The organism is Actinomadura sp. NPDC000600 (assembly GCF_040492135.1).
Classification (GTDB): domain Bacteria; phylum Actinomycetota; class Actinomycetes; order Streptosporangiales; family Streptosporangiaceae; genus Spirillospora.
Window position 1 is genome coordinate 1 of sequence record NZ_JBEUPD010000014.1, and the last position, 57671, is coordinate 57671.

Below are 57671 nucleotides of genomic sequence, written 5' to 3' on the forward strand. Positions count from 1 at the left end.
GGCACGCCGAGCGCGGCGACTGGGCGCGGGCCGCGGCGGAGATCCGCGCCGCGCGGAGCGTCCCCGGCCACGAGCGCAACCGCGAGCTGCTCGACCTGTGGCGGGCCGCCGGACGGCACGGACGCCCCACGGCGGTCCTGGGCGCCTGGGAGGTGCGTGCCCTCCCGGACACCGGGGGCCGCGCGGACGGCGGGACCGCACTGAGCCGCGGCGGCGTCCTCGCCGTGCGGTTCGGCGGCTGGTCCGAAGTGTGGCTGGTGGACGTCGAGACCGGCGAGCACCTCCGCACCCTCCACGTCGGCGGGACGTCGGTCGGCGCGGCGGCCTTCACTCCCGACGGGACCCGGCTGCTGACGGGCGCAAGCGACGGGAAGGTCCGGGTGTGGGACGTGGCGTCCGGCTCCTGCGTCCACGTGTTCGGCGGACACCGCGCCGAGGTCAGGGCGCTGGCGGTGAGCCCGGACGGGCGGCTCGCCGCGTCCGGCGACGAGAGCGGCACCGTCCGCGTCTGGGACCTGGCCAAGGGCAGGCGCAGGCACGTCCTCAAGGGCCACGACGGGATCGTGTTCAAGGTCGGGTTCGGGCAGGGCGGCCGGACCCTGCTCGTGGGCGACTTCCAGCGGATCGTGACGCTGTGGGAGCTGGACGGGGAGCGCCGCCACATCCTGCCCGGCCAGACGCCCGCCGCCATGAGCGGCGACGGCCGCACCGTCGTGTCCTGCGGGCACACGGTCGGGACGCTGTGGACGGCGGACGGCACGACCGGCGAGGCCACCGGCTACGTCCGGGGCCCGTCCGAGCAGCTCGCGGCGATCGAGGTGAGCGCGGACGGCGGGATCGCCGCCGCCGTCGGCCCCGGGCGCGCCCTGCGGGTCTTCGACGTGCGCGCCGGGCGCCTCCTGCACCGCCTGTCGGATTCGACCGTCTGCCTCGCCCCCGCCGCCGACGGCAGGTTCGCGGTGTCCGGCGAAGCGGACGGGACGGTGCGGGTATGGGACCTGCCCGCCGGCCGCTGCCTGCACGCGTTCGGCGCGGACACCACCGCGATCGAGTGGGTCGGCCTCAGCGCCGACACCCGGATCGCGATCACGCGAACCCGGGACCACGGTATGCGCGTCTGGGAACTCGACTGGGATTACGCACACTAAGGGAACGGGAGCGACCATGCTTCTCAGCTGTTCGGGTTGGGCGTGCACGCGGCTCATCTCGGTGTCGAAGGTGCCGGGCGGCAACCCGGTGGCGCGGCAGGACCCTGACGGGTTCGCGATCGAGTTCATGATCTGCGACTTCTGCGGCAGCAACTTCTGCGACCGGTGCCACGAGCCCGGCTCCCGCTTCCGCGCTCCGCGCTGCACGTCCTGCGGAGGCAAGCTCGTCCCCGGCGCGAGGCTGGAGCAGATGAGCGGCCGCCCCCGGCCGGCCGCGGCCCAGCACCACGCCCAGGCCGTGCGCCTCATGGAGTCCGGCCGGTTCCAGGACGCCCTGCCCGAGCTGGACGAGGCCGTCCGGCTCCGCCCCGAGTACGCCGAGGCGCACCGGGTGCGCGGCATCGCCCTCAGCGGGACGGGGCGGCACGCCGAGGCCCTGGCCGCCTTCGACCAGGCGCTCCGACTCAATCCGTCCGACGCGCTCGCGCACGTCGAGCGGGCCGGGACGTTCCTGCGGATGGAGCGTCCCGCCGAGGCGATCGCCGCCTACGACCAGGCGATCGCCCTGCGGCCCGGCTACGCCGCGCCGCAGATCAACCGGGCGATCATCCTCATGGACGGCGGCCGGGACGCGGAGGCGCTGGCCGCGGTGGACCGCGCCATCGCCCTCCTCACCTCCGGGAGCGCCGTCGGCGCGGGACGCTACGACCTCGCCTCGGCCCACAGCGTCAAGGGCGCGGCGCTCGTCAAGCTCGGCCGCTACGCGGAGGCCCTACCCGTCATCGACTACGCCATCGACAACGGCCCCGACTCCTGGAACGACCACTACAACAAGTCCTACGCCCTGGAGCGGCTGGGCCGCATCGAGGAGTCGGAAAGGGCACGCGGTATCGCCGACTCCCTGCGCAACTCCTGAGCGAAGCGAACCGGGGGGTGTGAGGGGATCGTCCCCGCATGAAACACGCTCGCGGACCCGTGGGTGGGACGATGGGGGCCGGACCTGCGGGAAAGGAGCGCGCGTGGAGATCGGGGACGGGACGCTGGCCGTGGGCGCCGGGCGGCCGGAGGCGGAGAACTTCGCCCCCGCGCTGCCCGGGCCCGTGTTCGCGGCGCACTACCACCTGGCCGGGGAGGCGGTCGGCCCCTACACCTACGGGCGCGACTCCAACCCGACGTGGACGCGGCTCGAACGGGCGGTCGGCGAGCTGGAGGGCGGCGCGGAGGTCGTCTCGTTCTCGTCGGGGATGGCGGCGGTCGCAAGTGTGCTGCTGTCGCAGACCGGCTCTGGCGACGTCGTGGTCATGCCCGACGACTGCTACTACACGGCCCGGGCCCTGAAGGAGCGGCTGGAGTCCTACGGGGCCGTGGTCCGGATGGCGCCGACGGCGGGCGACGCACAGCTCGGGCTGCTGGAGGGGGCGCGGCTGGTCTGGCTGGAGACCCCGACCAATCCGAGCCTGGACGTGTGCGACGTCAGGCGGATCGTCGACGCAGCGCACCGGGCGGGCGCGCTCGTGGCCGTGGACAACACCCTCGCCACTCCGCTCGGGCAGCGGCCCCTGGACCTCGGGGCCGACTTCTCCGTCGCCAGCGACACCAAGTCGATGAGCGGGCACGGCGACCTGCTGCTCGGGCATGTCGCGACCCGCGACCCGGAGCTGGCGGACGCGGTCCGGTTCTGGCGCAAGACCGTCGGCGCCATTCCCGGGCCGATGGAGGCGTGGCTGGCGCACCGGTCGCTCGCCACGCTCCAGTTGCGGCTGGACCGGCAGACGGCCAACGCGCTGGCCGTGGCCGAGGCGCTGCGGGGGCACCCGCTGGTGTCCGGGCTCAGGTATCCGGGGCTGCCGGACGACCCGGCGCACGAGGTCGCGGCCCGGCAGATGCGGCGGTTCGGCTGCGTCGTGTCGTTCGCGCTGAGGGACGAGGCGTCCGCCGAGCGGTTCCTCGGCTCCCTGCGGCTCGTCATGCAGGCCACCAGTTTCGGCAGCGTGCAGAGCTCCGCGGAGCGGCGCGGCCGGTGGGGCGGCGACGCCGTGCCGCCCGGCTTCGTGCGCCTGTCCGCCGGCATCGAGGACACCCGCGACCTGGTCGCGGACGTCCTGCGGGCGCTGGCGGCGACCGAGTAGGGGAAACCGGATGATCGGCGCGGGCGCCCGCCGCTAGCGTGGCGGCCCATGAGCGAAGCGCGGGAACTCCTGGAAAGCGGCGACATCTCCGGCCTGATCCGGCATCTGCGGTTCAACGCCGACGCCATGGAGCCCGCCGAGGTCGCGCGGCTCATGGAGGGCGCGGCGGCGGTGTCCGGCTTCGACGACATGCGCGAGGCCGCCGCGGCGCTGGCCGCCCGGGAGGAGCCGCAGCAGCTCTACGACTTCGGCTACGCCTGCATCGAGCGCGGCGTCGCCTTCCTGGCCGTCCCGGCGCTGCGGCGCGCGCTGGAGATGATGCCGGGCGAGCCCGCCCTGCTGGCGGAACTCGTGTCGGCGCTGGAACGCGAGAACCGGAACGCCGAGGCCGTCGCCGCCCTGGAACCGCACGTGGACGCGCTGGACCCGTGGCCCTCCCGGTACCTGCTGGCCTACAACGCGCTGTTCTCCGGGGACCTCGACCGGGCCGCCCGCGAGGCGGCACGGCTGCCCGCGCCGGACGAGCAGTGGGGCCTGGCCAACGACCGGCTCGCGCGGATGCTCTCCCGGGCGGCGGCGGCCCGGGCCGTGAGCCCGCTCGACTCCCGGGACCTGCGCGGCTGGCACTTCGCGCTCGGCGGCTCCGTCCTCGCCACGATCTCCCCGTACGGGTTCGAGGACGGCATGACGGGCCGCTTCGCCTACACCTCCGACAGCTTCGCCACGTGCAGGCGGACCCTCGACCGGCTGCGGCTCGTCCTGGACGCGGCGGGGCGGCGCCCCACGTCGGTCGGCCTGCTGCCCGGCCGGTCGAGCCGCATCCTGGGCCTGGCGGCGGCGCGGCTGTTCGGGCTGCCCGCCGAGCCGTTCGACCCGGACCGCCCCGGCGCGCTCGTGGTCGCCTACGACCTGAACGAGACGGACCCCGGCGGCCTGCACGAGCGGGCCGAAGGGCAGGTGCTGTTCGAGCACGCGTCCTGCTGGACCGACCCGCCCGCGGTGAGCGCCGACGTCGCCGGGTTCCTGCACCAGGTCGTGGTGTCGCCGTGGGGCGAGCAGCTGCGGTTCTCGCCGGGCGGCGAGCCGGAGCGGGCCCCGGAGGACGAGCGCCCCGAGGAGGAGCTGGCCGCCGAGATCGTCGCCGCCGACCCCGCGCCGGAGGCCGGCGACGGCGACGCGCCGCCGGACCCCGACGAGCGCCTGGCGGGCTTCGTCCGGGCGGTCGCCGGCCACTGGCTCGCCGGGCCGAGGTACATGGTGCACTCCCCCGGCCCGGTGCCCAGCAGCCGCTTCGCCTAAGACGCGGTGAGGGCCGTCAGGTCGGCGAGGAGCTCGGAGACCAGGACCGGGTCCACACCGGCGAGCCCGTTCGCGATCATGCTGGACGGGTCGCCGGGCGCCCGGCCGATCCAGACCCGCTCGATCGTCTGGACGGGGTTCAGGTCGACGAGGCCCACCGCGATCCCGGGGTCCAGGTCGACCACGACGGTGACGCCCGGCGCGAGCGTGCAGGAGATCCAGTGCTCGATGCCGTTGTCCTGCGGGGCGCCGCGCTTCCACGCCGTCCGGGTGAGGCCGAGGAACCTGCCGGTCGGGACGGCCGCGCCCTCGAAGCGTTCGAGCCTGCCGTTCTCGCCCTCGCCGTCGGCGAGCGCGTGGACGGGCCGTCCGAGCTGCGGGAACGGCTGGAGGATCTCGTAGTCGGCGAACACCTGCGACCACGCGGCCAGGGACTCGCCCAGCAGCACCGGATGGGCGATGCGGACGCCCGCCGCAGGGTCGGGCTCGACGGGCTCGTCGTTCAGGTCGGCGAACGTGCCGTCCTCGGCGATCCGGAACGCCAGGCCGCCGCTCAGCCAGACCAGCCGCCGGGCGAGGTGCCGCATCAGCGGGTGCGCGACGGCGAACTCGCCGAACTCGGCGTGCGACCATTCGCGGCCCGCGACCATGGCGGCCTCCAGCCGGGCCACCTCCGTGGACGCGACCGCGCGGGCGTCCTTCCTCAGCTCCGCGAAGCGCCGGTAGGCGGCCGCGGCCGGCTCGGGGTCGTCCTTCGCGCCGGGTTTCGGCAGCGCCTTGCGGCGCACCCCGCTCTCGTCCGACACCTGCGGCTTGAGCTGCTCGTCGAACCCGACGACGAAGCGGCGCGGACCGTAGTCGAGCGTCAGGGTCCCGTCCGCGTCCAGGCCGAAGTCGGGCACGAGCCGGTCGGCGAGCTGCTCCGCGGTCAGGCCGCGCCGCTCCGCGATCTGGGCCAGCCTCCGCTGCGCCTCGCCGCGCAGCCCCTTGTACCGCGACTTCTGCGCGATGCCGCTGAGGTGCGTCAGGGCGACGTCGGTGCCGATGGCCGCCAGCGCGTCGAGGCCCTGGACGGCGCTGCTGTAGCCGCCGCTCCGCCCCGGCCACTCCTTGACCATCGGCGTGAGCCGGCGGACGGTCCCGTCGTCGCCGAAGCGCCCGAGGGCCGCCAGCACGAACCCGCTGCGGTTCGGCATGCGCGCCGCCTGCCACGCCTCGAACAGCGCCCACGCGAACGCGGTCAGCGACTCCGGCTCGCAGACCTCGGCGGCGGCGTCCACCACGCCGGTCGCGTCGAGGCGTCCGCCCGGGCTCACCGTCAGGGCGAGCAGCAGGGTGCGGGCGGCGTCGCGCGGCAACTCTCCGCCGTCCCGCAGGACCGGGCGGGGAAGCGCGTCGGCGTCGAGCCACCTCGGGAGGGACGGAGCCCTCACCGGAGGTTCGACGGGCGCTGCGACGGGCGGCGCGGCGGCGAGGAGCCGCGCGACCGCCTCGGCCGCCTCGTCCCCGTGGACGCGGGCCGCCGCCACGACGTCCCCCTCGATGGTCCGCAGGGCCTTCACCGCGCCCCGGCGCGGCCCGACGCGCTTGCCCAGCGCGTCCGGCACCAGGTACGGGACGGCGGCCAGGCCGTGCCGCTCGAACCACGCGTGCGCGAGCTCCTGCGCCGACTTCAGCCGGTAGAGCCAGTCGGCGACCAGCCGGGCCACGTCGGCGGACAGGAACGGCAGCACGACCGGGCCCGTCCCGAAGGGGTTCTGCTTCGCCAGCCGGACCGCCACGTCCCAGGCCGCGGTCTCGAACCGCGCCACGATCGGTTTGAGGGAATGGTCGAAGTCCCACGTCACGTGGGGCTCCCACCCGTCCAGCAACGGCCGCGCGAGATGCTCGGGCGCCTGCGCGAGGAAGCCCGCCCGGGTTGGCTCGTAGCCCATCCGCCCGTCGCGGAACTCCTCGGCGGCCTCCTCCCACTCGTCGTCCTTCCAGGACCCGTAGGGGCGGACCGCGGCCCATTCCTCGCGCTCGCCGGGCGCCCAGACGATCTCGCGGCCGTCCGGCGCCGCCAGGCCGGGAACGATGATCGGCTCGTCGCCGGAGGGCGGGGAGGCCGGTTTGCGCGCCCACGGCGGGTCCAGCAGCGGCTTCGGCAGATCCATGGGGATTCTCTTTCTCAGGTCAGCGTCGCCAGGTCGGCGAGGATCTCGGACACGGTGATCGGGTCCAAATCGGCGAAGGACGCCGTGGAGTTGTGGCCGTAGCCCATGTGCTCGCGGCGGCTCACCAGGACGACCCCTCGCAGCGTCTGCTCCGGTGGCGAGTCCGCCGCCCGGACGGCGATGCCGGGATCGAGGTCGACGACGATGTACCGGCCGCCAGGGAGGCGCCGGGAGAGCCAGGGTTGGATGCCCCCGCCCTGCGGCTCGCCGCGGCCCCAGCCGCGCGAGGTCAGGCCGAGCACCTTCCCGACCGGGACGGTCAGGCCCTCGAAGCGTTCGAGCCTTCCGTCTGCGCCCTCGCCTTCGGCGAGAGCGTGGACGGGGCGTCCGAGCTGCGGGAACGGCTGGAGGATCTCGTAGTCGGCGATCACCTCCGACCAGGCGGCGAGGGAGCCGCCGAGGTCGAGGGGGTGCGCGACCCGGACGTCCGCCGACTCCGGGAGGACGACGGCGTCGTCCTCGACGTCGGCGAACGTGCCGTCCTCGGCGACGCGGAACGCGGTCGTCCTGGCGTCCTCTCCCTCGCTCGCGAGCCACACCAGGCGCCGGACGATGTGCCGGACGAGCGGGTGCCCGGCCAGCAGTTCCCGGAACTCCCGCACGGGCCAGCGGCGCTGCGCGACCATGGCCGCCTCCAGGCGGCGGAGCTGCTCGGAGGCGACGGCCCGCACGTCCTTCTTCAGCGTCGAGAACGCCTTGTAGGCGGCCGGGGCGAGCTCCGGGTCGTCCTTGGCGCCGGGTTTCGGCAGCGCCTTGCGGCGGGCCCCGCTCTCGTCCGCCACGTACGGCTTGAGCTGCTCGTCGAAGCCGACGACGAAGCGGCGCGGACCGTAGTCGAGCGTGCGCGTCCCCTCGGCGTCGAGGCCGAAGTGGGGGACGAGCCGGTCCGCGAGCTGCTCGGCGGTGAGATCCCGTTCGGCGGCGACCTCCTCGATCTTCTCCTGCGCCCTGGTCCTGAGCGCCTTGAACTTCACCTTCTGGGCGATGGCGTGCAGGTGCATGAGCGCCACGTCGGTGCCGATGCCGGCGAGGACGTCCAGGCCCGTGACCGCCTTGGCGTGCCCGCCGACGCCGGGCCACTCCCGGATCAGCGGGGTCAGGCGGCGGACGGTCTCGTCGTTCCCGGTCAGGCCGAGCTGCGTCAGCGCCCACCCCTCCTTGGACGGAGCACCCACCGCCTCCCACCGCCGGAACAGGCTCCAGCCGAACTCGGCGAGCGAGTCCGGGTCGCATAGATCACGGACGGCGTCCACCCCGGCGTAGACGTCACCGGGCCTGGACATCGCGAGCATCGTCACCACGTGCCTCGCGGCGGTGTCCGGCAGCGCCCGCTCACGGCCGCGGAGCAGGAGTTGCGGGAGCAGCCGTGTGTCGGCCCACTCGCCGACGGACGGCGTCTTCGCGGGGACGCCCAGCGGATCGGCCGTGACGAGCGCCTCGATCGCGCCCGCCGCCCGGTCGCCGTGGACGCGGGCCGCCGCGACGACCGCCTCTTCGCCGTTCCACTCGGCGACGAAGCGCAGCGCGGCCTCGGCGGCGCGGCGCCGGACGCCCGCCTTGCCCAGCGCGGGCGGTATCAGGGCCGGGACGGCGGCCAGTCCGTGCCGCCGGAACCAGACCCGCGCGATCCTGCCCGCCTGCTTGAGCCGGAGGAGCCAGTCGGCCATCAGCAGCGCGACCTCGTCGCTCAGGAACGGCAGGAGCGTGGGGCCCGCCTTCGCGGGGTCGCGCCGCGCCGCGGCGACGGCCAACTCCAGCGCGTCGAGCTCGAAGCGGGCGATGAGGGCCCGCAACCATTCGTCCACGTACCAGGTGGGCGGCTCCAGGTCTTCCAGGAGCGGGCGAACGAGGTCCCCAGGCGCCGCGATGAACAGCGTCGCCCCCATGGCATAGGAAAGCCTGTCGTTCTTGAACCGCTCGACCAGGAGGGGCCAGTCCGCGCGTTCGACCCATCGGGGCCGGGCGACGCCCGCCGTCCAGGCGTGCCGCTCGCCGGGTTCCCAGACGACGGAGCGTGTGCCAGGCGGCTCCAAGTCCTTGAGGACCACTGGCTTCGCCTTCGTCCGAGGCCGGGTCCAGGGCGGGTCCACGAGCAGTTGCGGCAGGGCGTCGGCCGGGGCCTCCGGCACGCGCACGGCGCTCCCGCGGAGCGCCTCGACCGTCGCGCGCGACTCCTCCGGGAGTCCCGGCAGCATCTCCTCCGCCAGCTCGGGGTGCGTGAGCAGGTGCGCCCGCAGCACTTCCTCCACCTCCGGGCGCCGCGCGGCCGGCGGGAGGAGGCGCAGCGCCCGCCGCGGGAACGTCCGCGACGCGCTGATCAGCGCGGGCGGGCCGTAAAAGTAGCGGGCCTGCTCCACGAGCACCTGGAACGCCTCGTCCAGGGGCAGCCGGGCCAGCACGTCCAGCAGCTCGGGGCCTGCCAGGGCCTCGAGCACCAGCGGCAGCGCTCCCGCCGGCCCGACGCCGTCCACGAGGGTCGCGATGACGCTCGTCGTCCGGGCGAAGTGGCCGAGCGGCAAGACGTCCGGGTCGACCTGCTCCGGCCCGCCGAGCGAGCAGAAGAGCATCCACCGGTTCGCCGTGTAGGGCGGCAGGGCGAGGGTCGCCGGGTCGGCGCGGACCTCGTCGACCCAGTCCTGCCGTGTCGGTGCCAGGTAGGACACGGTCAGCCGCTGGAGCGGCGTCCGGCGGTGGCCCGCCAGTTTCTCGACGGCCTCGGCGTACACGTCGTCGCCGGCGGCGGCCAGCAGGGCGCGCAGGCGCCGCGCCGCGCGCTCGCCCGCCCACCAGCCGCCGCGGATCTCCGACGGCCCGGTCCGGCGCACTCCGGTCCAGGTCGGCTGGAGAGGCCTCTGCAGGTAGTCGGACGTGACGTCGCACATCTCGGCGTAGGCGCACGCGGCGAACGGCAGGCCGTGCTCGGCGGCCCACGCGTCCCGGAACGGCTCCCTGCCGCCGAGTTCGCGCAGGCCGCCCCTGGGCACCGCGACGATCGCGACCACGGCCGCGCCCAGCGGGTCGGCCTCGCCCTTGAGGTAGGCGCGGCCGTGCTCGGCCAGGTCGGGCACCGAGCCGGGCAGCGCGAGGACTTTCCCGATCTCGGTCCGGCGGCCCTCCAGCAGCGCCCGCGCCTCCCCGATCGCTCCGGCGTCGATCCGCACCCGGGGCCACGGCCCCGGACGGTCCCGGCGGGGATGCGCGATCCGCCGCCAGTCCTCCGGCATCACCCAGGTGGTCTCGTCGGCCGCCGCCGGCCCCGCAGTCGCCATGACGCCACACCGTAAGGGAGATCACCGACAAGGAGGATCAAGAGCCGGAGCGCATGTCCCGCTCGACGGCGTCGGCGGCCTTGCGGGCGGCGATCAGCACGGGGTCCCACACGGGCGCGAACGGCGGCGCGTAGCCGAGGTCGAGGCCCGTCATCTCCTCGACCGTCATCCCGTTCCACAGCGCGATGGCAAGGCCGTCGATGCGCTTGGCCGCGTTCTCCTCGCCGACGATCTGCGCGCCGAGCAGCCGCCCAGACCTGCGTTCGGCGATCAGCTTGGTCGTCATCGCGGCGCCGCCCGGGATGTAGCCGGCCCGGGTCGTGGACCCGACGGCCACGCTCAGCGTCTCGAACCCGGCCGCGGCCGCCTCGGCCTCGTTCAGGCCGGTCCGCGCGACCTCCACGTGGCAGATCTTGGAAACGGCGGTGCCGATGACGCCGGGGAACGTGGCGTAGCCGCCGCCGATGCCGATCCCGGCGACGCGGCCCTGCTTGTTCGCGTGCGTGCCGAGCGCGATCGCGACCGGCGCGCCCGAGATCAGGTGGCGGGTCTCGACGCAGTCCCCCGCGGCCCACACCCGCTCGGTGCGGGTGCGCATCCGCCGGTCGGTGACGATGCCGCCGGTCGAACCGGTCTCGATCCCCGCGTCGCGGGCCAGTCCGGAGGCCGGCCGCACGCCGAGCCCGAGGACGACGAGGTCCGCCGGCAAGGTGCGGCTCTCCGTGCGGACCGCCGTGACGCGCCCGTCCGGCGAGGTGTCGAAGCCCTCGACCGGCTCCCCCAGGTACAGCTTGACGCCGATGCCGCGCATCGCGTCCGCGACGAGCGCGCCCACGTCCGGGTCGAGGGTGCGCATCGGCTGGTCGGCGAAGTCCACGAGGGACACCTCCAGGCCGCGCATCACCAGCGCCTCGGCCATCTCCAGGCCGATGTAGCCGCCGCCCACGACGACGGCGCGGCGCGGGCTCCCGTCCTCGACGGCGCGGCGGATCGCCACGCCGTCGTCGAGGATCTGCACGCCGTGGACGCCCTCGGCGTCCGCGCCGGGCAGCCGCGGCCGGGTGGGGACGGCACCGGTGGCGATCACGAGGTGGTCGTAGGGCTCCCAGCTCTCGCCGCCGCCGTCCAGGGAGCGGACCCGCACTCGGCCGCCGCCGGGATCGATCTCCACGGCCTCGGTGCGGAGCCGCAGGTCGATGCCGCGCTCCTGGAACTCGGCGGGCGTCCGGGCGATGAGCGAGTCGAGCTCCTCGACCACACCGCCGACGTAGTACGGGATGCCGCACGCCGCGTAGGACGCGTGGTGCCCCCGCTCGACGGCGACGATCTCCAGGTCGTCCGGGGCGCGCAGCCTGCGGGCCTGGGACGCGGCGCTCATCCCCGCGGCGTCGCCCCCGACGACGAGCAGGCGTTCACGTGCGGCCATACCGGTCCCCCCAAATGCCGAATCCTCCCGATCGCCGGTTCCGCCCGGATGATCGGTTCACTCCAGACCGTAGACCCGGCGGGCGTTGCCGGAGGCGACCAGCCCCGCGACGCGCTCGGCGTCCCCGGGCGTCCAGGCTCCGTCGTCCACTCCCCCGGCCAGGAACCCGGCGAGCGCGCGCCGGAACAGCAGCGCCCCGAGGTGGTAGAGCTCGGCCAGGCCGAACGCGTCCGAGGAGTACAGCACCTTCCCGAACGGCGCCAGCTCCAGCAGCTCGGCGATGAGCGCGGGCGAGCGGTGCCCGAGGTTGTGCGTCGCCAGGCCCGCGTCGACGTACACGTTCGGCAGCACCTGCGCCAGGTACCCGGCGTTCCGGTGGAACGGGTAGTTGTGCAGCAGCATCGCGGGGACGGGGTCCATGGCGCGCAGCAGCTCGATGAGCAGCAGCGGGTCGCCGCGGCGCAGGTCGGCGTCCGCGTCCCCGTAGCCGACGTGGAACTGGACGGGCAGCCCGGCGTCCACCGCGCACCACACGAGGAAGCGGTGCAGCACCTCGTCGCACACGCGCGGCGGGGTCCCGGCGCGCTCCGCGGCGAGCATCAGCCGGTCGGCGGCGAAGACGACCTCGGCCTCCGACGGCCGCTCACCCGAGAGCTCCAGCCCGGCCCGGTAGGCGGCGATCGACTTGGCCCCCACCGCGTCCCTGGCGTGGAACCGGGAGCGCACCTCGTCGGCGAACCGGGCCGCCTCGACCCCGTCCGCCGCCACCTGCTCCGCGACCGACTCCAGCCGCACGATCTCGTGCGCCTCCGCCCCCGCCAGGCAGCCGAGGGCGGGCGGGTCGAGCATCGCCTCCGGCAGGTAGCCGGTGTCGACGCAGAGCGCGTCCAGCCCGGCGGCGTCCAGGAACCTGCGGTTCACCTCGGCGGCGCCCAGCTCGTCCCGGCGCGACAGGTACTCGTCAGGCCCGGCGTGCGCGTCGAGGCCGAGGACGGGCGGGCACCAGCGCCGCAGCGCGAACCCGACCTGGGTGTCGAACATGCTCACGCCGGGCGGCCCGGCGGTCTCCGCCTCGGTCAGCATCTCCTCGAAGGCCGTCCGGCCCAGGTCCCTGTCGAGGACGCCATGGCAGTGGTGGTCGACCAGCCGCAGCGACTCCAGATACTCCAGCACGGTTCCCGCTCTCCTCCGTCAACTACTCGGCCCTGGAAGCGCCGAGCTTGCGAGCTCGGTCCTTGGGGCGTTGTTCGCGCTCCCGACTGCCCGTTACGGCGGGGCGGTCACGGGTCGCATCCACCAGCGCCCGGGCTATGCCGGGGCTGGTTGGGGCATGTTGACAAATACCCACGCCGAGCGTGCGCGGTCGCGCACGTTGACCCCAGCGACGATGTCGGCGGGCCCAGCGAGACCGCACCGGCGACAGTGGAAGTGGTCCCGCGTGGGACGGTTGTTCCTGGCGGTGTGGCCGCAGCGCGGGCAGCGCTGCGAGGTGTAGGCCGCATCCACCTCGATGAAGGCCACACCGGCGCGGCGGGCCTTGTACTCGATGAAGGCGCCGAGCTGGCGGAACGGCCAGGACGACAGGCGTGCCCGCTGGTCGCGAGGAACCGTGACCCGTCCGCGGATCCCACCCAGCTCTTCGAGCGCGATGCCGCGTCCGGTGCGTGCCGCGACGGCGACGACCTGCTTGGAAATCGTGTGGTTGACGTGCCGGGCGTGCCGGGCCTCCCGCCGGGCCCGCTTCTTCAGCAGCCGGGCCGCCGACCGGGTGCGTTTGGCCTGGAGTTCGGCGCGTTTACGAGCCTGCCAGCGGCGGTAGCGGTCCAGGCGCCGCCCTTGATGGTTGTCGCCGTCGCTGGTGGTGGCCAGGTTGACGACGCCGCGGTCCACGCCCACCCAGTCGGCGGGTTCGTACACCTGCGGTTCGGGGATGTCGCAGGTGACGATCAGCAACCACTTCCCGCCCCGGTGGACGAGGTCGGATTCACCGCGCCGGTGCGCGGCCAGTGTCTTGGCCTGCTCGGGTGAGCAGGCGAACCGCAGATGCTTGGCCCGGCCTCTCACGGTCCAGATGCTGACCGTGCCCGCGTCCAGCTGCCAGGACAGGCACCGGTCGTCGTAGGTGTGCGCGGCCTCGGGGCGGAAGGCGATCGGTTTGGCCTCGGCTTTGCGACGCCGCTTGGAGCCCGGGCCGCCGAGGCCGCCGCCGCGGATACCGGCCCGCAGGGCAGTGTAGGCGTCCACAACCCGTTTGATCACGTGCTGGGCGGCCTGGGCGCCCAGCCCGCCGGCCTTGAGGTCGCCGTAACACAGCCTCCGCAAGGGCAACTCCCGGGCACGGAGCCCGAACCGGGCGAAAGCGACAGCCGAGACGTGATCGGCGGCGGTGTTGACCTGGTGGAGGGTGTCGGTCAGGGCCGCCGCCTGCTCGGGCGTCGGCAGCAGCCTCACCTGCACCACCAGCTTCACAATCCGTGACCATAGCATTACACTCTCCGGAATGTTCGGGGGTTGGACCCTGGCGGCTCTGACGCACCACGTAAGGCAGAAGCGATTCCTCCGGCCCTGAAGAACCCGGGTTCCTCACTAGAAGCCCGCTGAAACGCGCACGCGTTCTCCCTACGATGCCCTTACGGAGCGTGTTCACCTCCGCCGCCACCCGACCGGGAGCCAGCACCGTGGAACCGACCTCTCTTCCCGCCCCCCGGGGGCGCGGCGCCGGAGCGCAGGCACTGGACGGGCACGAGCGCGCCCGGCTCGGCGCCCGCGCCGCCGAGGCGGGGCGCAGGCTGGCCGGCGAGGGCATCGTCGCCGTGGCGCTGACATGGGTGGACGTCAGCGGCATCACGCGCACCAAGACCGTCCCGGTGGAGCGGCTGGAGCACGCGGCGGCATGGGGCGTCGGGATGTCCCCGGTGTTCGACGTGTTCCTGCTGGACGACTCGATCGTGTCCGGGCGGCACATCGGCGGCCCGAGCGGGGACCTGCGGCTGCACCCCGACCTGGACCGGCTCGTCCCGCTGGCCGCGCTGCCGGGCTGGGCGCACGCGCCCGCCCTCCGGTACGCCCAGGACGGCTCGATCCATCCGCTGGACACGCGGGCCCTGCTGCGCCGCGAGGCGGGCCGGCTCGCCGAGCGCGGCTGGGCGGTGAAGGCGGCGTTCGAGATCGAGTGGGCGGTCTCGGACGGTGGCGGCGACGAGTTCTCCCCCGCGTGCGAAGGCCCCGCGTACGGGATGACGCGGGTGACCGAACTGGCCGGCTACCTGCGGGACCTGCTGGAGGCGCTGAGGACGACGGGCGTGACGGTCGTCCAACTGCACCCGGAGTACGCGCCCGGGCAGTACGAGGTGTCGGTCGCCGCCGAGGACCCGGTCGGCGCGGCCGACACCGCCGTGCTCGTCCGGGAGACGATCCGCGCGGTGACGATGCGGCACGGGATGGCCGCCTCGTTCTCCCCCAAGGTCGAGGCCGACTCGGTCGGCAACGGCGCGCACGTCCACCTCAGCCTGTGGCGGGACGGCACGGCGAACGCGGCGGCGAACGGCGCGGTGAACGCGATGGCGGGCGGCCCCGGCCCGTTCGGGATGACGGCGGCCGGGGAGGCCTTCGCGGCGGGCATCCTGCGGCGGCTGCCCGCGCTGCTCGCGGTCGGCGCGCCGTCGGTGGCGAGCTACCTGCGGCTGATCCCCTCGCACTGGTCGGGCGCGTACGCGTGCTGGGGGCTGGAGAACCGGGAGGCCGCGCTGCGGTTCGTGACGGGCGCGGACGGCGAGCGCGCGACCGCCGCGAACCTGGAGGTCAAGTGCCTGGACGGCGCCGCCAACCCGTACCTGCTGCTGGCGGCGCTGCTCGCGGCCGGCCGGGACGGGCTCGGCGCCGACCTCCGGCTGCCGGAGCCGGTCGACGTCGATCCGGCGGGGCTGGCGGAGGAGGAGCGCGCAGCGCGGGGCATCGCCCCGCTGCCGTCGTCGCTGGCCGAGTCGGTCGCGGCGTTCGAGGCCGACGCCGTCCTGCGCGAGGCGCTCGGCGAGGCCGTCACCGACACGGTGGCGGCGGTGCGGCGCGGGGAGATCGCGCTGCTGGACGGGGCGACCCCGCAGCAGGTGGCCGCCGCCACCCGCTGGCGGCACTAGCGGTGCCGCCGAGTGCGCCGCCAGGGGCGCGGCTAGGGGTGCTTCGGCGCGGCCCCGCCGTCGCGGCCGGCCGCCGCGACCGGGCCCGCCTCGAACCGCTGCACGCGCATCTGCGGCCGTCCGCACGCGCAGCGGGTGTAGGTCACCACTCCCTCGGAGGTCAGGTGCCGCGACAGCACCTCGTACACATCGGACTCAGGCCAGCCACAGCGTGGGCATTCCACCGCGCATCCCCAGGGACGTCTGTAAGGGTTATAAACAAGATAACATTTACTGATCGGCTGCGGGACCGGAGGCCCGGGTAATGCGCATCACTGGATACAAGAGTCACGGGGTGGCCGCCGCCGCCGCGCTGGTCAACGCCGTGACGAGCGCCGGCGGGGACGACTCGCCCGGCGCGCTGCGCCGCATCCTGCGGGAGAACGAGTTCTTCTGGCAGGAGTTCGAGGACGCCGACGCCGGCGACTTCCGGCGCTGGGGCCGGGTCCTGCGCCCCTTCTTCGAGGCGCGGAGCCTGGAGGAGGCGATGGCGCTGCTGAACGGGCTCATGCTGGAGATCCCCATGCACCCGCACCTCTCCGACCACGAGCCGCACGGCCTGCACATGCACTACGCGCCGCCCTCGTCCCGGCTGGTGGAGCGGTTCCGCGCGACCACGCTGATGAACCTCGCCGAGCTGATCGTCGAGCACGGGCTCGGCCGGACGGGCGTCTGCGCGGCGGACGGCTGCGACCGCGTGTACGCCGACACGTCCCGGGCGGGCCGGCGCCGGTTCTGCTCGGAGGCCTGCGCCAACCGCACGAACGTCGCCGCGTTCCGCGCGCGTCGGCGGGAGTGACGCCCCCTCCCCGTTGACCTGCGGCTTCAGCGATTTTGTGATCTTTGTCCCTATCTGTGACCTTTACCCGCCTGCGGGCATGACAGAGCGCATGTCGCTCGTGTTCTTCCGCCGGCGTTCCGGCCAGGGTGACCGCCGCGACCGCTCGCCGCTGCGCGTGGCGACGGAGATCCGCTCCACGGTCTTCCGCATCGCCCGCCTGACGGTCACCGCCACGCTGGCGTTCGTGCTGGCCCTGGAGGTGCTCCCGGCCGGCGGGCCGCAGCCGCTGCTGGCGCCGCTGACCGCGCTGCTCGTCGTGCAGTTCTCCGTCTACCAGACGATCAAGGCGAGCATCCTGCGGGTCGCCGCCGTCACCTCGGGGGTGCTGGTCGCGGTGATGGCCGCGAGCACCATCGGGTTCTCCTGGTGGACGCTCGGCCTGACGATCCTCGCGGCCTTGGTCATCGGACACGTGCTGCGGCTCGGCGAGCACGTGCTGGAGGCGCCGATCTCCGCGATGCTGATCTTCGCGCTCGGATCGGCGAGCGAGGCGGGCGCCGCCGACCGCGTGCTGGAGACGCTGATCGGCGCCGCCACCGGGCTGGCGGCGACGCTGCTCGTGCCGACGGTGCGGGTACGGCCCGCGGAGGAGGCCGTCCAGGACGTCGCCGAGAAGCTGCGGGAGCTGATCGAGGGCATCGCGGACGGGCTGCGCGGCGAGCGCGCCCCGGACGAGGCGGCCCGCTGGCAGGCGGACGCCGAACGCCTCGCGCGCGAGATCGGCCGCGCCGACCGGGACCTCGGCGCCGCCGAGGAGAGCGTCCGGCTCAACCCGCGGACCCAGGCGCGGCGGCTCATCGACGCCGGTGTCGCGCTGCGCAACGCCATGGAGACCATGGAGCACTTCACGCTGTCGCTGCGCGGGCTGACCCGGTCCCTCGCCGACGACGAGCGGCTCGGCGAGCGGGGGCGGCTGCTGACCGACCCCGAGGTGCGCCGCGAGCTCGGCGACGCGCTGGCCGGGATCGCCGCCAGCATCGCCTCCTACGGCCGGCTGGCCCGCTCCGACCTCACCCGCGACGCCCGGCCGTTCCTCGCCGAGCACGAGCTGGAGGTGCGGGTGGACGTGGCCCGCGAGCGCCGCGCCCGGCTCGCCCGGCGGCTGCACGAGCGGGCCGCGGCGGGCGACCTGTGGCCGCTGTACGGGGAGGTCTCCATGGACATCGACCGCCTCATCGAGAACCTGCGGGTCGAGCACCGGGCCCGCGCCCGCGAGCACTGGCGGCGGCACCGCGGCGCCTCGCGGCACCTGCCCGCGCGGCCGGTCCAGGTCGTCCAGCAGGCGGGGCAGCAGCTGCGCCGGGCGGCCGGGTCCGCGGTCGCGGCCGCCGAGCGCGGCGCCGGCGAGATCGAGACGCGCGCGACCGACCCGAGCAGGGCGAAGACCCGCCCCCGGGGGGATGGGGACGGGTCTTCGCGCGGGGCGTGAGGCCCCGGTGGGACGGTCAGCGGAAGGTGGGCTCCAGCACGTCGACGCCGCGGGTGTTGTCGGCGACGTAGACGTACTTGCCGTGCCAGTACGGCTGCCAGGACGCGGCGTCCGCCGGGCGGTAGTAGGCGACCTGCCTGGGGTTCGTCGGGTCCGTGACGTCCAGGAACCGGGTGCCCTGCGAGTAGAACGACTGGGCGATCACGCCGTCCCGCACGTCGAAGTAGTGCGCCGAGCAGTCCGTGCTCTCGGGGTCGCTGCCCTCCTTGCCGGCCACGCCCCAGGTCGCGACGGTGTGCAGGCGGAACTTGTTCTCCGGCGTGGACCGCCAGCCCTCGCCGCCGTAGGAGCCCTTCAGCGACGCGATGACGAGCAGGCCGTCGTTGGCGCAGCCGTCGTTGAACGTCTCCTCGGTGACGTACAGCAGCTTGCCGTTACCCCACCGGCGCGGGTCGGCGGCCTGGTCCCGGGTCCGCCCGACCGCCCGGTAGCTGTTGTGCATGAAGGTGGAGTTGGTGGTGGCCTCGTCCAGGCCGCCGCCCGCGTACGGGACGGGGTCGACCGCGGTGGCCGTGCGCCACTTCTTCCGCAGCGGATCGTAGTGGCGGCCGGTCGTGTAGTAGCCGCGCACGCCGCCGCGTCCGGACGCCCAGGCGACCCCCTCGGAGTCGACCTGGATGTCGTGGGTGTAGTCGGTCTTGCCGTCGTTGCGGCCGGTGTCGATCGGGTCCTTGTGGACCTTCGGCCTGGCCGGGTTGCGCACGTCGGTCACCCAGACGGGGCGCCCGCCCCAGTCCGCGGGCATCCAGCTGGCCTTCGCGGGGCCACCCGTCCACAGGTACTTGCAGTCGTTCACGCAGGTCGTGGTGTGGCCCGCGGGCACCTTCACGTAGGTGATCTGGCGCAGGCTCTCCGGCTTGGAGGCGTCCACGACGTAGATGCCCGACTCGCCGGTGGCGGTGTTGCCGCCGAACGCGCGCGGGTCCCGGGAGAGGTAGATGATCTTGCGCTTGGCGTCGAAGTCGGTGTCCTCGGTCTCCCACATGCCGGGCATGTTCAGCTGCCCGACCAGCTTGGGGACGCGGGGGTCGGCGCTGATGTCGTAGGCCTTCAGCCCGAACTGGCCGGTCGCGTACATGATCGTCCGCTTGTGCGGGCCGCGGCCGTAGTCCATGAACATCAGGGAGATGGCGCCCTTGGCGTCGGGCACGCCGCCGACGCGCCGCACGCCCTTCACCGCCTCGGACTTCGTGCTCGCGGGGGCCGCCCGGTGGTAGTGCCCGGCGTGGCCGCCGGTGCCCTCGGCGGCCTGACCGCCGGCCGCGGCGGCCTGCTCGGTCTGGGAGTTCTCCGGCTCGGGCGGGCACGCCCAGGCGCTGCCGGCCGTCAGTGCCACGGTCGCCGCGACCGCCGCGGCGCCCTGCAGCAGGCGCCCGGAGGGAAAGGATGTGCGGGGGTGCATCGCGCCTCCACGGAAAGGATCTTCGCAAGCGCCAGTGTGACCGGCGCCGCCGAGGTGATCAACAGGCCCGCGGGTCACGAAATGGACTCAGCACCGTAAGGACTGGTGGGACCTGACATCGTGGTCTAGCCTCCCCTGGGGGCCGCCCCGGCCCTCGGAGCCGTCCCGGCCCGGCGGCGCCCGCCCAGCTCCCGGGAGTGGCCCTTGAAGAGCTCAGCCCGCACCGCCGCCCTGGTCGCCGGGGCCGTGGCGGTGCTGGTGGCGCCCGTCGCGGCCCTGAAGGCGTGGAGCGAACCCGCCGATCCGCGGATCTCGGTCGGCGCCCCGGCCCCCGCGACGCTGCTGCCCGGCGACGTCCGCGACGCCTCCGGCCGGATGATCGCGAACGCGGTGTGGACGGGCCTGGTCGCATACGACCCGAAGACGGGCGCGCCCGTGAACGCCGCCGCCGAGTCGGTCACCAGCCCGGACCGGCGCGTCTGGACGGTCCGGCTCCGCCCCGGAGCGACGTTCCAGGACGGCTCGCCCGTCACGTCCCGCTCGTTCACCGGCGCCTGGACGGCCGTGCTGCGCGAGGGCTGGGCCGGGTCGCGGCTGTTCACCGAGGTCGCGCACATCAAGGGCGCCCGAGCGGGCGAGGACGGGGTCGCGGGCCTGAAGGTGAAGGACGAGCGGACCTTCGAGGTGACGCTGGACCGCCCCCTCAACGGCTTCCCCGCCCTTCTCGGCGACCCCGCGTTCTTCCCGGTCCCGGAGAGCGTCCTGGCGTCGCGCGACTGGGCGGCCTACGGCCGCGCCCCGGTCGGCAACGGGCCGTTCCGGCTCCGGTCGCGGAGCGCGCGGGAGATCGTCCTGAGCCGGCGCTCGGGCGACGGGCGGTCCGTGGTCGTCAAGGCGATGCCGGAGGCGAAGCGCCAGTACACCGCGGCCGGCTCCGGCGACCTGGACGTCGCCACGACGGTGCCGGCGGACCGGCACGAGACGATGGAGGCCGACTTCGGCGACCGGCACCTCGCCGTCCCCGGCCGCGACGCCGCCTACCTGGCGTTCCCGGCCTGGGCGGAGCGGCTGTCGTCCCCCACGGTCCGGTCGGCGCTGTCGATGGCGATCGACCGCTCCGCCGTCACGGAGGGGCCGCTCGGCCACCAGTACTCCCCCGCCGACTCGCTCGTCGCCCCGGGCATCCGCCCCGGCCGCCGCGAGGGGCAGTGCCGGCTGTGCGTCCACGACTCCAAGGCGGCGGTCGCCGCGCTGGCCGACGCGGGCGGGCTGAAGGGCCCGCTGAACCTCTGGTACGAGGCGGGCCGGGGCGACGACGCCTGGGTGAAGGCGGTCGCGGACCAGCTCCGCAAGGAACTGAAGCTCGACGCGCGCCCCCACCCCGTCGCCGACCTGCGCAAGGCCCTGGACTCCCATGACGTGGACGGCCCCTTCGCCGTCCACACGACCGCCGCCTACCCCGCACCCGTCGCCGCGCTGACGCCGCTCCTGGACGCCGGGACCGGGTTCGACGACGAGTACACGGCCGATCTCGTCGCCGAGGCCGAGCGGGCGGCCACCCCCGAGGAGGGCGTGATCCCGGCGCGCCTGGCCGAGAGCGCGATGCTGCGCGACATGCCCGCGATGCCGCTGTGGGCGCACCACGACCACATGGTCTGGTCCGAACGCGTCCGCGGCGTCACCGCCGACGCCTTCGCCGGGCTGCGCCTCGACCGCCTGACCGTCGAGGACTGACCGTAACCTGGTGATCGTGACGAACGTGCTGATGCTGTGCGGAAGCCTGCGCAAGGGGTCCACGAACGAGGCGGCGCTGCGCACCGCGCAGGCCGTGGCGCCGCCCGGGACCGAGGCGACCCTCTACCCCGGCATGGGCGACCTGCCGCACTTCAACCCCGACGACGACCGCGAGCCGCTGCACCCGGCCGTCGCGGGCCTGCGCGCGGCGATCGGTGCCGCGGACGCGCTGCTGATCTGCACCCCCGAGTACGCGGGCGCGCTGCCCGGCTCGTTCAAGAACCTGCTCGACTGGACGATCGGCGGCGGCGAGGTCTACGGCAAGCCCGCCGCCTGGCTGAACGTGGCCTCCCCGTCGGCTCCGACGGGCGGCGGCGACGCGCACGCCTCGCTGCGCAAGGTGCTCGGCTACGCGGGCGCCGAGATCGTCGAGGCCGCGTGCGCGCGGATCCCGGTGACCCGGCCCGACGTGGGCGAGGACGGGCTGGTCCGCACCGCGGAGCCGCGCGAGCGGATCGCCGCGGCGATGGAGGCGCTGCGGGCCGCGCTCCGCTGACGGCAAGTTTCGGGGCGTCGGGCGAAATCCCTATGCTTGCCGGCATGGAGCAGGACGAGGGGGCGGGCCGGGTGACCCTGGCCCAGGTCGCGGACCAGGCCGGCGTCTCCATCTCGACGGTTTCGAAAGTCCTCAACGGCCGCGAGGACGTGGCGCGCGGGACGCGGCTGCGGGTGGAGCGGCTGCTGGAGCAGCACGGCTACCAGCGGGGCTCCCGGATGGCGACGGACGCGCCGCTGATCGAGCTCGTGCTGCACGAGATCGAGAGCCTGTGGACCATGGAGCTGATCCGGGGCGTGGAGAGCGTCGCGAAGGCGAACGGCGCGAGCCTGGTGCTGACCGAGAGCGGCACCCGCCACTCCCCCGGCCCCGAGTGGATCGGCGGGGTGCTGCGGCGCCGCCCGCTCGGCGTCGTGCTGACCTTCTCCAGCCTCGCGCCGCAGGACAAGAAGCGGCTGCGGTCCCGGTCGATCCCGTTCGTCATCATCGACCCGGCCGGCGACCCCGACCCCGACGTCCCCTCGGTCGGCTCGGCCAACTGGTCCGGCGGCCTCGCCGCGACCCGGCACCTCATCGACCTGGGGCACCGGCGGATCGCGATCATCACCGGGCCGGCCGACATGCTGTGCTCGGTCGCACGCCTCGACGGGTTCCGGTCGGCGATGGGCATGGCGGGTCTGGAGGTCGACCCGTCCCTCGTCGCCTACGGCGACTTCCACGTCCAGGGCGGGTTCGAGAGGGCCGCGGAGCTGCTCGCCCGGCCCGACCGGCCGACCGCGATCTTCGCGGGCAGCGACCTGCAGGCGCTCGGCGTGCTGGAGGCCGCGCGGGTGCACGGGCTGCGGGTCCCGGACGACCTCTCCGTGGTGGGCTACGACGACGTCGCGGTGGCGCCCTGGGCCAGCCCGGCGCTCACCACCGTCCACCAGCCGCTGCGGCAGATGGCGGAGTCCGCCGCCCAGATCATCCTGAGCGTCCGCGCGGACGAGCCCGTCGCCACCCGCATGGAGCTGTCGACCAGCCTGGTCGTCCGCAAGAGCACCGCCCCGCCGCCCGAAGCGGGCTGACCGCGCTCAAGCGCGCTCCGCCGTTCCGTCCGGACAGTTCCCCACCGCCGTCGGCCAGTCCCTCGCGCCCATGCATGTCACTCTGACATTTTGTGCATAGAATGTCAGGGTGACAGACGCGAGGATCGAACCCATCCTGGACGCCGCGTACACGTGCTTCACCCGGCATGGAGTCCGGCGCACCACGATGGACGACATCGCCCGCGAGGCGGACATGTCGCGCGCGGCGGTGTACCAGCACGTGAGCAACAAGCAGGACGCCTTCCGCCGCCTGGCCGAGCGGCTACTGGAGCGGGCCCTGACCGAGGCCCGGCTCGGCGCGGAGTCCGGCGAAGGGCTCGCGGCGCGGCTCACCGCGGCGCTGGAGGCCAAGCTCGGCTTGGCACTGCGCCTGTGGCAGGACAGCCCCGCGCACGCCGCCGAACTGCTGGGCGAGGACGCCCGCCTGTCCGCCGACCTGATCGAGTCCTACGACACCGCCATGCGCGACCTGCTCGCCGCCACCGTCCGCACCGGCGCCCCGGACGCGGACGCCGCCGAATTCGCCGAACTCCTCCTCGCCCTGACGCGCGGCCTGGAGGCCGACCTCACCGACCCCGAGGCCCCGACCCGACGGCTGCGCCATGCCGTGGCGCTGCTCGTGGCGGGCCTGACCCAGCAGCGACCTCTCACCTCGGAGCAGCCATGACGACCGCAGTCCTGATCACAGGGACCTCCTCCGGCATCGGCCGGGCCACCGCCGAGCGGCTGGCCGCCCGTGCCGAGCTGACCGTCTACGCCACCGCCCGCCGCCCCGAGGCGATCGCCGGCCTCGCCGAGACCGGCGCCCGCGTCCTCGCGCTCGACGTGACCGACGACGAGTCCATGCACGCGGCGGTCCGCGCGGTCGAGGCCGAGCACGGGGCGGTCGGCGCCCTGGTCAACAACGCCGGCTACGGCGAGTACGGCACCATCGAGGAGACCGACCTCGGCGGCGTGCGCCGCCAGTTCGAGACCAACGTCTTCGGCCTCGCCCGCATGACCCAGCTCGTCCTGCCCGGCATGCGGACCGCCGGACGAGGACGGATCGTCAACGTCGGCTCAATGGGCGGGCGGATCGTCTTCCCCGCGGGCGGGTACTACCACGCGAGCAAGTACGCCGTCGAAGCCCTCACCGATGCGCTGCGCTTCGAGGTCGCCCCGTTCGGGATCAAGGTCAGCCTGATCGAACCCGGCCTGATCCGCACCTCCTTCGGCGAGACCGCCGCCCACACCCTCGCGGGCTCCGCCGGGTCCGCCGGCCCCTACGCCGCTCTCAACGCCGCCGCGGACCGCCAGATGGCGGCCTCCTACCGCAACGCCGCCCTGTCCGCTCCGCCCGAGTCGGTCGCCAAGGTGATCGAACGCGCCGTCACCGCGGCCCGGCCCCGCTCCCGGTACGTGGTCACCCCCGCCGCCAGGGCTCTGATCCACACCCGCCGCCTGCTCGGCGCCGGCGCCTTCGACGCCTACCTGCGCATGCAGTTCCGCGGCGCCTGAGGCAGGAGCTCGAAACATTTCGGGTCGCCCGATCCGCTCGCGGATCCGTCCCGGCGCCGACTTGTAATCTATAGACCAGTCGGTCTATTTTGGGGTCATGACACCTCGGGGCGAGACGCGCGAGCGCGTCCTGCGGACGGCGGCGGAGCTGTTCCAGCGGCAGGGCTACCACGGCACCGGGCTCAACCAGGTCCTCGCGGAGAGCGGGGCGCCCAAGGGCTCGCTGTACTTCCACTTCCCGGACGGCAAGGAGCAGCTCGCGGCCGAGTCGGTGGCGCGGTCCGGCCGCGCGGTGGGCGAGGCGCTCGCCGAGGCCCTCGTCGCGGCGCCGGACGGGCGCGCCGGGCTGGCCGCCCTCGGCGACCACTTCGCGCGCGCCCTGCTGGAGTCCGGCTTCACCAAGGGGTGCCCGGTCGCGACGGTGGCGCTGGAGACGGCCGCCGAGAGCGAGGCCATCCGAGCCGCCTGCGACGCCGTCTACGCCGAATGGCAGCGGGGCATCGCGGCGGCCCTGCGCGGATGGGGCGTGCCGGAGGAGCGCGCCGATCCGCTGGCGGAGCTCGTCCTGTCGTCGGTGCAGGGCGCCGTCATGCTCGCCCGCGTCCGGCGCGACGTGTCCGTCATCCACGAGGTCACCCGCCGGCTCGGCGACCTGGTCTAAGGAGCATCAATGCGCGTTCACCATCTCGACTGCGCTCCCATGCGGGAGATCGAACCGGCCGACGGGCCGGAGAGCCCGATGCGGCCGGCGCGGGCCACGGGCCATGTGCTGCTGGTGGAGACCGACTCGGCCGGGCTCGTGCTCGTGGACGCCGGGATCGGGCTCGGCGACATCGAGCGGCCGTCCGAGCGGCTGCTGGACGACTGGGTGGAGATGGCGGGGCCGACGCTCGATCCGTCCGCGACGGCCGTCCGGCAGATCGAAGGGCTCGGGTACTCGGCCGCCGACGTCCGGCACGTCGTCCCGACGCACCTGCACCGCGACCACGCGGGCGGGCTCAGCGACTTCCCGGACGCGGCGGTGCACCTGTTCGAGGCGGAGCTGGCGGACGGCGGCAAGACCCCGGCGCAGCTCGCCCACGGCCCGAAGTGGGTCGCCTACGACGGCGGCGGAGGCGGGACCTGGCACGGCTTCGAGGGCGTCCGGTCGCTGGAGGGCGTGCCCGACGACATCCTGCTGGTCCCGCTCGGCGGCCACACGCCGGGGCATGCCGGCGTGGCCGTCCGCGACGGCGACCGCTGGCTGCTGCACGCGGGCGACGCGTACATGTACCACGGGGAGGTCGACCGCCCAGAGCCGGTCGTGCATCCGCTGATGGAGCTCGTCCAGATGAGCGGCGAGGTCGACCGGGAGCTGCGGCTCGCGAACGTGGCGCGGCTGCGGGAGCTGGCGCACGGCGGCGAGGTCGAGGTGTTCTGCGCCCACGACCCCTGGGAACTGGCCCGCTACCGCTGACCCAGGCGGTGGGCCAGGGCGGTGTGGCGGCGGCCGGCGCCGGCGGTGCGGACGGCGGCGGCCAGGGCGCGGCGCGACCCGACGAGGACCACGAGCTTCTTGGCCCGGGTGATGCCGGTGTAGAGGAGGTTGCGGCGCAGCATCATCCACGCGCCGGTGGTGAGCGGGATGACGACGGCCGGGTACTCGCTGCCCTGGGACCGGTGGATCGTGATCGCGTACGCGTGGGCGAGCTCGTCCAGCTCGTCGAAGGCGTAGTCGACGCTCTCGTCCTCGTCGGTCACCACGGTCAGGGACTGGTCCTCCAGGGAGACGGACGACACGACGCCGACGGTGCCGTTGAAGACGCCGGCCTCGCCCTTGTCGTAGTTGTTGCGCAGCTGGGTGACCTTGTCGCCGACGCGGAAGACCCGGCCGCCGTAGCGGCGTTCGGGGCGGGCCTCGTCGTGCGGGGTCAGCTTCTCCTGGAGCAGTGAGTTCAGCGTGCCGGCCCCGGCGGCGCCCCGGTGCATCGGGGTGAGGACCTGGACGTCGCGGCGCGGGTCGAGGCCGAACCTGCGCGGGATGCGGTTCGCGACGACGTCCACCGTCAGCTCGGCGGCCTCGTCCTGCTCCTCGCAGGGGAACAGGAAGAAGTCGGGGTAGCCGCGGGTGTGGGGGTGGTCGCCGGAGTTGACGCGGTGCGCGTTGACGACGATGCCCGACTGCTGCGCCTGCCGGAAGATCCTGGTGAGCCGGACGCGCGGGACGGCCTCGGCGCCGAGCAGGTCGGCCAGCACCTCGCCCGCGCCGACGGACGGGAGCTGGTCGACGTCCCCGACGAGCAGCAGGTGCGCGCCGCGCGGGATGGCCTTCACCAGCTTGTTGGCCAGGATCAGGTCGACCATGGAGCACTCGTCGACGACGACGAGGTCGGCGTCGAGGGGGTTGTCCTGGTCGTACTTGGGGTCGCCGCCCGGCTGGAGCTGGAGCAGCCGGTGCACGGTCGCGGCCTCGTGCCCGGTCAGCTCCGCGAGCCGCTTGGCCGCCCGGCCCGTCGGCGCCACCAGGACGATCTTGGCGTGCTTGGCGGCGGCCAGCTCCACCACCGAGCGGACGGTGAAGCTCTTGCCGCAGCCGGGGCCGCCGGTCAGCACCGCGAGCTTGGAGGTGAGCGCCAGCTTGACGGCGTCCTCCTGCTCGGGGGCGAGCGCCTGGCCGGTGCGCTGCCTGAGCCACGGGAGCGCCTTGTCCCAGTCGACGTCGGCGAACGCCTTGAGGCGGTCGGCCGGGGCGTCGAGCAGCTCCAGCAGGCCGCGGGCCAGGGAGCGTTCGGCGCGGTGGAACGGGACGAGGTACACGGCTGGGATCGTCGCGGCGTCCTCCCCCTCCCCGGGGATCGGCTCCCGGACGACGCCCTCCTCGCGCGCCAGCTCCTCCAGCGCCGGGACGACCAGCTCCCGCCCGACGCCGAGGATCTTCTCGGCCGCCGTGACGAGGTTGGGCTCGGGCAGGAAGCAGTGCCCGTCGTCGGCGGCCTCCGACAGCGTGTACTGCAGGCCCGCCTTGATCCGCTCGGGGCTGTCGTGGGGGATGCCGACGGCCTGCGCGATCGTGTCGGCGGTCTTGAACCCGATCCCCCACACGTCCGACGCGAGCTGGTAGGGCCGCTTGCGGACGGTGTCGATCGAGGCGTCCCCGTACTGCTTGTAGATGCGGACGGCGAGGGAGGTGGAGACGCCGACGCCCTGGAGGAAGACCATGACCTCCTTGATGGCCTTCTGCTCCTGCCAGGCGTCCCCGATCCGCTTGGTGCGCTTGGGGCCGAGGCCCTGGACCTCGACGAGGCGCTCCGGCTCCTCCTCGATGACGCGCAGGATGTCGGTGCCGAAGTGCGAGACCATCCGGTCGGCCATCACCGGGCCGATGCCCTTGATCATCCCGGAGCCGAGGTAGCGGCGGATGCCCTGGATCGTCGCCGGCAGGACGGTCGTGTAGGAGTCGACCTCGAACTGCTTGCCGTACTTGGGATGGGAACGCCAGCGCCCGACCAGGCGCAGGCTCTCCCCCACCTGCGCGCCGAGCAGCGCGCCCACGACGGTGAGCAGGTCGGGCCCGCTCTTGGCGGTCGCGACGCGCGCGACGGTGTACCCGGTGTCCTCGTTCGCGTAGGTGATCCGCTCCAGCACCGCCTCCAGCTCCGCCGGACGCGGCGTGGCGGGTGGGTTCGGGGAGGTCGGCACGACAACCATGATGACCGATCGGCCCGGGGGGATGGCCGGATCCGGCAGACGTTCTGGATCTTCCACTGATCGCGACATACGTTCCGGGCGCACCCGCACAAACACCCATACAACGCGTACTGGGAGGTATCGCCGGTGTTTCGCTCCCGAACCCGGGCACTGGCCGCGGTCGGCGGCCCCGCTCCGTCTCTTGTCTCGGCCCTGTCCCTCGTCGTGGCGCTCGCGGCCGCGGCCCCGGCCGCGGCCTCGCCCCCCGCTGGGAACGACGCGATCGCGGGTTTCACCGCGCAGAGCGCCCAATGGCAGCGCCGGTACGAGCGGCTGCTGTCGGCCGTCCCGTCGGCGCGTGAGGCCCGCGCGCTGGACGCCGAGCTGGCGGCCGAGCCCGCGCTGGCCACCACGACCGGTGACCGGCGCCGCGTCGACCGCATCGTCGCCCGCCTCCGGTCGTACGGCCTGAAACCCGAGGTCAGGACGTACTACGCCTACCTGTCCATGCCGAAGCGCGTGAAGGTCGAGATGACCGCGCCGCGGCGCCTGGCGCTGCCGGTCAAGGAGAGGCCGCGCCCCTGGCAGAAGCACTACGACGAGGTCGTCCCCGCCCACAACGGCATGTCGCCGTCCGGGGACGTGCGGGGCGAGGTCGTCTACGCCAACTACGGCCGCCCCGAGGACTTCGAGCTGCTCGCGAAGAACGGCGTCTCGGTCAAGGGGAAGATCGTCCTCGCCCGGTACGGGGCGGTGTTCCGCGGCATCAAGCCGCGCGAGGCCGCCAGGCGCGGCGCGAAGGGCGTGCTCATCTACTCCGACCCCGCCGACGACGGGTTCACGCGGGGCCCGGTGTACCCGGAGGGGCCGTGGCGCGCCCCCGACGGCATCCAGCGCGGCAGCGTCGCGCAGATCCAGCTCGCGGCCGGGGACCCGCAGACGCCCGGCTGGCCGTCGGTGAAGGGCGCGCGCCGCATCCCGCCCTCGGAGTCCCCGATGCTCAAGGGCCTCATCCCGACGGCGCCCATCTCCTACGGCGCGGCCGAACCGCTGCTGCGGGCGCTGAAGGGCAAGGAGGTCCCGAAGGAGTGGCAGGGCGGCCTTCCGTTCTCCTACCGGTTCGGACCGGGCGGGACGCGGGCGCACCTGGACCTGAAGAACACCTTCCAGGTGCGGCCGTTGTGGGACGTCATCGTGCGGATCCCCGGTAGCGAGCGTCCCGATCAGGAGGTCATGCTCGGCGCGCACCACGACTCGTGGGCGTACGGGAGCAGCGACAACCTGTCCGGCGTGGAGAACGTGCTCCAGGTTGGGCGTGCCCTGGGGACGCTGCTCAAGAAGGGGTGGCGTCCCAAGCGCACCGTCGTCCTCGCCACGTGGGACGGCGAGGAGTACGGGGTGTTCGGCTCCACCGAGTACGCAGAGCAGCGCGCGGGCCTGCTCCGCGACACCGTCGCCTATGTGAACATGGACGGCGCCGGAGGGTCGCGGTTCGGTGCGGCGGCGACGCCCGCCCTCGACCGGTCGGTGGTGGACGCCTCCAAGGAGGTGCGGTGGCCCGGCACGAACGGGACGCTGCACGAGGCGTGGAAGGCGCAGAACGGCGGCGAGACCCCGATCGACCGCATCGGCGGCGGCTCTGACTTCCAGCCGTTCTTCCAGCGGTATGGAGTGCCCGCCATGGACCTCGGGTCCGCGTCGCCGGGCTCGCCCGGGAACTACCACTGCTCCTGCGACGACTTCTACTGGACGGCGCACTTCGGCGACCCGTCGTGGGAGTACCACGCGGCGATGTCGCGGCTGGCCGGGATCGCGACGCTGCGGCTCGCCGACGCCGACGTGATCGCGATGCGGTACCGCCCGTACGCGGCGGAGACCGCCGGATACCTGGCCGGCTTCACCGCCGAGCAGCGCAAGCGGCTCGGGTCGGTCGTCGTGGACGTCTCGCGCGACATCGCGCAGGCCAGGGCCTGGCAGCGCGCGGCGGAGGCGCTGCAGGCGCGCGCGGACGAGGCGCTGCGCCGGGGCGACACGGCCGCGTTCCGGCGCCTCAACGACAAGATCATGCGGACCGAGCGGGATCTGCTGACGCGGGCCGGGCTGCCGGGCCGCCCCTGGTACCGGCACCAGATCTACGCGCCGGGGATCGACACCGGCTACGCGACGCAGCGGCTTCCCGGGCTGCACGACGCCCTGTTCGCCGACCGCGACGTCCGTGCCGCCAGGGCGCAGGAGGAGCGCCTGTTCGAGAGCCTGCGCGCCGCCACCCGCACCCTCACGCCCGAGGAGTGACCCCGGGGGCGGTCGCGGCCGCCCGCTGAGCGGGTGTGGCGCCCGCGGAGACCTCCAGCACGCCCGTCTCGGTGACCAGCGCGGTCACCAGGCGGGCGGGCGTGACGTCGAACGCGGGGTTGAACGCGCCCACCCGCTCCGGGGCGGTCCGCGCGCCGCCCCAGGCCAGGATCTCCTCGGCCTCGCGCTCCTCGATCGGCACGCCGGTCCCGTCGGGGAGCGCGAGGTCGACCGTGCTCCACGGCGCGGCGACCACCAGGGGTACCCCGGCCTCCCGGCAGGCCAGCGCCACGCCGACCGAGCCGATCTTGTTGGCGGTGTCGCCGTTGGCGGCGATCCGGTCGGCGCCGATGACCGCGACGTCCACCAGGCCGCGCAGGATCGTGCTCGGCGCGGCCCCGTCCGCCTGCACGACGCACGGGATGCCGGCCTGGTCGAGCTCCCACGCGGTGAGCCGCGCGCCCTGCAGGAGGGGGCGGGTCTCGTCCGCGTAGACGAGCTCGACGCGTCCCCGGTCGTGCAGTTCCCGGACGACGCCGAGGGCCGTCCCCCAGCCGGCGGTGGCGAGCGCCCCGGCGTTGCAGTGCGTCAGGACGCGCAGGGCCCGGTCCCCCGCCCGCGCGAGGATCCAGTCGGCGCCGTGCGCCCCGATGGCCCGGTTGCCGCGCACGTCCTCGTCGAGCAGGGCCTGGGCCTCGGCCGCCACCGCGCCGGCGCCCCGCGCCACGAACGGCAGCACCCGGTCGACGCCGGCGGCCAGGTTCACCGCCGTCGGGCGCGCCTCCCGGACGCGGGCGATCGCGGCGTCGCGCCGGGCGTCGTCCCAGCCCTCGCGCGCGGCCTGCGCCACGGCGACGGCGACGCCGAACGCGCCCGCCACGCCGAGCGCGGGGGCGCCCCGCACCACCAGCCGCCTGATGGCGTCCACGAGCGCGTCGACGTCGCGGACCGTGCGGAACTCGACCCGGCCGGGCAGGACGGTCTGGTCGAGCAGCCGCAGGGCGTCGCCCGTCCATTCGAGGGTCGGCACGTCGTTCGTCATGCCTCCATCATGTCCGAAATGCCGGGAGGCCCTGCCCCACCAGGCTTTCGGGCCCGCCCGGCTCCCCCGCGTGACCTGCGACAACTTGACAGAGGTCGAACTCGTGTTCGAAATTGATCCGGGAGGGTTCGAGAGGAGGAACGAGCGTGCCGGAGGCGGCCCTGCGGGATCTCGCGACGGCGCTGGAGGGCGCCAGAGCGGGGACGGCGCCGCACGCGACCGTGCCGGTCCTGCCCGCGCTGCGGACCGTGGTCCCCGGCGGCGGGCTGCGTCCCGGCTCGGCCGTCGGGCTCGACGGCCCCGGCGCCGCCTCCCTCGGCCTCGCGCTCGTCGCGGGCGTGTCCCGGCACGGCGGCGAGGACGGCGCCGGCGGCTGGTGCGGCGTCGTCGGCCTCCCCGGCTTCGGCGTGGCGGCCGCGGCGGGCATGGGCGCCGCGCCCGAGCGGCTCCTGCTCGTCGACGAGCCCGGCGACCGCTGGCCGGACGTGGTCGCCGCGCTGGCCGAGGCCGTCGACCTGGTCCTGCTGTGCCCGCCGGAGCGGCCCGGCGCCGCCGCGGTCCGCCGGCTGTCGGCGCTGGCCCGCAAGCACGGCTGCGTCCTCACGCTGACCGGGGCGTTCGCCCGCGACTGGCCCGGCACCCGGCTCCGCCTCCGCGTGGAGGACCCCGCCTGGGAGGGCCTGGCCGAGGGGCACGGCCGGCTCACCGGCCGCCGCGTCCAGGTGGTCGCCGAGGGCCGGGACGCCCCCGGCGCCGGCCGCCGCGCGAGTCTCTGGCTCCCCGCGCCCGACGGCACCGTCCGGCCGGTCGAGACGGCACGGCCGCCGCTGGAGCTGGTCCCCGGCTCCGTGGCCGCGGGCGCGCCCGTGCATCCGCGGCCGGCCGGCGCCCCGCCGTTCGTGCGGGCGGCGGTCGAGGAGGGGATCGCGTGACCAGGGTCCTCGTGGCGTGGTGCCCGGACTGGCCGGTCACCGCGGTCGGGATCGACGCGGCGACGCCGGGGGCCGTGGTCGTGCGGGGGCAGGTCGCGGCCTGCTCGGCGGCGGCGCGGGCCGAGGGCGTGCGGCGCGGGCAGCGGCTGCGGGACGCCCAGCGGCGGTGCCCCGGGCTGGTGGTGCGCGAGCGCGACCCCGACGCGGAGGGGCGCCGGTTCGAGGCGGTCGCGGAGGCGGTCGCGGAGCTGACGCCGCGCGTGGAGGTGGTGCGGCCGGGGCTGTGCGCGATCCCGGCGCGCGGCCCGGCCCGGTTCTACGGGGGCGAGGAGGCGCTGCGCGTCCTCGTGCAGGACACCGTCGTCGAGGCCGGGCACGACTGCGGGACGGGCGTCGCGGACGGCCTGTTCGCGGCCGAGCTGGCGGCGCGCGCGGGCCAGGGCGGCATCGTGGTGCCCGAGGGCGGCGCGGCGGCGTTCCTCGCGCCGTACCCGCTGTCGGTGCTCGACCGGCCGGAGCTGGCCGACCTGCTGCGGCGCCTCGGGATCAAGACCCTCGGCGACTTCGCGGCGCTGCCGTCCGGGCACGTCGCCGGCCGGTTCGGGGCCGACGGTGCGCTCGCGCACCGGCTGGCGCGGGGCGAGGAGCCGCGCCCGCTCGCGCCGGTCCGCGCCGCGGCCGACCTGTCGGTGCGCGCCGGCTTCGACCCGCCCGCCGAGCAGGCGGAGCGGGTCGTGTTCGCGGCGAAGCGGCTCGCGGGCGAGCTGCACGAGGGCCTCGCCGCGGCCGGGCTGGCGTGCGTCCGGCTGGAGGCCGCGGTCGGGTTCGCCGACGGGCACGTCCTGCGGCGGCTGTGGCGGCACGACGGGCTGTCGGCGCTGGCCGTGGCCGAGCGGGTCCGCTGGCAGCTGTCGGCCCACCGGCCGGCCGGGCAGGACGGGAGCGGCGAGGCAGTCTGGGGCGGCGTGACGTGGGTCGAGCTGGCGCCCGACCAGCTCGTCCCCGACCTCGGGCGGCAGGAGGGCCTCTGGGGGCGCACCACCGTCACCGACCGGATCGCGCGGGCCGCCGACCGGATCCAGGCGCTCCTCGGCCACCACGGCATCGCGCGGCCCGTGCTGGTGGGCGGGCGCGGGCCGGGCGAGCGGGTGGTCCGCGTCCCGGTCGGCGACCTGCCGCCCGCCGCAGCGCCGGAGGGGCCGTGGCCCGGGAGCGTGTCCGGGCCCGCGCCGGCGGTCGTCCCCGTCACCCCGGCGCCCGCCGAGCTGGCCGACGCGTCCGGCGCGGCGGTCGTGGTGTCGGCGCGGTGCGAGGTGTCCGCGCCGCCCGCGACGCTGTCCGTGCGCGGGCGCCCCGCCGCCGTGACCGGCTGGACGGGCCCGTGGCCCGCGGACGAGCGCTGGTGGGACCCGGCCGCCGCGCGCCGCCGCGCCCGGTTCCAGGTCACCACCGACGACGGCGCCGCCTACCTGCTCGCCGTCGAGGGCGGGCGCTGGCACGTCGAGGCCGTCTATGACTGAGGCGTCCATGACCGAGCCATCTGTGATCGAGGGGCGCTCCGGCTGATGGGATGGCACAACCCGCCGATCTCCTGGAAGGAGTTCGAGGGGCGGCTGTCGTGGCGGCCCGGCGAGCGGGCGCCCGAGCCGCCGCCGGAGCCGGCCGGCGTCCCCCGCCGCGCCGAGGGGGAGGTGCCGTGGGCGGAACTGCACGTCCACTCCTCGTTCAGCTTCCTGGACGGGGCGAGCGACCCCGGCGCGCTCGTCGCCGAGGCGGCGCGGCTCGGCGTGCGGGCGATGGCGGTCACCGATCACGACGGCATGTACGGGGCGGTGCAGTTCGCGCAGGCCGCGGCCGAGGCCGGGATCGGCACCGTGTTCGGCGCGGAGCTGGGCCTCGGCCTGACGGGGCCCCGCACCGGCGAACCCGACCCGGCGGGCCGGCACCTGCTGGTCCTCGCCCGGGGCGCCCCCGGCTACGCGCGGCTCTGCTCGGCGATCACGTCCGCGCAGCTCGCGGGCGGGCAGAAAGGCCGTCCCGTCTACGACGTCGACGCGCTGGCCGGTGCGCACGACGGCCACTGGGCCGTCCTCACCGGCTGCCGGAAGGGCCCGGTCCCGGCGGCGCTGGAGGCGGGCGGGCCGGACGCGGCGGAGCGGGAGCTGCGCGGGCTGGTCGGCATGTTCGGCCGCGAGAACGTGTTCGTCGAGCTGATCGACCACGACCAGCCCGACGACGACCTGCGCAACGACGCCCTGTTCGCGCTGGCGCGCCGGACCGGGGTGGACGTGGTGGCGTCCAACAACGTGCACTTCGCCGCGCCCGGCGCCGACGCGCGGCTGGCGCAGGCGATGGCCGCCGTCCGGGCCCGCCGCGGCCTGGACGACATGGTCGGCTGGCTTCCGGCGAGCGGCACCGCGCACCTGCGGAGCGGCGCGGAGATGGCGCGGCGGCTGGCGCGCTTCCCCGGCGTCCGGGAGCGGACGGTCGCGCTGGCCGAGGAGTGCCGGTTCGACTTCGACGTGGTCGCGCCCCGGCTGCCCGACTGGCCCGTCCCCGACGGGCACGACGAGGCGAGCTGGCTGCGGCGCCTGGTGAAGGAGGGCGCGCTCAAGCGGTACGGGCCGCCCGAGCGGGAGCGGGTCACCGGCGCGTACGAGCAGATCGCCCGGGAGCTGGACGTCATCGAGCAGCTCCGCTTCCCCGGCTACTTCCTGATCGTGCACGACATCGTCGAGTTCTGCCGGAGCAGGGGCATCCTGTGCCAGGGGCGGGGGTCGGCGGCCAACTCGGCGGTCTGCTACGCGCTCGGCATCACCGGGGTCGACGCCGTCCGGCACGGCCTGCTGTTCGAGCGGTTCCTGTCGCCCGGCCGCGACGGCCCGCCCGACATCGACCTCGACATCGAGCACCGGCGCCGCGAGGAGGCCATCCAGTACGTCTACGGCAAGTACGGGCGCGAGTGCACCGCGCAGGTCGCGAACGTCATCAGCTACCGCCCGCGCATGGCCGTCCGGGACGCGGCCCGCGCGCTCGGCTTCTCCCCCGGCCAGCAGGACGCGTGGTCGAAGAGCATCGACCCCCGCGATCCGGTCGGGTCCGAGACCGACATCCCGGCGCCGGTGATGGACCTCGCCGAGCGGATGCTGAAACTCCCCCGCCACCTCGGCATCCACTCCGGCGGCATGGTCATCGCAGACCGGCCCGTCGGGGAGATCTGCCCGATCGAGTGGGCGACGATGCCGGGCCGCAGCGTCCTGCAGTGGGACAAGGACGACTGCGCGGCGGCGGGCCTGGTCAAGTTCGACCTGCTCGGCCTCGGGATGCTCGCGGCGCTGCACGACTGCTTCGACCTGGTGGCCGAGCACCACGGGCGCCGCTACGACCTCCAGTCGATCCCGCCGGACGACCCCGAGGTCTACGACATGCTGTGCGACGCCGACACGGTCGGGGTGTTCCAGGTCGAGTCGCGGGCGCAGATGGCGACGCTGCCCCGCCTCAAGCCCCGCGAGTTCTACGACCTGGTCGTGGAGGTCGCGCTGATCAGGCCGGGGCCGATCCAGGGCGGGTCCGTGCACCCCTACCTGCGGCGGCGCAAGGGCCTGGAACCCGCCGAGTGCCCGCACCCGCTGATGGAGCCGGCCCTGTCCCGGACGCTCGGCGTCCCGCTGTTCCAGGAGCAGATGATGCAGCTCGCCGTCGACTGCGCGGGCTTCACCCCGGCCGAGTCCGACCAGCTCAGGCAGGCGATGGGCGCCAAGCGCGCACCCGAGCGCGTCGAGCGGCTGAAGCGGCGGCTGCTGGACGGGATGGCCGAGCGCGGCATCCCGGCCCCCGTCGCGGAGAGCGTGTACGAGAAGATCCTCGGCTTCACCGGGTTCGGGTTCCCCGAGTCGCACGCGCAGAGCTTCGCCCATCTGGTGTACGCGAGCGCCTGGCTGAAGCGCCACCACCCCGCCGCCTTCACCGCCGCCCTCGTGCGCAACCAGCCGATGGGGTTCTACAGCCCGCAGAGCCTCCTGGCCGACGCCAGGCGGCACGGCGTCGTCGTCCGGGGCGTGGACGTCAACGCCAGCGGCGTCCACCCGGCCCTGGAGGAGCCCGTCGAGGTCGACTCCGGCCATCCCCACGCGCCCGCCGCGCCGCAGCCCGCGATCCGGCTGGGGCTGGCGGGCATCCGCAACCTCGGGGACGACACCGCCGAGGCCATCGCGGCGGGCCGCCCCTACACGGACATGGAGGACCTCGCCCGCCGCGTGCCGCTGTCGGCGGGCGCGCTGGAGGCGCTCGCCACCGCGGGCGCGTTCGACCGGTTCGGCCTGTCGCGGCGCGAGGCGCTCTGGGCGGCGGGCGCGCTGGCGGGCTCCGGGCCCGGACGGCTGGAAGGCGTCACGCCGGGCGCGGCGGCCCCCGCCCTGCCGGCGATGACGCCGATCGAGGAGACCCTCGCCGACCTGTGGGCGACCGGCGTCTCCCACACCCATCCGGTCGCGCACGTCCGGGACGCGCTGGACGAGCTCGGCGCCCTGTCGTCGGCGCGCCTCGCCGAGACGCCCGGCGAGACCAACGTCGTCGTCGCGGGGCTCGTCACCCACCGGCAGCGCCCGCCGACGGCCGGCGGCATCGTGTTCATGACACTGGAGGACGAGACCGGCATCATCAACGTGGTGTGCCCGCCGCAGGTGTTCCAGCGGTTCCGCGGCCTCGCGGTCGACTCGCAGGCGCTGCTGGTCAGCGGCCGTCTGGAGCGCGCCGACGGGGTCGCCAACGTGCGCGCGACGCGGTTGCGGCGGCTCCCGGTGCCCGGCCGGGTCCGGGCCCGCAACTTCCACTGAAACGAGATCGGGGCGCCCGCGCTAGAACCTCACCGCGTCCTCTGACATCGTATGGAGGCGTTGGGGCCGCGTGCCGCCGTGGGGCGGTCGCCAAGACGTGGCTCCATGGGGGCGGAAGGTGAGACTCCATGGACGCGACCACCCTGGGTGAGCTGCGCCCGGACGACCCCACCCGGATCGGCCGGTACCGGATCGAGGCCAAGATCGGCGAGGGCGGCATGGGCGCCGTCTACCTCGGCCGCGATCCCGACGGCCGCGCGGTGGCGGTCAAGGTCGTCCGGGCCGAGCTGGCGGGCGACCGGACGTTCCTCGCGCGCTTCCACGACGAGGCCGCCAACGCGCAGCGCGTCGCGTCGTTCTGCACGGCGCAGGTCCTGGAGCACGGCGAGGACCTCGGCCTGGCCTACATGGTCACCGAGTACATCGACGGGCCCTCGCTGCTCCAGCACGTCAGCGCGAAGGGCGCGCTCTCGCCGGGGATGCTGCACGGCGTCGCGGTCGGGGTCGCCGCCGCGCTCGTCGCCATCCACAGCGCCGGCCTCGTGCACCGCGACCTCAAGCCCAGCAACGTACTGCTGTCCATCTCCGGCCCGCGGGTGATCGACTTCGGCATCGCCCGCGCGCTGGACATGGCCTCCTCCCACACCCGGACCGGGCAGGTCGTCGGCACGCCCGGCTGGATCGCGCCCGAGCAGATCACCACGCAGGAGGTCACCCCGGCCGTGGACGTGTTCGCCTGGGGCTGCCTGGTGGCGTACGCCGCCAGCGGGCGCAACCCGTTCGGGCAGGGCTCGTTCCAGATCATGGCGGCCCGCGCCGTGCACGCCGACCCCGAGGTCGGCGACCTGCCGCCGTCGCTGTCCGGGCTCGTCCGCGCGGCGCTGCGCAAGGACCCCGCGCAGCGGCCGACCGCCCGCGACCTGCTGCTGGCGCTGGTCGGCGGGTCCGGCGAGGCCGCCGTGACGACCGAGCTGGGCGAGGCGTGGACGTCCCCGCCTCCCGCCGGACCGGTGGCCTCGCCCGCCGGACCGCCGACCCCGGCCGCCGGAGGACCGAGTGCGCCGTTCCCGGGCGGGCCGGGGGCCACGTTCCAGGACGTCCCGGCCCGGCGGCCGGAGCCGGAGCCGCGCACCGAGCCCGTGTACGAGCGCCGCACCGACCCGCCCACCATGCGGGAGCTGCCGGAGCATCCGGTCGCGCGCCGGGGAGCGTCCCGGCGCACCGTGCTCGCCGCGTCGGCCGCTGCGGGGCTGCTGGTCGCCGGGATCGCGGGCGCCGTCTACCTCGTCGGCCGGCCGTCCGGCGGCGCGCGGAACGCGGGGGCCGCCGCGGCGGCCCTCCCGACCTCGCCGATGTTCGTCCGGATCGACACGGCGCCCGGGTGGCCGAAGACCTGCAACGCCGACATCGGCGTCTACAGGCCCGGCGACCCGTCCGCGAAGACGCTGGTCCGCGGGCCGAGCTGCGACATCCTCCCCGAGCGGTCACCGGACGGCAGGCGCGTCGCGTTCACCAGGATGGACGACCGGAGCGCCGACGCGTGGACGATGAACGCCGACGGGTCCGGCGCCCGGAAGGTGACCGGCATCGTGCGCGGCACCCGCGTCGCGTGGTCGCCCGACGGCACCCGCCTGGCCTACATGGGCGTGAAGGACGGCGTCCGGCAGATCTTCTCCCTCCCGCTGGGCGGCGGCCCGGCCACCCAGCTGACCACCGACGACTCGGTCAAGGACGACCCGATGTGGTCGGCCAAGGGCAAGCTCGTGTTCTGGAGCAAGCGCGACAGCGACGTGGAGCAGCTCTACACGATGGACGCCGATCGCCCCGGCGGCGCCTGGACGCGGCTCACCCGCGACGGCGAGCGCGCCGTCGACCCGGAATGGTCCCCCGACGGCTCCAAGATCGCCTACGTGCGGGGCCCGGCCACCGCGAGCGACATCTGGGTGATGAACGCCGACGGATCCGGCGCGCACGCGCTGACGTCCGGGACCGACCGCGACATGGACCCGGCGTGGTCGCCCGACGGCCGGTGGCTCGCCTACGTGCGCGGCGACGTCGCCGACCCGGTGATCCACGCCGTCCGCGCGGACGGCTCCGCCGACCGCGTCCTCACGCCCCAGGGCGCGGTGATCGGCCACCCGAACTGGTCGTGAGAGCGGGCCCGGTGCTCGGAGCGCCGGCGCTCAGCCGGTGATCATGTCGAGGCGGCGGAGGATGACGCCCTCGCGCAGCGCCCACGGGCAGATCTCCAGCTCCCGCAGCTCGAACAGGTCCATCGCGGCGTCCGCGACGATCGCGCCCGCGAGCAGCTGGGCGGCGCGCCGCTCGGACACCCCGGGCAGCTCGGCGCGCTCGGCGGAGGGCATCGCGGCGAGCTTGTCCGTCCAGTCGGTGAGGTCACCGCCGGACAGGACGCGCCGCTGGTAGGGCCCGTCGCCGGTGGGGGCGGCGCCGCCGATCCGGGCGAGCTGCTTGAACGTCTTGGACGTGGCGACCGCGTGGTCGGGGGGCCCGTACCGGGCGACGTCCCCGACCCGGCGCGCGATCTCCGTGCGGACGTGCCGGCGCAGGCCGCGGACCTCCTCGGCGGGCGGCGGGTCGGCGGTGAACCGGTCGCGGGTGAGCCGGCCGGCGCCGAGCGGCAGGGAGAACGCCACGTCCGGCTCCTCGTCGATGCCGGAGGCGACCTCCAGCGAGCCGCCGCCGATGTCCACCACCAGCAGCCGCCCCGAGGACCAGCCGAACCAGCGGCGGACGGCGAGGAACGTCAGCCGCGCCTCCTCCTCGCCGGACAGCGCCCGGATGTCGATCCGCTTGTCCTCGCGGATCCGCGCCAGCACCTCCTCGCCGTTGGAGGCGTCGCGGACGGCGGAGGTGGCGAACGCGACCAGGTCCTCGACGCCCTTGTCCTCGGCGACCTGCAGCGCCTCGTCGACGAAGTCGCGCAGCAGCGTCTCGCCCTCCTCGGAGAGCCGGTCGCCGTCCAGGTGGTCGGCGAGCCGGAGTTCCGCCTTGTGGGAGTACGCGGCGAGGGGGCGCGCGCCCTGATGGGCGTCCACCACGAGGAGATGCACCGTGTTCGAGCCCACGTCCAGCACACCGAGTCGCATGGCCCCGACGGTATCGGACCGGTCCGATGCGCGGGCAGGCCCCGGGTGCGGCTATGGTCTCGGGCATGGAGCCGGGTCAGGAGCGGCGGTGGCGCGTACCGCCAGGTCACGTGGTGGTCAAGTGCGCCGCCGCGGCCGCCGTCACGGCGCTGCTCGTCCTGTACTCCCACGACCCCCAGTTCCTGTTCCTCGCGGGCGCGGCGGCCATCGGGCTGAACGCGCTCGCGCTGCGCGACCTGGTCGCCCCCGTCCGCCTCGCCGCCGACGGCGACGGCCTCACCGTCGTGACCGGCTACGCCGGGCGCCGCCGCCTCCGCTGGGACCAGGTGGTCTCCATCCGGGTCGACGAGCGGCGCCGGCTCCTGCTGCACACGCGCATCCTGGAGATCGAGACCGCCGACGACCTGTACCTGCTCAGCGCGTTCGACCTGGGCTCGGACGTCCACGACGCCGCCGACGAGCTGTACCGGCTGCGCGCCCGGACGGACCGCTGAGCTAGAGGGCGGGCAGCTCGTCCGGCGTGGGGAACGAACTCTGCGCGCCGCGGCGGCGGACGGCGGCGGCGCCCGCGCGGGTGGCGAGGCGGGCCGCGTCCCGCAGGGAGTCGCCGCGCGCGAGCCGCAGGCACAGCGCGGCGGTGAAGGCGTCCCCGGCGCCGGTGGTGTCGACCGCCTCCGACCGCGGGGACGGGACGGCGGCCGTGCCCCGGCCGTCCGCGACGACGACGCCGTCGGCGCCGACCGTGACGGCGGCCGAGCGCGCCCCGGACTCGACCAGCGCCGCCGCCATCCGCGCCGGGTCGCCGTTCCCGCCGAGCAGGAAGGCGGCCTCGTGCTCGTTGACGACGAGGGGGTCGCAGAGGGCGAGCAGGTCGTCCGGGACGGGCGCGGCCGGCGAGAGGTTGAGCACGACCCGGCGGCCCGCCCCGGCGGCGACTCCGGCGGCGGCCTCCACCGCGGCCGGCGGCACCTCCATCTGGAAGGACACCACCGGCGCGCTCTCGATCAGCGCGCGGGCCGCCTCGACGTCGGCGGGGCCGAGCCGGGCGTTGGCGCCGGGCGAGACGACGATGCTGTTGTCGCCGTCCGGCCCGACCGTGATCAGCGCGACGCCGGTCGGGACGCCCGGCGTGGTCACCAGGTGCGCGAGGTCCACGCCGTCGGCGGCCAGGGCGCCGCGCAGCAGTTCGCCGTGCCCGTCGTCGCCGACCCGGCCGACGATCGCGGTCCGGGCGCCGAGCCGCGCCGCCGCGACCGCCTGGTTCGCGCCCTTGCCGCCCGGATGCGTGGCCAGGTCGGACCCGAGCACCGTCTCCCCCGGCGCGGGCCGCCGCTCCACGCCCACCACGAGGTCCGCGTTGAGCGATCCGACCACGGCCACGTCCCACCTGCGCTCTTCCACGGGTAACCGACTACACGCGCGGGGGCCGTCCGCGCAACCCGCTCACCCGGAGCGCAGCTCCGCGAGGTCGACCACCTCGGCGAGCTCCGCGACCGACGGGTAGTACCCGCGGCCCACGGGCACGCCGTCCCGCGTCACCAGCAGCGCGGTCGCGCCCCGCACGCCCGCGAAGTCCGCCCACACCCGGTGCGCGCCGGTGAGCCGCACCGCCGTCACCCGCAACCCGCCCGGCCCCGTCCAGGTCCCCTGCTCCTCCCCCATGCACGGAACGTTACGTATCGCTACTTAAAGCCACGACCACGTGGGTTCCCAGGCGGTCACCGGGCCGGATGCGGCGTTCGTGTTGCCGCCCGGGGGCCGTTGCCCGATCATGAGCCGGTGACCGACTTCTCGGGCGGGGCCTCCGCCGGTCTCGACGCCTCCTCGCCCAACGTGGCGCGGATGTACGACTACTGGCTCGGCGGCAAGGACAACTTCGCCGCCGACCGGGAGGCCGCCCAGCGCGTGGTGGAGATCTCCGAGGGGCGGGTGGTGCGGGGCGTCCGGCTCAACCGCGCCTTCCTCGGCGGCGCGGTGCGGGACGCCGCCGGGGCCGGGATCCGGCAGTTCCTCGACCTCGGGTCCGGGCTGCCCACGCGGGAGAACGTGCACGAGGCCGCGACGCCGGCCCGCCCGGACTCGCGGGTCGTCTACGTCGACTACGACCCGGTCGTGTGCGCGCACGGCCGGGCGCTGCTCGCCGACGCGGGGAACGTGGGGTTCGCCGAGGCCGACCTGCGCCGCCCGGACGACGTCCTCGGCCACCCGGTCGTGGCCGACCTGCTCGACTTCTCCGAGCCGGTGGCCCTGCTGCTGGTGTCGGTGCTCCACTTCGTGGACGACGCCGAAGATCCGCACGCGCTCGTCGCCCGCTACCGGGACGCGCTGGCGCCCGGCAGCCGCCTGATCCTCTCGCACCTGGCGTCGGACGCCTTCCCCGAGCGGATGGCCGAGGCCGAGCGCGTCTACAAGGACGCCAGCGCGCGGCTCGGCGCCCGTCCCCGCGCCCGCATCCTGGAGTTCTTCGACGGCTTCGACCTGCTGCACCCGGGGCTCACCGGTCCCCGCGAATGGCTGGACGGGGGCGTCAAGACCGACGGCGAGCAGTTCGCGGGGCTCGTCGGCGTCGGGGAGCTGACGCGGCCCGGCGCGGGCTGAGCTAGTCCGTCTCGAAGGTCGCCGGGTCGGGCCCGAACCGGACGCCCTTGTCCATCTCGCCGATCGCCTTCATGTCGTCCGTCGTCAGCTCGAAGCCGAACACGTCGATGTTCTCGGCGATCCGGGAGGGCGTCACCGACTTCGGGATCACGACGTTCCCGATCTCCAACTGCCAGCGGAGCGCGATCTGCGCGGGGGTGCGGCCGCGCGCCTGGGCGATGCGGTCGAGCGCGGGGTCGTCCAGGAGCCCGTGGCCCTGCCCGAGCGGCGCCCACGCCTCGGTGCGGATGCCGTGGTCTCGGTGGAAGGCGCGCAGCCCGTCCTGCTGGAAGTACGGGTGCAGCTCGATCTGGTTGACGGCGGGGACGACGTCGGCCTCGTCGATGATCCGGCGCAGCGTCTCGACCGTGAAGTTGGAGACGCCGATCGACCGGACCCGGCCGTCGTGCTTCAGCCGCTCCAGCGCCCGCCATGTCTCCAGGTACAGGCCGCGGCCCGGCATCGGCCAGTGGATGAGGTAGAGGTCCAGGTACTCCAGGCCGAGGCGGGACAGGCTCGCCTCGTAGGCGCGCATCGTGTCGTCGTAGCCCTGGTCGCTGTTCCACACCTTGCTGGTGACGAACAGCTCCTCGCGCGGCAGCCCCGACGCGCGCAGGGCGCGCCCGACGCCGTCCTCGTTGCCGTAGACGCTCGCGGTGTCGATGCTGCGGTAGCCGTTCCGCAGGGCGGTCGCCACGGCGCTCTCGGCCTCGTCGTTCCCCACCTGGAAGACCCCGAAGCCGAGCTGCGGCATCGCGGTCCCGTCGATGAGATCCACCTTCGGTACGGTCACGGTGTCCCTCCTTCCTCGACTGTGTGCCGTGCGCTCTCCTGCCCAGCGACGTGCCGTCAAACATGGCGGGGCGACCGCGCCCCGGCCCGGAGGCCGCGTCAGGCGTCCCGGTCCCAGGCCCGCTGGGACCGGGCGATCTCGTGGAACGCGTCCTTGAAGACGGTGTAGCGCTCGGCGCCGAGGGCGCGCCGGTGGCGGTCCTCGATGCCGGCGAGGATCGCGCGGGCCTTGGCGATCTCGTCGAGTCCGCGCTCGGTGGGGACGACCCGCTTGGCGCGGCGGTCGGCGGGGTCGGGTTCGCGGAGGACGTACCCGAGCTCCACCAGCTCGTCCACGATCGTGCCGACGATCTGCTTGTGCTGCCCGGAGCGGGCCGACAGCTCGGTCGCGCGCACGCCCGCGGGGTCCAGAAAGGCGAGGACGGTTCCGTGCCGCGGCCGGACGTCGGGGTGCCCCTCCTCGGCGAGCCGGTGGAACAGCTCCTCCTGGAGCGCCCGCATCAGCTGACCCGCCAGCATGCCGAGGTCGGGGGCGCCGCGCCCCCGGGCCGCGCGGTCCCGTCCATCTTTAGTCACAGTCTCTGACTATCAATATTCGTGACCGCAGGCAAGGCGCCGGTCCGGTGGGCCGCGGGGCGCGGCCCACCGGATGGTGCGTCAGGAGACGGTGCCGTGGAAGGTGTGGGTGCCGGAGCCGACCGTCGTCGGCTCGGCGGTGCCCGGGACGTGCACCTGGGCGGTGCTGCCCGGCGGGACCGTGACCTTCAGGGTGATCTCGCCGTCCTCCAGCGTCCAGGAGGAGCGGACCTCGCCGAACGGCGTCCGCCGGGTGGCGGAGGCGCTGGTCAGGTCGCCGACCACGGCCGGGTCGATGACCAGCTCGCGGTACCCGGCGGAGCCGGGCGCCTGCCGGATGCCGGCGAGGCGGCCGGAGAACCAGGAGTCGATCGAGCCGAGCATGAAGTGGTTCTGCGACTGGCCGGCGCCGCCGTCCCACGACTCGCCCAGGGCGGTGTTCCCGTGGACGACCTGGTACCCGTAGCTCGGGCTGTCCGTCCGCGTCGCGATCTTGTAGATCACCTCGTCCGGCAGGACCCGGAACGCCGACGGCAGCGAGATCTCACCGAGCAGCAGGTGGTGGCCCGCGTCGCGGATGCTGCCGACCAGGTGGTCGAGCAGCCTCTGGCGCTGGTCGGCGGGCACGGCCCCCATGTCCAGCGCGATGGCCTCGGCGCCCTGGCCGCCGCCCCCGAAGGTGCCGGTCGCGGGGTCGTAGAGCTTGTCCGAGAGGGCCTTGGCGCTCCTGTCGGCCTTGGCGCGGTAGGCGGCGGCGCCCGCCTCGTCGCCCAGCGCGCCTGCGATCCTGGACATGGTGTCGGCGATCCGCCACCAGCCGTACGTCCCCGAGACGACCTTGGGGAACGTGCGGTCGGGGGTGAACCAGTCGCCCAGGGTGTAGTCGGTCAGCCCGTCGGAGACGCGGCCCTCGATGTACGCGGCGTACCGCTTCATCGCGTCGTAGTACGTCCGCATGGTCTCGGTGTCGCCGTAGTTCAGGTAGAGCTGCCACGGGACGGCGACGAACGCGCCGCCCCAGTTGGAGTCGTCCCTGTAGGTGCCCGGAAGGACCGTGTAGTCGGGGACCGTGGACGGGACGAGCCCGGTCTCGGTCTGCGCGTCCGCCATGTCCTGGACGATCTTGCGGAGCTGGGCGTGCACGTCGTAGTTGGCGGCGAGCGCGTCGCCGACGAGGTGGGTCTGCTCCAGCCAGCCGAGCTTCTCCCGGCTCGGGCAGTCGGTGAGGACGCTCGTCATGTTGCCCTCGATCGCACGGCGGATCAGCCCGTGGATGCCGTTGAGGAGGTCGCTGGACGAGCTGAACGAGCCCGCGGAGTCGTTGTCGGCGCGCAGCACCTGCCCCCGCACGGATATCGTCGCGCCCTCGGGCAGGCCGCGCACCTCCAGGTAGCGGAAGCCGTGGTAGGAGAACTGCGGATGCCACGTCTCGGAACCCGCGGTGCGCGTCGTGTACTCGTCCCAGATGGGCGCCCCGACGTTGCTCATCGACTGGAACGCGCGGCCGTCCTTGAGGCTCTCGGACGGCAGGACCCGCACGGACGTCCCGGCCGGGGCCTCGACGGTGATCTCGGGACGGCCCGCGATGTTGCGGCCGACGTCGAACACCCGGTAGCCGTCACCCGCCCCGACCTGGCGGCCCTCCAGCGTCTCGACCACGCGGACCGGTTCGGCCGTGCGGCCGCTCAGCGCGCCCGGCGCCGCGACGGGGACGGCCGCCTCCCAACCGGAGCGGGACGCGCCCGGCCTGTCCCAGCCGGGACGCTCGCGGCGGGCGTCGTGGTCCTCGCCCCCGTACCAGTTGGAGAACGTGACGGGCCCGAGGACGGTCTTCCACGTGCCGTCGCTGGCGACCCGCACGACGCGGCCGTCGGAGAGGGCGACCTCCAGCTGGGCCATCAGCTTGGGGTCGCTGATCGTCCCGGTGAACTTGCGGTACCGGTCGGGGGTCGAGATCACGTTGGCGATGCCGTTGCCCAGCTCGACGCCGAGCGTGTTGGTGCCGGAGCGGAGCATGTTCGTGACGTCGTAGGTCGCGTACTGGACGCGCTTCTTGAACCCGGTGTTGGCCGGTTCCAGTTCGGCGTCGCCGACGCGGCGCCCGTTCAGCCGGGCCTCGTAGACGCCGAGGCCGGCGACGTAGAGGCGGGCGCTGCGGACGCCGCCGGGCAGCCCGAAGTCCTTCGCGAAGATCGGCAGGGCCTCGGGGACGGGCGACTCGGGCGGCTCCTGGCCGGTGACGGCCGCCCTCGTCGTGAAGGGCCCCTCGGCGGCGTCGGAGGCGGCGACCGAGAAGTCGACGGGCGCGTACGGGACCTTGCCGCCCTCGATGCCCTGGTCCGTGCGCGGGTAGAGGAGGACCTCGTCGAAGTCCTTTGCCACCTGGAGGTCCACGGTGAGGGTGAGCGGCTTGTCGGAGACGTCCGCTTTGCCGTAGGCGGAGCTCGACCAGCCGGCGAACTCCTGGTTCGTGGTCTGCGTGCCGTCGGTCAGGTAGCGGGTCAGCCACTTGCGGTTGACGTTGCCGCCGTTGTCGGACGCGGTGACGGTCCTGCCCTTGGCGAGGTTGGTGTCCGGGTCGCCGGAGTCGCGCACTTCCAGTTCGGCGAGCTGGAGCCGCCAGGTCTTGTCCGGCAGCTGTTCGACCTTGGGCAGGCCCAGCTTCGTCACGTCCAGGCGGACGTAGCGCGCGGTGGTCTTCGGCAGCTTCACCATGATCGGGGCGGGCTTCTTGCCCGCGACCTGCCAGTCCTTCTGTCCGATCCAGCCGCCCCGCCAGTCGTTCTGGGACGTCAGGCCCGTCTCGAACCAGGACGGCGACGACCAGCCGGAGGGCCGCGGCCCGGTCCAGACGCGGACGCGCCAGTACACCCGGGTCCGGCTGCCGATCTCCTTGCCCGCGTAGACGGCGCGCTGGCCGCCGGAGGCCACCCGGCCGGAGTCCCAGAGGTCGGCGCGGCCGTCCTGCAGGGCCTTCTCGCTGGTGGCGGCCTGGATCTGGTAGGCGGTCTGGGTGACGTTCCGGCCGCCCTGGAGCTGCCAGGTCAGCGGCGGCGTCGTGTCGTCGATGCCGAGGGCCTGGTTGAGGTCGGCGGTCTTCATGCGGGTGACGTGGGCTTCCGCGTCCGCGTACACGGGGGCGGAAAGGAAGGTCATCGGGAGGGCGACGGTGATGGACGCGGCCGCGAGGCCGCGCAGTGGCCTGCGCAAGGGGACTCCTGGAAGGGCGGTCATGCGCGGTCGCTCTGGAGGCGGTGCGAGCCGCGCAGGCCCTCGATGTACACGTACTCGCCGTCGCCGTGGACGCCTGCGGCCCGTGCGCGGGTGCCGTCCCAGACGAGGCGTCCGTCGACCCGGACCTCGATGCGGGCGCCGAACGTCGGCACGCCGGCGCGGCCGACGGTGGTGCCCGGAGCCTTCAGGTGCGCGGTGTACGTCCCGCCGGAGACCTTCCAGGAGGCGTCGACCGCGCCGGCCGTCGTGGTGATCCGGCCCTGCGCGAACGTCAGGTCGGCCGGGTGCGGGACGAAGTCGAACGACCGTCCGCCCGTCCCGGTGGGGTTCAGGCCGAGGACGGAGAACGTGAGGGCCGGCGTCGGGCCCGTCGCCCAGGCGTGCGCGAGGCTGACGTAGGAGCTGCAGAAGACGCACCCGTCCCCCGGGTTGCGGAACGACTCCCAGAAGGTGCTGCCGGTCCCCTGCGGGTGGTCGAGCATGTAGCCCCACTGGCGGCGGATGATGTCCACGCCGGCCTGGTCGGCGGCCTTGCCGCCCGCCGCGAAGTGGGCGTTCACCTCCATCGATCCGGAGAAGACGCCTGGGTTGCCCTTGTTCTCGGGCGCGGTGGAGGTGATCTCGTTCCAGTTGCCCTTGAGGGACTCGCTGATGCGGCGCGCCTGCCGCTGGTCCGCGAGGCCGTACCAGACGGCGAGGGAGTTGTCCGCCTGCGGGTGGATCGGAGAGTTCGGGTAGAACTTGTACGCGCCGGCGGCCTCGTCCCAGAAGTTCGCGTTGATGGCGGTGCGGAGCGCGGCGGCCCGCTCGGCGTAGGACGCGGCCAGGGAGTCGTCGCCCTGCGCCTTGGCGAGCTGCGAGCCCCTGTCGAGGACGCGCCACATCAGCACGTTCGCGATGAGGTTCTCGCCCTTGGCCAGGATCCGGACGGAGTCGGACGTCCCGGTGATGGACACCAGGCCCTTGTCGTCCATCTTCCGGGCGATGAAGTCGACGCCCTTCTGGTACCGGCCCCAGACGCCGGACAGCCAGCCCGTGTCGCCGGTGTAGTGGTAGTAGTCCCAGCTCGCGGCGAGGGTCCACAGGTGGTAGGTGTCCGAGCCCCACTTGTTCAGCTCGGGCCCGGCGTAGGGCAGCTCGCCGGTGTCGCGCTGGGCCTGGTAGACGGTGGTGAGCGCGTTCCGGGCGGACTCGGTGTCGTTGAACGCCGCGTAGGCGCTCGGGATCTCGATGCCGAGGTCGCCGGGCCAGACGGTCCGGTCGCGCTTGGCGCCGTCCACGAGGATGGTGTCGCCGACGCCGATGTCGCCGGTGCTGTCCCACAGGGCCGCCGGGGGCTCCCAGACCCGGCCGGTCTTCGGCGAGATCGTGTTGAGCTGGACGGTGTAGGCGCCCGCGTACCAGATGCGGTTGAGCAGGTCGTCGCTCGAGTAGAAGTAGTTGGCGTACTTCGACGGGTCCTTCATCGCCGGCGCGGGGGTGTAGTGCAGCGACACCTTGTCCAGGTCGACCCGGCCGCCGGACTGCATGAAGACCGTCAGGTAGCGGAAGCCGCCGCGGAGCAGCTCGGCGGGCATGGTGTAGGACGTGGCGCCGTCGACGTCCACGGAGAGGGCGCCGTCGCGGCTGCGGGGGCCTCCGGTGGAGGCGTCGCTCGTGGTGTCCACGTAGGTGGACGACTCGGAGAACGCGACGCCGACCTTCTGCGGGCCGTCCGACCCGGCGAAGTTCAGCGTGGTGAGCCCGCTGACCTCCTTGCCGAAGTCGAGCGTGACGGACGATCCGGCGCCGGTCAGGCCGGTCGCACCGCCCTTCAGGACGGCGTCCTGGTCCGCCACTGTGCCGGTGGTCTTGAAGACCGACACCGGGTGGAGGGTCCGTGACGACGGGGAGAAGTTGTACCGCTCCCAGGGGGCCGACTCGCGGCCCGGCTCGCGGCCCGGCTCGGCATAGGCGGAACCGAGCGGGGCCGCCTGGACGGCGGTCAGGGCGGACAGTCCGAGAGCGACCGCGATGGCGCCGCGGCGGCGCCTGGATACGCTGGTGTGCATGGATTCCTCGCTATTCCGGTCTTGAAGAGGGCTTGGGATGAGGGGTCCACCGTGCGGGAGGGCGGGGCCAACGCCCTCCCGCACGTCCGGGGTTCAGCGGGTGGGGACCACCGCCTCGGCGTAGGGGACGAGCCGGACGGGCCCGATCAGCCCGTACCGCTGGCGCGCCGCGCTGCCGTAGACGCCCGGGTCGGAGACGCGGAGCCGGTTGTTCAGCGTCGTGGCGACCTCGACCTCGATCGTGTTCGCGCCGCGCCGCAGCCAGGGGCCGATGTCCACGACCGGGACGATCACGCTCACCGGGAGCCGGTGGCCGTTGACGGTGACGCGGCAGGTGTCGAAGACCTCGCCGAGCTCCAGCAGCGCGCCGCCGCCCGCCCAGTCCACGGTGGTGGTGTAGGTGCCGATGCCGGAGACGTCCGCGAGCTCGGGGATGTCCGGCCACGCCTTGAGGCCGTCGAGCTCCAGGTCGTGCCGCTTCACGCCGTCCGGCGTCATGTCCTCCACCTGGAGCCGCCAGGACGTGAGCGTCCGCGCCTCGGGCACGGCGCCGATCTCCGTCCGCACGGTGCGGCCGTCGGGCAGCGTGGTGGAGTAGCCGCCGGCGGCCTTCGCGCGGGCGATCAGGCGCTGCCGGTCGACGCGGAGCTCGGCCTGCGACGCGGTCGCGGACGGCGCCTCGCCGCCGCGCGCCAGGATGATCACGGTGGCCTCGGAGGGCTGGAGCGCGACCCGCAGCGTGATCGTGTCGCCGTCCTCGCGGTAGACGGCGATCCGCTCGGTCTCGCCCGTCCACAGGTTCAGCCGGTACGGGACGGCCTTGCGGTCGGACCGGGTGAACGTGACCTCGTGGTCGATCGCGGCGACCGGCGGCTTGACGGTCTCGGCGTGCTTGCCGTTGCACAGGTAGAAGTAGTCGGCGCGGCCGTCCCGCCGGTGGCCGGTGAGGAGCGTCGACGCCTCCGCGTAGGAGACCGTCGGGCGCAGGCCGAGGTCGGCCAGCGCCCCGGGCACGTCCGCCTCCGCGGCGACGACGCGGACGCGCGGCTGCGCGAACACCTGCTTGAGGACGGCGCGCAGCTGCTCGTTCTCGCCGTCGCGGGCCAGGCCCGGCACGGTCGCGGCCGACCAGTCGCCGAGGAACAGCAGCGGCAGGCCCGCCTTCGTCAGCTTCAGCATGGTGCGGGCCGTGGCGAGCGGCAGCGTGCACTCGTTGCCGCCGAAGCGGTCGCCCTCGACGAACACGACCTTGTAGGCCGGGCCGTCGGGAGCGAGCCGTCCGCCGGACACGGTCGCGGACGGGAGGTCGAGCAGCGGCGCGCTGATGAGCTGGTGCGTCCAGCCCAGCGGGATGCCGAACTTGGTGAACCACCCGGCGCCGATGCCGGTCTTGGTGTAGCCCTTCTGGCGGAAGACGGCCACGTCGATGCGGCTCTTGCCCGCCTGCATGGCCAGATGGACGCGCGACAGGTAGGCGGCCACGTCGGGGGCGTGCCGCCACGTCGGCTGGCGCGGCCCCCACGACTCGGAGAACCCGATGCCGCCGTTGTAGGGGGTGAACGCCGCGAAGCCCGGCCACGCCGCCCCAGGCGCGGTGGCGTAGGAGAAGCCGTGCAAGACGGTCTGGTTGAGACCGGCCGCGTAGGCGCCGCCCATGGTGCGGAGGAACTTGCCCCAGGTGGTGTTGTAGGCGCCGCCCTGGTAGGCGCCCGCCTCGCAGGAGAGGACCTTGCGTCCGCCCATGTCGCGGCCTCCGGCGAGCGCGCGGTAGTCGTCCAGGTTCTTGAACCCGAGCGACTCGCCCTCCGGGACGTCCAGGATCGCAGCGGTGTAGATGGCGTCGGTCTCCAGCCCGTACGGCTGCGCGCGGTACTCCAGCCCGATCGAGTGCGCCCACTTCGCGAGCGCCGCGAAGTGGAACTCGTTGAACAGGTCGGAGACCGTCTGCCAGAAGTCGTGCCGGACGTGGGAGGTCGTCGCCGCGTCGTAGGCGAACTTGGTGTTCTCCTTGAGCCGGACGATCACCGGAAGGTACGGCATCAGGTCGTAGCCCCGGCGCCGCCGGAACTCGGCGGGCAGGTCGGGCGTCCAGTTGAGCGCCGCCGTCTCCAGCTCGATCGAGTCCTCGAACAGCGTCGCGCCCGCCCGCTTGATCAGTTTGCGGATGTCGCGGGTGAGCAGGCGCGCCTCCCAGAACGCGGTGACGGCCCGGGTCCCGGCGCGGCTGAAGTGGTCGACGACGCAGCTGTCCGGGGACGAGTGCGGGCCGGACTCCGGCCGCTGCCCGCTGCCGCGCCGCCAGTAGGAGAACAGCAGCCAGTCGCCGCCCTCGGGGGCCGTCCAGGTGATCCGCTCCCCCGCGGCCTTCGAGGTCAGGTCGGTGAACGACGCGGGGTCGAGGCCGGTCTCCTTGCGGGTGTTGTTCGCGGCGTCGAGCCGGACGGCGTGGACGGCGACGAGGTGGCGCCTGGTCACGCCGCCCTCGGGCGGGGCGACCGGCTCGGGGACCGGGCCGTCGTGGGTGGCGCCGCCCGCGACGGTCACCGTCCCGTACGCGAGTTCCTGGACGGCGGCCTCGTCGTCCGGCGTGATCGTCGGGACGGCCGCGGGCCAGGCCGGGCCGATCGTCAGGTCGACGGTCACGCCGCGCCGCGCGGCCTGGTCGAGCGCGGCCTCGACGCCGGCGTTCCAGACCGGGGTGCCCCAGCCGTGCCCCGCCGGGTCCAGGACGGACTTGTCGCGGATGCTGTGGTGCACGGCGACGATCTCCGCGCCGCCGAACCCGGCGTCCGCGATCTGGTCGATCTCGCGCCGGATCTCCGCCGGATCGACCAGGCCGTCCGGCCACCACCAGCGGAACCGGGGCCGCACCGCCGCGCCGGGGCCGGCGAACCCGCCGGCCTCCGGCGCCGCGGGGAGACCGGGCGCGGCCTGCGCCGCCGCCTCGCCACCGAGGACCGGGCCGGCGCCCGCCACCACGGCGGCGGCGGCGCCGATCTGGAGTGCGCGCCTGCGGGTGACGCCCTGGCCCATGCGTTCGTCGTTCACTGTCAACTCCTGATCACTGTGCTGCGGCCGGAGCCGACCGGGCCGATGGCGAGGAGCCGGCCGGTCGCGTCCTGGCTGGTGGAGCGGGGGGCGCGGGCATGGGGTCCGGTGAGGCGGAACGCGCGCGGATCGTCGTCGCCGAGCTCGACGACGACACGGGCGGACATGCCGGGCGGCACGTCCACGTCCAGGCGGTAGCCCTCACTGCGGTCGAGCGCGACGGAGACCGGACCGCGGATCGTCGGAACCCGGCCGGAGGCGCGGGCCAGCCCGCCCGGGCGCGGCCGGACCTCGATCTCGGCCGCTCCCGGCGCGGTGATCCGCACACCGAGGACGTGGCGCGGGATGACGTTCGCGGGCGCCGAGCCCCAGGCGTGCGAGAACGTCATGTTGGGTTTGAGGGACGGGTCCCAGGCCTCGGCCACGATGGTCGCGCCCAGGTCGTCCAGCATGTGGAGCCAGGAGCTCATGCCGGTGGCCGTCATCAGGCCGATCGCGGCCTTGGCCTGGCCGGTGGCGAACAGGGCGTCCAGAAGGAACTGCGCGCCGTAGACGCTGACCTTCATGCCGCCGCCGGCGAGGGTCTCGCCCAAGGCACGGACGACGGAGTCGGGAACCGTGCCGGGCCCGGCCACGCCGAGCGCGACCGGGTACACGGTGGCGTGCTGCGCGCTGTGGGTGGTGCCCACTCCGTCGAAGAACCGCCCGTTGGACGCGTCGAGGAGCTGCTCCCGCATCGCCTTGGCCAGCGTGTCGGCGCGCCCCCGCCAGCTCTTCGCGTCGGCCGTCCTGCCGAGCGCGTCCGCGATGTCGGCCATGGCGGTGAACGCGGCGTACTGGCAGGCGTTCACGACCGTGTTGACGTCGGTGAACACGTAGCCGTCCCGGTTGGACGCAGGCCAGTCGACCAGGTCCTGAGTGGGCGAGCCGGGCTTCTTGTGGACGAGCCCGTCCTCGCCGAGGTGCGGCGTCAGGTGCTTGGAGACGAGGATGTCGTAGTCCGCGGCGAGCTGCTCCGGGTCACCGGTGTGCAGGTAGTCCTGCCAGGCCGACATGACGCTCATCAGCCGGTACTCGGTGGGCCAGGTGGGGTTGCGGGCCAGGTAGGCGTCGGACGCGCGGGCAAGCGCGAACGAGCGCTGCACGGCGTACTCGGACGCCTGGTTGACGAGCGCGTCGCCCTCGTAGGGGCCGCGTTCGCGGGTGGGCGTGTCGGTGTAGAGGTCGCCGCGCGTCGCCTCGATCGAGTACCGGCACAGCTCGTACACGCGGTCGAGGTCGGGGCTGGAGCTGGAGAACGACGCGTCGGAGTCGCGCCAGGCGGCCCGCCAGGCGCGCCCGGTGGCGGCCTGCGAGAGGTCGAGGTCGTCGTCGCAGATCAGCTGCGCGTAGCGGAACCCTCGGTAGCCCCAGTGCTCGATGGTCTGGTCGCCGTCGCGGAGCGTCCAGACCTCCCGGTAGGTGACGCCGGCGCGCAGCGCGTGCCTGACGGTCCCGTCGGCGTTCAGCTCCTCGCCGAGCCGGACCTCGACGGTCTGCCCGGCCTTGCCGCGCACGGACAGGCGCAGACCGCCCGCGATCTCCCGCCCGAGATCGACGATCCAGGTGCCGGACGACGCCTTCCGCACGGACGCGGGCCGGACGTCGTACAGCCCGACCGGTTCGACGAGCGCGGGCTCCAGCCCGGCGATGGCCGGCTTCACCACCGCCGGCTCCCAGCCGGAGTCGTCGAAGCCGGGGCTCGTCCAGCCGGCCGGCTCCTGCCGCATGTCCCAGTACTCCTGGGGACCCAGGTAGAAGCTGGAGCCGATCGTCCCGCCGTCGCGCAGCATCCCGGCCTGGCGGCGCGCCTTCCATGCCGCGCCGCTCCTGACGGTGGTGGACGTCCCGTCGGCGTAGGTGACGACGAGTTCGGCGAGGAACCGCTTGTCCTCGGTGGTGAACGCGAGCGCGGCGAGCGCGTTGGGCCGGCCCGGCTCCAGCGCCTTGGTGACGTCGAAGGAGTGGTACTTCGGCGCCCCCGTCCCGCCCCGCATGGAGGCGAAGCCGGCCACCTCGCCGTTCACCCAGATCTTGGCGGGGTACTGGCGGCTGGGCGCCGGGGACTGGGCGGCGACGTGGAGCACGGCGGCCGCGATCGGTTTGCGCTCCGGGGTGAACTCGGTGCGCAGCAGCGCCCAGCTGTCGTCGGGCGACCCGGCCGAGGACAGCGTCGACTGCCCCTTGGCGAGGGTCAGGGCGCCCCCCGCGACCGTGCCGGCGCCGAAGGTGCCGCGGCCGTCGGTGAAGTCCTCGTCGATGACCGCCTTGCCGTCCGCGCCGGTGAAGGTGACGCGGTCCCACACGTTGGCCTCGCTGGAGCCGTTGCGCATCCCGACCGTGCCCGTCCGGTACGTGCCGTCGGTGGTGGTGTCGACCTCCGCCCCGTCGATGGACGTCCGGAAGGTGGAGCCCGCCATCTCGACCGCCACGTCGTACCAGCGGCCCGTCTCGACGGGGAACGCCAGCCGCTTCTCCTCCAGCACCTGGTACGCGCCGTTCACGCAGACGTGCTTCTTCAGGACGCCCGGAGATCCGGCGCGCAGCTGCCACAGGTAGTTGGCGCTCGTCCCGGACGCCCGGAACCACAGGCTCGCCGCGACCGAGGTGATCTGCACCCGGACCTTGAGGATGCCGTCGCCGGGCGCCTGCGCGGCCGCCGTCCAGATCGGCTCGGCGGACCACTCCTCGACGCCCGTGGCCAGCAGCGCGGGCTCGGACCAGCGGGACGCCTTGGGCCCGTCGAACGTCCGGACCCGCCACCAGTACGGCGTCCGCGGCGACAGCGCCGGACCGCCGTACGGCACGGCGACGGACGCCGACGACGCCGCCCTGCCGCTGTCCCAGACGTGCGGGCCGTGCTCCAGGCGGGCCGGCGTGGTGGCGAACTGCACCTGGTAGTGCGTCTGCTTCGTCCCCGGGCCGAGGTCGGCGAGCCGCCAGCTCAGCCGCGGCCGGGCCGCGGTGACGCCGAGCCCGTCGGGCAGCAGGGAGGTCAGCAGCCCGGACGGCGTCCGGGCCGCCGCGGCGGCCGGGGACGCCGACGCGGCGCCCCCGGCGGAGCCGAGGACGACCGTGCCCGCCACCCCGGCCACCGACGCCCCGAGGAAGTGCCGCCGGCTCATCCCGCTTCTCGATCGTTCGGTCATGACCGGGCTCCTCAGAGGTGGTTCGAACGGAAGGTGAGGTGCCCGGAGCCGGCCTCGAAGACGGCGTAGCCGTCCTTCATGCCGACGAAGCGGGCGCCGCCCGGCCCGGAGACGTGCACGTCGCCGGCCGAACGGGCGGGGACGTGGATCTCGGCGCGGACGTTGACCGGGATGTCCGCGTCGAGGGAGAAGCCGTCGCCGGCCCGCTTCCACGCGACGCCGACGTCACCGCGCTGCAACGGGACGGTCCCGGCCGCGCGGTCCAGCCCGGTCAGCGGCGGCCTGATCCGGACGGCGGCCGAGGCCGGGGCGGTCGCGGTGACGCCGAGGAGGGTCCGCTGCACCTCGACCAGCGACGTCGCGCCCCACGGGTGGGAGTGGCTCTGCCCGGTCTCCGGCGCGTCCCACGACTCCCACGTGAACGTGCCGCCGCGGGCGAGGATGTTGCCCCAGCCCGGCCCGTCCTTGTCGGTCAGGCGGGCCACGACGTCCGCCGGACGTCCCGCGAGCGCCTCCAGGAGCCGGTGCGCGGTCATCGGCCCCATCTGCATGCCGAGCCCGGCGATGTGGGACTCGACCTCGGCCCGGTCCGCGGCGGGGGCGACGCCGTAGGCGAGCGCGTAGGCGTTGGCGATCTGCGAGGCGTGCGTGCTCTGCACGCCGTCGCTCTTCAGGCCGTCGATGTAGACGCCGTCAGGGCGGCGGAGCCTGGCGTTGATGTTGCCGGTGAGCGTCCCGGCGTCCTTGCGCAGCGCCTCCGCGTCGCCGGTCCTGCCGAGCACCTCGGCGGCGCGGGCCGTGGCGTTCAGGACGTCCACGCCGAGCACGTTGACGACCGTGCGGGCGGCGGTGTCCATGTCGTGCCCGTACCGCATGGTCGCGGGCCAGTCGATGATGCCGTACTTGTAGGCCCCGGAGCCGCCCTCCAGGTTGGTGACCAGGCCCGTCCCGTCCGCGATGTAGCGGCGGACGTAGCCGGCGACCGCGCTCATCACCGGGTACGCCTCCGCGAGCGTGGACGCGTCGCCGGACTGCTGGTAGTAGTCCCAGACCCAGCCGGGGAACATCTCGGTGTAGTCGGGGATGTCGCGCTTGCCGTCGCCGTTCGGGTAGACGGCGTTGAGGCGCCCGTCCGGCCAGTACCGCGCCTGCGACGCCATGAACTCGCGGATCGCCTGCCGGGTCAGGCGCCGCTCCCCGTACGCGCCCATCATGGCGATCGACGTGTCGACCGAGTCGCCGAGGAACTGCCCCTTCTCCCGGGTGGGAGTGTCGAGGAACTGCGACTGCGACCCGTACAGCGCCGACCGCGCCATCAGGTCGTAGGCCGCGTTCACTCCCGCGTCGGACGTGCGGAGGTCGCCCTTGCGGGTCACCTCGTTGTGCTGGACGACGGCGGAGATGTCGTCCGCCTCGGCGCCCGAGCCAGGCGCGATCTCCAGGTAGCGGAACCCGATATAGGTGAGCGGCCGGAAGGTCTGGTCGCCGTCGCGCTGGGTGTAGCCGTAGCTGAGGTCGGTGTCCTGGTTGTCGTCCTTGGAGCGGGAGACCGTCCCGTCGGCGTTGAGGACGTAGGAGGCGTGCATGTCGACGTGCCGCCCGGCGACGCCGTCCCGGAACCGCACCACCGGCACGGCCGGGATCACCTTCCCGAAGTCGGCGACCAGCGCGCCCGAGTCCAGCCGCGTGACCTTCACCGGCCGGACGGCCTGGTACGCGAGCGCGGTCTCCTGCCCGTGCAGGTGCTTGAACCCGGACGCGGGGTGGACGCCGACGACCACCGGGTCCTGCCAGGAGGAGGCGTCGAAGCCGGGCTCGTCCCACCCGGCCTGCACGGCGGTGCCGTCGATGTCCTCGACGTAGTCGCCGCCGTCGCCGTTGCGCTTGGGCGCCTTCTTCCAGGGGGCGCGCGCCACCTTCCACGTCCCGTCGGTGACGACGACCTGCCGCGTCCCGTCGGCGTGGTCGATGACCAGCCGGACGAGCAGGCCCGGCTCGC

General features: G+C 74.4%; 40 protein-coding genes (1 of these 40 running past the window's edge). 21 read left to right on the forward strand and 19 right to left on the reverse strand.

Annotated features, from left to right (window positions below; translation table 11 throughout):
- The 4 genes from ABWI07_RS20965 to ABWI07_RS20980 all read left to right on the forward strand — a co-directional run.
- Positions 1 to 1148 (forward strand): WD40 repeat domain-containing protein (locus ABWI07_RS20965; protein ID WP_353819547.1); only part of this gene is annotated, 1148 nt, incomplete at its 5' end.
- Positions 1149 to 1164: 16 nt separating this feature from the next.
- Complete coding sequence (locus ABWI07_RS20970; RefSeq protein ID WP_353819548.1) at positions 1165 to 2064, forward strand: tetratricopeptide repeat protein; 900 nt, start codon at positions 1165 to 1167, stop codon at positions 2062 to 2064.
- Between the two features lie 103 nt (positions 2065 to 2167).
- Positions 2168 to 3277: a cystathionine gamma-lyase gene (locus tag ABWI07_RS20975; protein WP_353819549.1), complete on the forward strand. Its 1110-nt coding sequence runs from the start codon at positions 2168 to 2170 to the stop codon at positions 3275 to 3277.
- Positions 3278 to 3325: 48 nt separating this feature from the next.
- Positions 3326 to 4576 (forward strand): tetratricopeptide repeat protein, encoded by a 1251-nt coding sequence (locus ABWI07_RS20980; protein WP_353819550.1) that lies wholly within the window; start codon positions 3326 to 3328, stop codon positions 4574 to 4576.
- Here the strand turns inward: ABWI07_RS20980 and ABWI07_RS20985 are convergent.
- The 5 genes from ABWI07_RS20985 to ABWI07_RS21005 form a co-directional block, all read right to left on the reverse strand.
- A complete protein-coding gene (locus ABWI07_RS20985; protein WP_353819551.1) occupies positions 4573 to 6732 on the reverse strand; it encodes a DUF4132 domain-containing protein in 2160 nt (719 codons plus the stop codon). The two genes, ABWI07_RS20980 and ABWI07_RS20985, sit on opposite strands and share 4 nt — an antisense overlap.
- A gap of 14 nt (positions 6733 to 6746) precedes the next feature.
- Complete coding sequence (locus ABWI07_RS20990) at positions 6747 to 10061, reverse strand: DUF4132 domain-containing protein (RefSeq protein ID WP_353819552.1); 3315 nt, start codon at positions 10059 to 10061, stop codon at positions 6747 to 6749.
- Positions 10062 to 10098: 37 nt separating this feature from the next.
- Positions 10099 to 11487: an FAD-dependent oxidoreductase gene (locus tag ABWI07_RS20995; protein WP_353819553.1), complete on the reverse strand. Its 1389-nt coding sequence runs from the start codon at positions 11485 to 11487 to the stop codon at positions 10099 to 10101.
- A gap of 57 nt (positions 11488 to 11544) precedes the next feature.
- Entirely contained in the window at positions 11545 to 12660 is a 1116-nt protein-coding gene (locus ABWI07_RS21000; protein WP_353819554.1) for an amidohydrolase family protein, read from the reverse strand.
- Positions 12661 to 12795: 135 nt separating this feature from the next.
- Complete coding sequence (locus ABWI07_RS21005; RefSeq protein WP_353819555.1) at positions 12796 to 13956, reverse strand: RNA-guided endonuclease InsQ/TnpB family protein; 1161 nt, start codon at positions 13954 to 13956, stop codon at positions 12796 to 12798.
- A 209-nt stretch (positions 13957 to 14165) separates the two neighbouring features.
- Here ABWI07_RS21005 and ABWI07_RS21010 point away from each other — a divergent pair, with 209 nt between their 5' ends.
- A complete protein-coding gene (locus ABWI07_RS21010) occupies positions 14166 to 15623 on the forward strand; it encodes a type I glutamate--ammonia ligase (protein ID WP_200842338.1) in 1458 nt (485 codons plus the stop codon).
- A 32-nt stretch (positions 15624 to 15655) separates the two neighbouring features.
- On the opposite strand, the gene ABWI07_RS21015 is transcribed toward ABWI07_RS21010, so the two are convergent.
- Positions 15656 to 15811 (reverse strand): hypothetical protein, encoded by a 156-nt coding sequence (locus tag ABWI07_RS21015; RefSeq protein WP_160161160.1) that lies wholly within the window; start codon positions 15809 to 15811, stop codon positions 15656 to 15658.
- A 116-nt stretch (positions 15812 to 15927) separates the two neighbouring features.
- Here ABWI07_RS21015 and ABWI07_RS21020 point away from each other — a divergent pair, with 116 nt between their 5' ends.
- Both ABWI07_RS21020 and ABWI07_RS21025 read left to right on the forward strand, forming a co-directional pair.
- Entirely contained in the window at positions 15928 to 16461 is a 534-nt protein-coding gene (locus tag ABWI07_RS21020) for a CGNR zinc finger domain-containing protein (RefSeq protein WP_353819556.1), read from the forward strand.
- 79 nt (positions 16462 to 16540) lie between these two features.
- Positions 16541 to 17932 carry an FUSC family protein gene (locus ABWI07_RS21025; protein WP_235037332.1) on the forward strand — a complete coding sequence of 464 codons (1392 nt, stop codon included), beginning with the start codon at positions 16541 to 16543 and terminating at the stop codon, positions 17930 to 17932.
- A gap of 16 nt (positions 17933 to 17948) precedes the next feature.
- Here the strand turns inward: ABWI07_RS21025 and ABWI07_RS21030 are convergent, their stop codons facing one another.
- Positions 17949 to 19394, reverse strand: coding sequence for an LVIVD repeat-containing protein (locus tag ABWI07_RS21030; protein WP_353819557.1), 1446 nt, complete (start codon positions 19392 to 19394; stop codon positions 17949 to 17951).
- A gap of 204 nt (positions 19395 to 19598) precedes the next feature.
- Here ABWI07_RS21030 and ABWI07_RS21035 point away from each other — a divergent pair, with 204 nt between their 5' ends.
- The 7 genes from ABWI07_RS21035 to ABWI07_RS21065 all read left to right on the forward strand — a co-directional run bounded on the left by ABWI07_RS21035 (position 19599) and on the right by ABWI07_RS21065 (position 25725).
- The gene (locus tag ABWI07_RS21035; protein WP_353819558.1) at positions 19599 to 21128 is read left to right on the forward strand and encodes a peptide ABC transporter substrate-binding protein; all 1530 of its coding nucleotides are present in this window, start codon (positions 19599 to 19601) and stop codon (positions 21126 to 21128) included.
- A 16-nt stretch (positions 21129 to 21144) separates the two neighbouring features.
- Positions 21145 to 21684, forward strand: coding sequence for an NADPH-dependent FMN reductase (locus ABWI07_RS21040; RefSeq protein ID WP_235037331.1), 540 nt, complete (start codon positions 21145 to 21147; stop codon positions 21682 to 21684).
- A 44-nt stretch (positions 21685 to 21728) separates the two neighbouring features.
- Positions 21729 to 22751, forward strand: a complete 1023-nt coding sequence (locus ABWI07_RS21045) for a LacI family DNA-binding transcriptional regulator (protein ID WP_149263843.1) — start codon at positions 21729 to 21731, stop codon at positions 22749 to 22751.
- A gap of 109 nt (positions 22752 to 22860) precedes the next feature.
- Positions 22861 to 23439 (forward strand): TetR/AcrR family transcriptional regulator, encoded by a 579-nt coding sequence (locus tag ABWI07_RS21050; protein ID WP_149263842.1) that lies wholly within the window; start codon positions 22861 to 22863, stop codon positions 23437 to 23439.
- On the forward strand, positions 23436 to 24269 hold the full coding sequence (locus ABWI07_RS21055) for an oxidoreductase (RefSeq protein ID WP_353819559.1): 834 nt from the start codon (positions 23436 to 23438) through the stop codon (positions 24267 to 24269). The genes ABWI07_RS21050 and ABWI07_RS21055 overlap by 4 nt, the downstream gene beginning before the upstream one ends.
- A gap of 97 nt (positions 24270 to 24366) precedes the next feature.
- Positions 24367 to 24930, forward strand: coding sequence for a TetR/AcrR family transcriptional regulator (locus ABWI07_RS21060; RefSeq protein ID WP_149263840.1), 564 nt, complete (start codon positions 24367 to 24369; stop codon positions 24928 to 24930).
- 9 nt (positions 24931 to 24939) lie between these two features.
- A complete protein-coding gene (locus ABWI07_RS21065; RefSeq protein WP_353819560.1) occupies positions 24940 to 25725 on the forward strand; it encodes an MBL fold metallo-hydrolase in 786 nt (261 codons plus the stop codon).
- Here the strand turns inward: ABWI07_RS21065 and recD2 are convergent.
- On the reverse strand, positions 25716 to 27947 hold the full coding sequence (gene recD2 / locus ABWI07_RS21070; protein WP_502912841.1) for an SF1B family DNA helicase RecD2: 2232 nt from the start codon (positions 27945 to 27947) through the stop codon (positions 25716 to 25718). The genes ABWI07_RS21065 and recD2 overlap by 10 nt on opposite strands.
- A 135-nt stretch (positions 27948 to 28082) precedes the next feature.
- Between recD2 and ABWI07_RS21075 the strand changes: the two genes are divergently transcribed.
- Entirely contained in the window at positions 28083 to 30227 is a 2145-nt protein-coding gene (locus ABWI07_RS21075; protein WP_353819562.1) for a M28 family peptidase, read from the forward strand.
- On the opposite strand, the gene mtnA is transcribed toward ABWI07_RS21075, so the two are convergent.
- Positions 30211 to 31269 (reverse strand): S-methyl-5-thioribose-1-phosphate isomerase, encoded by a 1059-nt coding sequence (gene mtnA, locus ABWI07_RS21080; protein ID WP_149263835.1) that lies wholly within the window; start codon positions 31267 to 31269, stop codon positions 30211 to 30213. The two genes, ABWI07_RS21075 and mtnA, sit on opposite strands and share 17 nt — an antisense overlap.
- 146 nt (positions 31270 to 31415) lie before the next feature.
- On the opposite strand from mtnA, the gene imuA' reads away from it, so the two are divergent.
- The 4 genes from imuA' to ABWI07_RS21100 all read left to right on the forward strand — a co-directional run bounded on the left by imuA' (position 31416) and on the right by ABWI07_RS21100 (position 39189).
- Entirely contained in the window at positions 31416 to 32201 is a 786-nt protein-coding gene (gene imuA' / locus ABWI07_RS21085; protein ID WP_353819563.1) for a DnaE2-dependent mutagenesis accessory factor ImuA', read from the forward strand.
- Entirely contained in the window at positions 32198 to 33721 is a 1524-nt protein-coding gene (locus ABWI07_RS21090) for a DNA polymerase Y family protein (protein ID WP_353819564.1), read from the forward strand. The genes imuA' and ABWI07_RS21090 overlap by 4 nt, the downstream gene beginning before the upstream one ends.
- A 45-nt stretch (positions 33722 to 33766) precedes the next feature.
- Positions 33767 to 37036 carry an error-prone DNA polymerase gene (locus tag ABWI07_RS21095; protein WP_353819565.1) on the forward strand — a complete coding sequence of 1090 codons (3270 nt, stop codon included), beginning with the start codon at positions 33767 to 33769 and terminating at the stop codon, positions 37034 to 37036.
- 128 nt (positions 37037 to 37164) lie between these two features.
- A complete protein-coding gene (locus ABWI07_RS21100; RefSeq protein WP_353819566.1) occupies positions 37165 to 39189 on the forward strand; it encodes a protein kinase domain-containing protein in 2025 nt (674 codons plus the stop codon).
- Between the two features lie 30 nt (positions 39190 to 39219).
- On the opposite strand, the gene ABWI07_RS21105 is transcribed toward ABWI07_RS21100, so the two are convergent.
- A complete protein-coding gene (locus ABWI07_RS21105) occupies positions 39220 to 40146 on the reverse strand; it encodes a Ppx/GppA family phosphatase (protein WP_149263831.1) in 927 nt (308 codons plus the stop codon).
- Positions 40147 to 40211: 65 nt separating this feature from the next.
- On the opposite strand from ABWI07_RS21105, the gene ABWI07_RS21110 reads away from it, so the two are divergent.
- Entirely contained in the window at positions 40212 to 40640 is a 429-nt protein-coding gene (locus tag ABWI07_RS21110) for a PH domain-containing protein (protein ID WP_149263830.1), read from the forward strand.
- Position 40641: 1 nt separating this feature from the next.
- Here the strand turns inward: ABWI07_RS21110 and ABWI07_RS21115 are convergent, their stop codons facing one another.
- Positions 40642 to 41547 carry a ribokinase gene (locus ABWI07_RS21115; RefSeq protein WP_149263829.1) on the reverse strand — a complete coding sequence of 302 codons (906 nt, stop codon included), beginning with the start codon at positions 41545 to 41547 and terminating at the stop codon, positions 40642 to 40644.
- Between the two features lie 42 nt (positions 41548 to 41589).
- The gene (locus ABWI07_RS21120) at positions 41590 to 41808 is read right to left on the reverse strand and encodes a hypothetical protein (protein WP_149263828.1); all 219 of its coding nucleotides are present in this window, start codon (positions 41806 to 41808) and stop codon (positions 41590 to 41592) included.
- Positions 41809 to 41925: 117 nt separating this feature from the next.
- On the opposite strand from ABWI07_RS21120, the gene ABWI07_RS21125 reads away from it, so the two are divergent.
- A complete protein-coding gene (locus ABWI07_RS21125) occupies positions 41926 to 42744 on the forward strand; it encodes an SAM-dependent methyltransferase (protein ID WP_200842337.1) in 819 nt (272 codons plus the stop codon).
- A gap of 1 nt (position 42745) precedes the next feature.
- Here the strand turns inward: ABWI07_RS21125 and ABWI07_RS21130 are convergent, their stop codons facing one another.
- The 7 genes from ABWI07_RS21130 to ABWI07_RS21160 all read right to left on the reverse strand — a co-directional run.
- The gene (locus ABWI07_RS21130) at positions 42746 to 43537 is read right to left on the reverse strand and encodes an aldo/keto reductase (RefSeq protein ID WP_353819672.1); all 792 of its coding nucleotides are present in this window, start codon (positions 43535 to 43537) and stop codon (positions 42746 to 42748) included.
- Positions 43538 to 43674: 137 nt separating this feature from the next.
- On the reverse strand, positions 43675 to 44151 hold the full coding sequence (locus ABWI07_RS21135) for a MarR family winged helix-turn-helix transcriptional regulator (protein ID WP_353819567.1): 477 nt from the start codon (positions 44149 to 44151) through the stop codon (positions 43675 to 43677).
- An 81-nt stretch (positions 44152 to 44232) separates the two neighbouring features.
- Positions 44233 to 47361 carry a family 78 glycoside hydrolase catalytic domain gene (locus ABWI07_RS21140; RefSeq protein WP_353819568.1) on the reverse strand — a complete coding sequence of 1043 codons (3129 nt, stop codon included), beginning with the start codon at positions 47359 to 47361 and terminating at the stop codon, positions 44233 to 44235.
- A 20-nt stretch (positions 47362 to 47381) separates the two neighbouring features.
- Positions 47382 to 49436, reverse strand: a complete 2055-nt coding sequence (locus tag ABWI07_RS21145; RefSeq protein ID WP_353819569.1) for an alpha-L-rhamnosidase-related protein — start codon at positions 49434 to 49436, stop codon at positions 47382 to 47384.
- A gap of 93 nt (positions 49437 to 49529) precedes the next feature.
- Positions 49530 to 52484: a glycosyl hydrolase gene (locus ABWI07_RS21150; RefSeq protein WP_353819570.1), complete on the reverse strand. Its 2955-nt coding sequence runs from the start codon at positions 52482 to 52484 to the stop codon at positions 49530 to 49532.
- A 2-nt stretch (positions 52485 to 52486) separates the two neighbouring features.
- Positions 52487 to 55672, reverse strand: a complete 3186-nt coding sequence (locus tag ABWI07_RS21155) for a family 78 glycoside hydrolase catalytic domain (protein WP_353819571.1) — start codon at positions 55670 to 55672, stop codon at positions 52487 to 52489.
- An 11-nt stretch (positions 55673 to 55683) separates the two neighbouring features.
- On the reverse strand, positions 55684 to 57671 hold the 3' portion of the coding sequence (locus ABWI07_RS21160) for a family 78 glycoside hydrolase catalytic domain (protein WP_353819572.1). 727 nt of this gene lie beyond the right edge of the window; 1988 of the gene's 2715 nt are visible here — the last part of the coding sequence; its start codon lies off the right edge, out of view — the gene reads right to left on this strand; its stop codon occupies positions 55684 to 55686.

Coding starts and splice junctions, on each gene's coding strand:
- ABWI07_RS20995 (WP_353819553.1), bottom strand. CDS start 11,487: ATGGCCGCACGTGAACGCCTGCTCGTCGTCGGGGGCGACGCCGCGGGG.
- ABWI07_RS21030 (WP_353819557.1), bottom strand. CDS start 19,394: ATGCACCCCCGCACATCCTTTCCCTCCGGGCGCCTGCTGCAGGGCGCC.
- ABWI07_RS21065 (WP_353819560.1), top strand. CDS start 24,940: ATGCGCGTTCACCATCTCGACTGCGCTCCCATGCGGGAGATCGAACCG.
- ABWI07_RS21130 (WP_353819672.1), bottom strand. CDS start 43,537: ATGCCGCAGCTCGGCTTCGGGGTCTTCCAGGTGGGGAACGACGAGGCC.
- ABWI07_RS21025 (WP_235037332.1), top strand. CDS start 16,541: ATGACAGAGCGCATGTCGCTCGTGTTCTTCCGCCGGCGTTCCGGCCAG.
- ABWI07_RS20990 (WP_353819552.1), bottom strand. CDS start 10,061: ATGGCGACTGCGGGGCCGGCGGCGGCCGACGAGACCACCTGGGTGATG.
- ABWI07_RS21100 (WP_353819566.1), top strand. CDS start 37,165: ATGGACGCGACCACCCTGGGTGAGCTGCGCCCGGACGACCCCACCCGG.
- ABWI07_RS20970 (WP_353819548.1), top strand. CDS start 1,165: ATGCTTCTCAGCTGTTCGGGTTGGGCGTGCACGCGGCTCATCTCGGTG.
- ABWI07_RS20980 (WP_353819550.1), top strand. CDS start 3,326: ATGAGCGAAGCGCGGGAACTCCTGGAAAGCGGCGACATCTCCGGCCTG.
- ABWI07_RS21095 (WP_353819565.1), top strand. CDS start 33,767: ATGGGATGGCACAACCCGCCGATCTCCTGGAAGGAGTTCGAGGGGCGG.
- ABWI07_RS21110 (WP_149263830.1), top strand. CDS start 40,212: ATGGAGCCGGGTCAGGAGCGGCGGTGGCGCGTACCGCCAGGTCACGTG.
- ABWI07_RS21120 (WP_149263828.1), bottom strand. CDS start 41,808: ATGGGGGAGGAGCAGGGGACCTGGACGGGGCCGGGCGGGTTGCGGGTG.
- mtnA (WP_149263835.1), bottom strand. CDS start 31,269: ATGACGAACGACGTGCCGACCCTCGAATGGACGGGCGACGCCCTGCGG.
- ABWI07_RS21145 (WP_353819569.1), bottom strand. CDS start 49,436: ATGCACACCAGCGTATCCAGGCGCCGCCGCGGCGCCATCGCGGTCGCT.
- ABWI07_RS21155 (WP_353819571.1), bottom strand. CDS start 55,672: ATGACCGAACGATCGAGAAGCGGGATGAGCCGGCGGCACTTCCTCGGG.
- ABWI07_RS21105 (WP_149263831.1), bottom strand. CDS start 40,146: ATGCGACTCGGTGTGCTGGACGTGGGCTCGAACACGGTGCATCTCCTC.
- ABWI07_RS21045 (WP_149263843.1), top strand. CDS start 21,729: ATGGAGCAGGACGAGGGGGCGGGCCGGGTGACCCTGGCCCAGGTCGCG.
- ABWI07_RS21055 (WP_353819559.1), top strand. CDS start 23,436: ATGACGACCGCAGTCCTGATCACAGGGACCTCCTCCGGCATCGGCCGG.
- ABWI07_RS20985 (WP_353819551.1), bottom strand. CDS start 6,732: ATGGATCTGCCGAAGCCGCTGCTGGACCCGCCGTGGGCGCGCAAACCG.
- ABWI07_RS21060 (WP_149263840.1), top strand. CDS start 24,367: ATGACACCTCGGGGCGAGACGCGCGAGCGCGTCCTGCGGACGGCGGCG.
- ABWI07_RS21020 (WP_353819556.1), top strand. CDS start 15,928: ATGCGCATCACTGGATACAAGAGTCACGGGGTGGCCGCCGCCGCCGCG.